Below are 57671 nucleotides of genomic sequence, written 5' to 3' on the forward strand. Positions count from 1 at the left end.
AAATTTAAAAGTCTGGTGGCGATAGCGAAAAGGTCACACCCGTTCCCATACCGAACACGGAAGTTAAGCTTTTCAGCGCCAATGGTAGTTGAGGGTTTCCCTCTGTGAGAGTAGGACGTCGCCAGGCTTGTCCCTATTGGGACTATTATTTTTGTCCAAGATATATAGTAAGGCCCCTTGGTCAAGCGGTTAAGACACCGCCCTTTCACGGCGGTAACACGGGTTCGAATCCCGTAGGGGTCACCAAAGTTTTTTCATGAAAAGAAAATAACTTTCCATTTCGGAGGATTAGCTCAGCTGGGAGAGCACCTGCCTTACAAGCAGGGGGTCGGCGGTTCGATCCCGTCATCCTCCATCAAGACTATTTTTCACGAAACTGAAAAATAGTCTTCCTAATAAGCCGGCGTAGCTCAATTGGTAGAGCAACTGACTTGTAATCAGTAGGTTGGGGGTTCAAGTCCTCTCACCGGCACCACTTATACCGAGCCATTAGCTCAGTCGGTAGAGCATCTGACTTTTAATCAGAGGGTCGAAGGTTCGAGTCCTTCATGGCTCACCAAAGTTTTTTGCTTCAGCAAAATAACTTTCTATAAATTATCATTATGCGGGTGTGGCGGAATTGGCAGACGCACTAGACTTAGGATCTAGCGCCGCAAGGCGTGGGGGTTCGACTCCCTTCACCCGCACCAATGTTTTATACACTAGTAAAACAATTTTTCCAATTGCGGAAGTAGTTCAGTGGTAGAATACAACCTTGCCAAGGTTGGGGTCGCGGGTTCGAATCCCGTCTTCCGCTCCAAGAACTTCTTTTGCCGGGGTGGCGGAACTGGCAGACGCACAGGACTTAAAATCCTGCGGTAGGTGACTACCGTACCGGTTCGATTCCGGTCCTCGGCACCAAGGATTTTTACAAAGTAAAATATCCGCAAGCAAAATAGCTGTCTTTAACACTCTAATATAAGTAACATTAAAAAAATATGCGCCCGTAGCTCAATTGGATAGAGCGTCTGACTACGGATCAGAAGGTTATGGGTTCGACTCCTTTCGGGCGCGCCATATTAGATTTAATCGGGGAGTAGCTCAGCTTGGTAGAGCACTTGGTTTGGGACCAAGGGGTCGCAGGTTCGAATCCTGTCTTCCCGACCATGATACTACTATTCATTTAATGGGGCCTTAGCTCAGCTGGGAGAGCGCCTGCCTTGCACGCAGGAGGTCAGCGGTTCGATCCCGCTAGGCTCCACCAAAGTTTTTTACTAAATGTAGTGTAGTCAAAAAAATCTTCATTAAATTATTTTTGGCGGTGTAGCTCAGCTGGCTAGAGCGTACGGTTCATACCCGTGAGGTCGGGGGTTCGATCCCCTCCGCCGCTACCAAAGATACGGAGGTATACCCAAGTCCGGCTGAAGGGATCGGTCTTGAAAACCGACAGGCGGGTCAAACCGCGCGGGGGTTCGAATCCCTCTACCTCCTCCATTTTTTTAAATTAATATTGTCGCGGGGTGGAGCAGTCTGGTAGCTCGTCGGGCTCATAACCCGAAGGTCGCAGGTTCAAATCCTGTCCCCGCAATTTATGAAAGTTTTTTTTCAAGTTAACACTTGAAAAAAACTCTGGTCCCGTGGTGTAGCGGTTAACATGCCTGCCTGTCACGCAGGAGATCGCCGGTTCGATCCCGGTCGGGACCGCCATATTGTGGCTCAGTAGCTCAGTCGGTAGAGCAAAGGACTGAAAATCCTTGTGTCGGCGGTTCGATTCCGTCCTGAGCCACCATTAATTTTATTGCTCATTAATTTCAATACGGAGGGGTAGCGAAGTGGCTAAACGCGGCGGACTGTAAATCCGCTCCCTTGGGTTCGGCGGTTCGAATCCGTCCCCCTCCACCATATCGTAATGGCGGTTGTGGCGAAGTGGTTAACGCATCGGATTGTGGTTCCGACATTCGTGGGTTCGATTCCCATCAGTCGCCCCATTAAAATCATTTCTTCATTGGGCTATAGCCAAGCGGTAAGGCAACGGACTTTGACTCCGTCATGCGTTGGTTCGAATCCAGCTAGCCCAGTCATGGCAGCATAGCCAAGTGGTAAGGCAGAGGTCTGCAAAACCTTTATCCCCGGTTCAAATCCGGGTGCTGCCTCCAATTTTATATTCGCGGGTGTAGTTTAATGGTAAAACCTCAGCCTTCCAAGCTGATGTCGTGAGTTCGATTCTCATCACCCGCTCCAAATGGGGGCCTATAGCTCAGCTGGTTAGAGCGCACGCCTGATAAGCGTGAGGTCGATGGTTCGAGTCCATTTAGGCCCACCATATTTTTTTGAGATAACACAAATAATTTTTCAATGTTCCGCAGTAGCTCAGTGGTAGAGCAATCGGCTGTTAACCGATCGGTCGTAGGTTCGAGTCCTACCTGCGGAGCCATTTTTATGTCTTTGGGGAAGTACTCAAGAGGCTGAAGAGGCGCCCCTGCTAAGGGTGTAGGTCGGGTAACCGGCGCGAGGGTTCAAATCCCTCCTTCTCCGCCACTCTATATATGCGCCTTTAGCTCAGCTGGATAGAGCATACGCCTTCTAAGCGTACGGTCAGAGGTTCGAATCCTCTAAGGCGCGTAAAATAAACAAGAGAAAAAACGCTATTAAGCGTTTTTTTTTTGCTTTTTTATCCAGTCAACCTAGAAGAGTAGCAGGTGAGTGGATGGTTTGAACTCACTTCCATAAAGGAGATTTTTTGAGTAAGATTTAAATAAAACATTAGAATAGAAAGAAGTGAACATTTTGATTAAATATAAAAGTCTTCATCATGTAAGTCTTACTGTTACAAATTTGGAAAGAGCAAAAGATTTCTATGGGAAAGTTTTATGTTTAAATGAAATACCACGTCCAGATTTCGATTTTTCCGGTGCCTGGTATGAAATAGAGGGACAGCAACTCCACATAATCGTTGATCCCTTTTCACAGACCATTCGTCAGGATAAAAGCTTATCCAGTAGAGAAGGTCACTTTGCCCTTAGAGTCGAGAACTACTATGACACTCTTACATGGCTAAAACAGAATAACGTTGAACTGCTTGAAAAACCATACGGAAAAAGTGGATTTGCGCAAATTTTCTGCGCTGATCCGGATGGTAATTTAGTTGAACTAAATGTAAATCAAAAAGAATTATAAAAGTATCTCTCCATAGGAATAAGGCCTGAGGAATAATCAGTATAAACATAATAAATAATATGGTTATGAAAACACTAATTCTGATGATTTCCACAGTTTTTTTACTAATCTTCGCTGATGAAGTGCAAGCGGAAGAGATGATCTCTGTGAGATTAAGAAATTATATTGGAGACACCTCTAAATTACCTTTCCACATAAAAGGTGCTTATTCAACGTTAGATCCAGCATTGATGTTAAAAGAAGGGGCTGAATATACACTTTCGATTAAAAGCGGAAAAATGTATCTTACTTATGATGGGTCAACAACGGAAATAGATCATCCGTTTATTTTATATCCATATGCTAATGATGAAAAGCATCTAATTTACATTGATGGAAGGCCTTATATGGGTGCGGTAGAGTTCAAAATAGAAGAAAAAAACATTAGACCTGTTAATCAAATTCTATTAGAGGATTACTTAAAGGGTGTTGTCCCATATGAAGTGTTTCCCGAATGGAATATAGAGGCTTTAAAAGCACAAACATTGGCTGCTCGTACGTATACAATCACCCATAAGACTCCCGAACTTGACGACACCATCCAATATCAAGTTTACGGAGGATACAATGAATATAGTAATACAAAGAGGGCTGTAACTGATACTAAAGGAGAAATCATTACGTTTCAAAATAAGCCCATAAGTGCTTTTTATTCTGCAAGTAATGGTGGGTTAACAGAAAGTAATAAAAATGTATGGGGTGGCAAACCAAGCCCATATTTTCCAATCAAACAAGATCCTTATGATCCCATTCAACCCTGGGATTTTACATTACATAAAACACAAATAGATTTGGATGACATCAGCACGAAGGGTTGGAACGAGTTAAAGGAGAAAGATAGTAAAATCACCGTTGCAATAAAAAAATGGCTTAATCGAAATGGGTATGAAGGTGCTATAAAAGTTTTAAGTATTCCTTATTTTGAAGTCGATAATATTAAAAATGAATCACAAAGATCAATGAAAGGCTCAATCCAAATCGAATTCATGAGAAGGTTGATTGATGGCACCATTTTATTCGAGGAAATTTCAATGGATCATGTTGAATTAAAAAAAATACGACCTATGATAGGTGGAAACGATTTTAGAAGTTATCTAATAAGTTCGTTTGAAATGACGCCAACTTCTTATAAAGTAAGTGGCAAAGGCCACGGTCATGGCGTTGGTATGAGTCAATGGGGAGCAAATGAAATGGCAGAGAAGGGGAAAACCTACAAAGAAATTTTAGGGCACTATTATCCTGGAACTGAAGTTAAAGTCACCAAAACCTTTTCAGATAATTAAAATGATGATATCTTTCAGGTATCATCATTTTTTGCGACTACAATAATAAAAAATTAAACTAGACTGAAGATAAAAAATTACCCTACTATCTCAAGGAGTTGAATTTAATGGGAAAAGTTACACCATTCTTAATGTTTCAAGATGGCAAAGCGGAAGAAGCGATGAATTATTACATATCAATCATTGAGGATTCAGCAATTACAAATATTGTCCGCTATGGAGCAAATGAAGCTGGAGATGAAGGAACGGTAATGCAGGCAACTTTTTCTTTAAAAGGGCAGGAATTTATGTGTATAGATAGTAATTTAAAGCATCAGTTTACATTTACTCCATCCTTTTCAATTTTTGTTACATGTGAGACTGAAGAAGAAATTAACAACGTTTATCAGAAACTGATCGAGGGCGGACAAGCACTTATGCCAATTGGTGACTATGGTTTTAGTCAAAGGTTTGGTTGGCTAAATGATCGATTTGGTGTGTCATGGCAACTAAATCTTCCTTCGTGAAGAATCTTTAATAATGGGGAGGGAACAACATGGCAGTTGGTGGTCTGAATCCAAAGGTTGATGATTATTTAAGTAAAGCTAAAAAATGGAGGGAAGAATCTGAGAGGTTGAGACATATTATTCTTGACTGTGATCTGACCGAAGAATATAAATGGATGCATCCTTGTTATACGTTTGAGAAGAAAAATGTCGTATTAATACATGGATTTAAAGAATATTGTGCACTTCTGTTTCATAAAGGTGCCTTATTAAAGGATCCCCATGGAATTCTTGTTCAACAAACCGAGAATGTACAAGCGGCACGCCAGATTCGGTTCACTCATCTTCAGGAAATAATTGAACTAGAACCTATTTTAAAAGAATATATTCTTGAAGCCATTGAAGTTGAAAAAGCCGGTTTAGAAGTAACTTATAAAAAGGATACAGAATTCATTATTCCAGAAGAGCTTCAAGATAAATTCGATGAATCACCAGATTTAAAAACTGCTTTTGAGGCATTGACACCGGGACGGCAAAGGGCATATATTCTTTATTTTTCTCAACCAAAGCAATCCAAAACTCGAGTGTCAAGGGTTGAAAATAGTATGGAGAGAATTCTCAGTGGAAAGGGATTAAAGGATTGTACCTGTGGACTATCTCAAAAAATGCCCACCTGTGACGGCTCGCATAAGAACATACGATAAGAAAAATAAAAATAAGGAAGGTTGTACAAAGCTATGGATTTCGAAACAGTGATGCAAGAGCTTGAAGCCCTCGGTAAAGAACGGACGAAAAAAATGTACATAACCAATGGTGCACATGAGCCACTTTTTGGCGTGGCAACAGGTGCTATGAAACCAATCGCAAAGAAAATAAAAATAAATCAAGATCTAGCTGAGGAGCTTTATGCCACAGGTAATTACGATGCAATGTACTTTGCAGGCATTATTGCAGACCCAAAAGCTATGACTGAATCAGATTATGAACGTTGGATAGATGGAGCGTATTTTTATATGCTATCTGATTATGTGGTGGCAGTTACTTTATCTGAGTCGAATATTGCACAAGAAGTTGCTGATAAATGGATTGCGAGCGGTGACGAGTTGAAAATGTCAGCTGGGTGGAGTTGCTACTGCTGGCTTTTAGGGAATCGCAAAGACAAAGAATTTTCCGAAAGTAAAATTTCCAATATGCTTGATATGGTGAAAAATTCGATTCATGATTCGCCTGAACGAACCAAATCTGCTATGAATAATTTTGTATACACCGTGGCGATTTCCTATTTGCCGCAACATGAAAAGGCAGTTGAGGTCTCAAAAGAAATAGGAATCGTAGAAGTCAAACGAGATAGTAAAAAAAGTAGTTTACTAAACGCTTATGAAAGTATTCAAAAAGAAATGGTTAGAGGGAAGCTTGGTTTTAAACGCAAATATGTAAGATGTTAAAAAATAGCTTCGTATCGGGCTGTTGACCGAAGAATGATATACACTCAAATAAAGAAAATAATACATATATATTATTTCTGGAATAATACCCCTATTAAAAATATTTAGAAAATACTATTGACAATTTGTTAATAGAATATTAAATTAAGTTTTATACTTTATTAAAGTAAATGAATAAAATACGTTCTCTTATCAAGAGTGGCAGAGGGACTGGCCCGATGACGCCCAGCAACCGTTCCGAATGGAATTGGTGCTAAATCCTGCAAAACAAGAAATTGTTTTGAGAGATAAGAGAGGAGTAGTCCTTATTTTGTGATGAAACCTCTCTTTTCTGGAGAGGTTTTTTATTTTTTATAAAAACTCTCCTAAGAGCAACGTTGGTAAGAACACATAGAAAACAAAAAGGGGAGAAAAAACATGAAGAAGAACTTTTTTAGAAGTACATTTGTATCAGCAATCGCTGCAACACTGTTGCTTACAGGTTGTGCATCAGGAGGAGAAACGAAGGAAGCAACAGGATCGAACACACCGATTGAAGGTGTACCTGAACGTTTTGCAAATGGGGACCAGCCGAAAATTAAAGTAATTCGTAAAATTGGTGGCGACGATCACACCGCTCAATTCTTAGCAGGTGCAAAGCAAGAAGGGGAAGCATTAGGATTTCAAGTGGATATATTTACTGCAAATGGAGATACAGCGAAATTTCATGATGCGATTAACCAAGCATTAAATCAAGATTATGATGGATTTGTTATTTCTCACGGTGATGATGATGCTACTGTGAATGACATACAGAAAATTGTTGACGCAGGAAAGAGCGTAGTCGCATTTGACTCGAATGCAAATTTAACTAGTGTTGACGGTGTTACTCTTGTATCACAAGATGATGAAGCGTTAGCTACTCTATCATTGGAACAATTAGTAAAGGAAACGAAAGGGGAAGCCAATATTGCATACCTATGGGTGGACGGATTCCCGCCAATGGTTAGACGAAATAAAGTTTATGAAGAGGTTTTAGCAAATAATCCTGGAATTAAAGAAGTGGAGCGCTTTGGGGTAGCTGCAGCTGATACGAGTGTGCAAACCCAAAATGCCGTTGCTGCAATGTTAAATAAATACCCTAAGGGTGAACTCGATGCAATTTTTGCAACATGGGATGCTTTTGCCATCGGTGCAGCTCGCGCGTTAAAGGAAGCTGGCAGAGAAGAAGTTAAAATCTATGGAATCGATGTTTCAAATGCTGATTTGCAGGAAATCCAAAGAGAAGGTAGCGCTTGGAGATATACAGCAGCTGTTGATCCTAAGTTGATAGGTTCAGTAAATATGAGAATACTCGCAAAGAAATTAGCAGGTGAGGAAACTCCACAAACGTATGATTTGGAAGCTTCACTTATCTCTCAAGAAGACCTTCAAAAATCAAAAGATCCTGTTAATATGGTCAATCTAACTGAAATCATTGAAGGATGGGGCCAATCAACGGAATTTGAAGAAGACTGGATGAAGAAGCTGAAGGAACACTATAAGAAGTAAGGGACTTATTATAGACACTCTCTTTTCAAAAGACAAAGAGAGTGTTTCTTTGAAAGGAAGGTGACATCATGACCACTTTAAAGATGAAGAATGTTTCAATTGAATTTCCAGGTGTAAAAGCATTAAATATGGTTGATTTTTCAGTTGAAAGTGGAAAAACACACGCCTTGATTGGAGCCAATGGTGCTGGTAAATCAACGCTTATGAAGGTTCTTTCAGGGGCATATGACCACTATACTGGTGAAATCTCAATGGATGGACAACCTATGACCATTCGTTCCCCAAAAAGTGCTATGGATTCAGGAATTCAAATTGTATATCAGGAAGTGGATACAGCTCTGATTCCATACTTAACGGTTGGTGAAAATATCATGTTAATGGACACAGTACATAACATGGGAAAGAAGCAATGGGTCAATTGGAAAAACCTCCATTCGAAGGCGGCCGCCATCTTATCGGAAATGAATGTGACTCTTCCTACTAAAAAGCTAGTAAGTGAATTAACATTAGCAGAAAAACAAATGGTCTTAATCGCCAGAGCAGTGTCGAAGGATTGTAGGTTCCTCATCTTGGATGAGCCGACAGCCCCTCTTAGCCATACAGAAACAAGTGAATTATTTCGTATAGTACAAGAATTAAAGAGACGTGATGTTGGAATTATTTTCATATCGCACCGACTTCCAGAGATTTTTGACATTTGTGATGATATTACGATTATGAGAAATGGGGAAGTAGTCGAGACACAGAGCATTTCGGATACCGACCAAAACAAAGTAGTGGAGTATATGCTTGGGCAAAAACTCGGTGAACAGTTTCCTCAAAAGTCAATGACCATGGGAAATACAGTTCTAGAGGTAAAAGGACTTACAGATAAAGAGAAGATTAAAGATTTAAGCATATACGTCAGAGCAGGAGAAATTGTGGGAATCGCCGGGCTTGTAGGTGCCGGTAAGACTGAGTTCTGTAAAGCCTTGTTCGGGGCTGGAGGAAAACTATTGGCAGGAGAAGTCAAGATTAACGGAAAAAGGGTTAGCGTTAAAAATCCGTTTGAAGCGGTTAAGAATGGACTTGCCTTGGTTCCTGAAGAGCGCCGAAAAGAAGGTATACTTGTATATGAATCAGTTGAATCAAATTTAACTGTAGCAAATTTAGGTCTTTTTTCAAAAGAATTAAGTTTCCTAGATCGAAAAAAAGAAAAGTTAGTAGCAAAAGCAGTAATCAATCGTCTTGGAATAAAGACACCTTCTGAAGAAACAAAGGTTCAGAATCTTTCTGGCGGTAATCAACAAAAGGTTGCAATTGGCAAGTGGTTGGTAGCCGAGGCTGATGTCTATATTTTTGATGAACCGACCAAAGGTGTAGACGTTGGTGCAAAAAAGGATATTTTTAATCTTATTGCCGAGTTGGCTAGCCGTGGAAAGGCTATTATTTATGCATCATCTGAAGCTTCAGAGATCATAGGAATTACTAACCGAGTCTATTGTCTATATGACGGAAAATCAGTGAAGGAACTAGAAACAAACTCTACAAATGAAGAAGAACTATTATTCTATTCAACAGGGGGAAGGTAAGATGGAGGCAAACATAACAGCAAAGAAACAGACCCCGGCAAAAACGTCATTTGATCTTTTCCAATTTTTTTATAAATATGGAACGATAATTACGATCATTGCACTTATTATCATATTTTCATTGGCCAATCCAGCTTTTATCCAGGGAAATAATATTGTAAATATCCTGCGTTCCATTTCAATTGTAACCATCATAGCAATCGGAATTACCATCAGTTTAACCGTTGATGGCTTCGACCTCTCGGTTGGATCGGTGGCATCTTTATCGAACGCAATCGTTATTTCCATGTTCGTCTGGTTTTCACAAAACACCTTTGTGGCTATTATCTCAGCGATTGCAGCAGCGTTAATTGTAGGAATATTGAACTCCATTATGATTGTGAAAATGCGGATACCTGATATGTTAATGACGCTTGCAACCATGTTCATTATTCAAGGGACGGCATTGACCTATACAAAGGGAGCGACTGTTTCACAAAACATGGTGTTGCCTGATGGAACGATGGCAGAAGGTCTAATAAGTCCGTTTTTTTCGAAAATCGGTCAGGTGCCATGGATTATTCTCATCATGGTCGTTGTTGTTTTGGTCGTTCATATCTTTTTAACGTATACGAAACATGGAAGATACATGTATGTGATCGGGGGAAATAAGGAAGCAGCAAGACTATCAGGTATTCCGGTTAATAAATACAAAGTGGCCGCCTACCTACTTTCGGCGCTTTTTGCAGCGATTGGCGGGATTGTCTTAGCTTCACGGGTTATGACATCTGAAATCAACTCAGGTGCACCTTACTTAATGGATTCTGTAGCAGCTGCCTTTATCGGATTTTCCGTTTTAGGTGCTGGTAAGCCAAATGCATTCGGAACCTTTGTAGGTGCGGTGTTGATCGGGATTTTAGCAAACGGCCTCGTGATGATGTCTGTACCTTATTACGCAATGGACATCGTAAAAGGAACGGTCTTAGCATTTGCACTAGCAATCACATATTATAAACAAAAATAGTTGAAGAGGGCCTATTCGATGTGATAGGTCTATTTTTTTTCGTAAATAAGGGGTAATATCCAAATACAGTCCGTTCCATCAAATAGTGAAACTGGAATGTTTTTTGCCATCATTAGTGATATTACGACTAGTATAGGTGTATGGGTTGTTTTAGCAACTCTCATTTCTGTATGGAGTAAAAATCCCGAATATGCAGCTCTAAAAGTACTCGCATTTTTTGTAGGAATGTTGTTAGCTTACTATATTTATTCACATGTGTTGTTTGGATTTTTCCCAATCTATTATTTTATACGTTGGGGTGTTATTGCGCTTGTTTCTCCTTTTTGCGCTTACATATTTAAGTACAAAAACAAAACAAGGAAATAAGTTTCAGTTTTTCATAAGTTATACTGCAGCACTACTTCTTATGGGGATTCTTGGATATAGCTATCTTAATGATTTAACTGGTGATTCTCAAGATATAAATAATCAGCAAAGTACAGTAAATGCAACTTTAGAAACCGAAGCAAGTGTAAGTGAAACTGTATTTGATACAAAACCTTCAAATGAAGATGTAACAGTAACATTTTCGGTAACTGAACAAGATCTTATAGAAAATATGGATGGTATTAAAGCACTTATTATATCGAGCAATGCCTTTATACCACTAGAAACTATTAACAATCTAGCAGTCGTAAAGAGTGAACCTAAAGTAGAAGCCACTAAAACATCTGATAGCGTTATATTGGGGAAAGCAACTTTTCCTATTGATGAGGGAGAACCTATTATTCTAATGACAAAAGAGAATAAGTATGGCTCTATACAAGACGCTATTGAGTCTATAAGTTCGGTATTCCCTAATTCAAAAAAACTATCTATTTCGGGTAGAGATGCAATTTTATATGAAACCAATGGTAACTCGGAAGTTCTTATAATTGAAGAGAAATTCGTATATTCCATTAGTGGAGGGAATGATAGTTCAGTTTTAACTAGCATTGCTGAACAAATAGTATTTTCTGGAATAAATAATTAGATGATCTTCTATAAAACAGATTTAAATAACTATTTGAAAGAATTGGACGAAGTCAATTTTTCTCATCCTTTAATAAAGGAAATTGTTAGTGAATTGTTTAATGAGGAACAAACAGAGCTCGAAAAGGTTAAGACAGCTTTCGAATTTGTTAGAGACAATATATCTCATTCTTGGGACATTCAAAGTACAAAAGTTACCTGTAAAGCTTCTGAGGTACTTCAGTACAAAGAAGGTATTTGCTACGCAAAATCAAATTTATTGGCTGCTTTACTAAGGTCACAAGGTATCCCAACGGGCTTTTGCTAAGCGACTAATGATATTCGATTCACCTGATAAAGGGTATTGCCTACATACACTGAATGGTGTATACCTTAGCTCTTTAAATAAATGGATTCGATTAGATGCCCGTGGAAACAAACCAGGTGTTCAAGCCGAATTTTCAACCAACGAAGAAATCTTAGCGTTTTCAATTCAGGAAAAATTCGATGAGAAGGATTATCCAATTATATATCTTGAACCTAATCCAAAAACTATTGCTGCTTTAAAAAAGAATACAGATGCGTTAGAAATGTATAGATACCATCTGCCTGATCGTTTATAAATCCTTTATAGTAATGATTGGCCAGTTCAATTAACGGAAGCTGGTCCTAACGTATTATAAGAGATCCATTAATAATGAAATTATAGATGTGGGAGTTGATCCAAAAAGGATTAACTCCTTTTTTTATAGAATACTGCCCAGTTCCATATTTTTATCATTGTAAAAAGAGTTAATTTTAAAATAAAATTTTTCCCTCTAATTAGTAAAAAAATTTACTTGTTAGGGTGGTGGTTGGATCGTATAATATTGGTATGGATAATTGGAGGTAATTGACAATGGCGACAATTAAAGATATTGCAGAACAGGCGGGTTTTTCGATTTCTACGGTTTCCCGTGTGTTGAATAATGATGAGAGCCTTTCTGTACCAGATGAAACCCGTGAGAAAATATATGAGGTAGCTGAGAAGCTTAACTATAGAAGAAAAACAGTTCGACAGTTAGTGAATAATATAGCCTTCTTGTATTGGCTGACAGACCAGGAGGAACTCGAAGACGTTTACTTTAAAACAATGAGGATCGAATTAGAAAAGTGGGCGAAGAAGTTTAATGTAGAGCTTACCACGTACAAAATTGCAGATGGAATAGCGAAAATCCCTGATACGATCAAGGGTTTTATAGCGGTGGGTTCTTTTACAGAGAAAGAATTAACTCGTCTTAGAAGCATTACCCCAAATGGAGTTTTTATTGATACGACACCAGACTCTGTTCACTATGATTCCGTTCGGCCGGACCTTTCTGAAATGACGAAAAGAGCAGTGGATTTCTTTATTGAAAAGGGGCATAGTAGAATCGGCTTTATTGGGGGGACGTATCATAATCCTAATACAGGGCTTGAAGAAATGGATATTCGAGAGAGAACATTTCGTAGCTATATGGCTGAGAAGGGTCATTTGAATGATCGTTATGTATTCTGCCGGAGAGGCTTTTCCGTGGATAACGGGTATAATCTTATGAGAAATGCCATTGATACTTTAGGAGATGAATTGCCTACTGCTTTTTATATAGCGGCTGATCCGATCGCTGTTGGATGTTTACAGGCTTTAAATGAAAATGGAATTGCGATACCAGGGCGAGTCAACCTCATTAGCATAAACAATATTAGTATCGCAAAGTATGTTTCTCCACCTCTTACGACTTTTCATATAGATTTAATGGAGTTATGTAAAAATGCAGTACAGTTATTGCTTGAAAGAGTGGTAGAAAAACGTAAAATTGTTAAAACACTATACCTTGGTTCGGAACTAGTGGTTAGAAAAAGCACGGAATAATAATTGATTATTAGTAAAATATTATTTTTTTTCTAGTAAAAACGTTTCTGTTTATATAAAGAAGCGTTTTTTGAGATTTCCTTTTATACAATTATATGGATTTAAACAAAGATATGGCATTTTGTAGTCTGAATGCAGAGGTTATTCAGACAGGACAAAAAAGAAATGGCCTTTGGGAGTCCGAATCTGATACCTGAGCCTTTTGATGATCTTATCATTGATGTAAAGAAAGAAGGATTGTGTGTCCATTGGCACACAATCCTTTTTATTGAGACTTTTCTCTCGTTTTATCCAAATAGTAAGCAGTGATCCAGGAGGTAATCGGAATAATTAGGGCAACGCCTATTCCGGCGCAAAGGATGGTGATCATTTCGGAACTGAATATTTTTGAATTGACAATGTCTCCTAGTGAGTAAGATAGGTCTTTAAACCATATAAGCATAGCTAAGTATCCGCCAAAAAAGGCGAAAAATAAGGTGTTTGTATTGGTTCCAAGTATATCTCTGCCAATACTGATTCCAAATGAAAATAAATCCTTCCTACTCACCTGCAGATTATGATTGTAGAGCTCACGCATAGGAGAAGCGATGGAAATGGCCACATCGATAATGGCTCCTATCGTACTCATAATGATCATAGCAGCACCTATTTTTACAAAGTCGACTCCTAAATAAAGAGAAAACATGCTGAGTTCTTCGGTTTCCTCTTCTCCAAATCCTTGAATCATTGATATTTCAGTGACAATCACTATGAAAAATAGCAAAATAGCCAGGGTGATGATAGTAGAAACAAAGGCAGTGATCGTTTTATTGTTTACTTCATTGATAAAAAAGAGATTAATACAACTAATGATCGTACAGGCAATTAAGGTTAGAATAATTGGGTTTGCGGTTGGGTCTGTCATGATAAGGACGGTCAACAGTAGGACAGCAAAGTTTAAAAATAAGGCAATAAAAGACTTTGCTCCCTTTTTTCCTCCAATCCATATCATTAAGAGAAATAAAATTGCTGCTAGGCAGAATAGTGCATTCATGATTTTGCCCTCTTTCGATTTACAAAAAAGATCGATATATATAGCCCAATCGGAATCGTTAACACAATGCCGATTCCACCAGCTAGGGCCCGAGCTAATTCCAATGAAAGATTCATGGAAAGGGTGTATCCTAGTGGAGAACCGTTTTTCATATATAAAATAAGCATCGGAATAGAACCACTGATATACGCAAAGAACAAGATATTAGTCATCGTTCCCATCACATCTTTCCCAATTTCCATGCCAGAAGTTGTAAGAGCTTTTATAGATATATGATTGTTTTTTTCGTACAACCCAAAGATAGAAGATGACATCGTAATGGCTACATCCATCACAGCACCTAGAGAACCTACTAATACGCCCGCCATAAATACCGTTTGTGGAGGACGAGTTAGAAACTGCATTTCTTCGTAACGAAGGCCTTCTTCAGAAGTTATCCACAGAACGAGATATGCAATGAATAGAGAAACAAAGGTAGCTAAAAGGGTTGCTATAATGGCTGCATAGGTTTTCTCATTAAAACCGTTTACGAGTAACAGGGAGATGGCAGTAAATAATATCGCACTGATACTGCAAGCGACTATCAAGCTGATGGCAGATGTTTTTAAATACATATCTAAGGCATACGAAAGGAGAACGGCATTGACTCCTAAACTGACAATCGAAAACAACCCCTGTTTTTTTCCAACGATAAGCAAAGTAAAGATAAACATCCATGCTACGATTAGCAAGTATTTATCGCGTTTTACGTTTTTGATGCTTCCCGTTAATACTCCTTCTTCATTGGTATTGGCATCTATCCAAACAAACAGTTCGTTTCCAACATGATATTCTTGGTCATACGCCCCTGAAGCGGAATATTGGTTCGTTAAATGAATTTGCTCTCCCTTTTTATCTCCATTTTTTATTTCTGCAACCATTTGTTGTGTGTATAGTTGATCTTTATTATTATGCATGTCAGTTACTTTGTTGGTCTCTACTAGCGTGGTCTTCAGGACCTTCGCTATAGGGCGTTCATAGAATGAATAATTGTTATTTACAAAAATAATAGAAGCTACGAAACAAAAAGCTAGTAGTACGTATAACAATATTTGTTTTTTAGTCAATTTTTTAAAAGGGTTAAGTATAAAATTCAAGTTAAACCTCCAACTATCGGAATGGACTCAGTGTAAAACAATGGCCTAAAAATAACAAGAAAATAAGAGAACCGTCAAGTCATCTCTCTATAGGCTTTGGTTGTAAAAACATGACAAACTGATAAAATAGAACAATAATCTACATGGAAAGTTGGAGAGTGAATGACAAATCGAAGTGTGATTTTTTTTGATATCGACGGAACCTTACTGACCCATAATAAAGAGTTACCTGCCTCAACAAAAGATGCAATTTTCACATTGAAAGAACTAGGTCATGAGGTAGCGATTGCTACAGGAAGAGCTCCTTTTATGTTTGAAGATTTGAGAAAAGAGTTGGATATCCATACATATGTAAGCTATAACGGTCAGTATGTTGTGTTAAATGGAAACGTCCTATATACGAATCCATTACATATTGAGTCACTCGAAAAACTAACCGCGGCTGCTCTTGAGAATGATCATCCCGTTGTGTTTATGGATCATGAAGATATGAGAGCCAATGTACCAGAGCATGACTATATTAAGCAAAGCATCGATACGTTAAAAATTGATCGTTTCCCAACACATGATCCACATTATTACAAAGGTCGTGAATTGTATCAAACGCTACTTTTCTGTACAGAAGGGGAGGAAAAGCAATACGCGGAGCAATATGATGCGTTTGATTTTGTCCGATGGCATCCAGTTTCCCTAGACATCGTGCCAAAGGGTGGCTCCAAAGCAAAGGGAATAGAAAAAATTGTAGATGCGCTCGGGTTTCCAGCTGAAAGCCAATATGCTTTTGGAGATGGACTCAATGATTTGGAGATGCTCTCTACAGTGAAAAACAGCGTGGCCATGGGAAATGCAGAGGAACAAGTGAAAGAGGTAGCTCAATTCGTTACCAAGTCAGTTGAAGAAGATGGTATTCTCCACGGACTAAAAATGGTGGGGCTTCTATAGGAGTAAAAGGGATGGAATCTATGTAGATTCTATCTCTTTTTTTTATTAATTTCATACTTATATCACAATTGAACGGTACACTTGGTGACGGTAATAAATATGACATTGTTCAAAAAGGAGATATGTAAGTGGAAACGGTTCTAAACACTACAACTAAATCAGATGCACAACAAAAATCATCTCTTTATCGAGCTGTGTGGAGATGGCATTTCTACGCCGGGATTATTGTTGCGCCTTTCTTAATTATCCTTGCCGTTACGGGTTCTATCTATTTATTTAAGCCACAGATAGAACAAGTGTTATATCAAGATTTATTCGAGGTTACGCCACAAGGTGAAAAAATCCCGGCATCACAACAGATAGAAGAAGTAAAAATGCTATACCATGACGCAGTGATTACTAAATATCGCCCAGGAGAAAATGCTACACGTTCGAGTGAAGTAAGTCTAACGGTAAACGATCAATCATTAACCGTCTTTATCGATCCGTATACGGGAAAGTCTATAGGAGAATTAAATAGTGATGATCGAGTCATGGATAAAATAGAAGAATTTCACGGTGAACTAATGATGGGAACACTTGGAGATAGAATAGTAGAATTAGCTGCATGCTGGACCATTGTATTGATGGTTACGGGTCTGTATTTATGGCTTCCAAGGAAGAAACCGAATATGTCAGGTGTCCTTTATATGAGATGGAATAAAGGGAGAAGTATTTTAGCAAGGGACCTGCATGCTGTTCCTGCCTTTTGGATAACGGCAGGAATGCTATTTTTGGTGATGACGGGGCTCCCTTGGTCTGGTTTTTGGGGAACTCAATTTCAAATGATCGCTACCAACTCTGGGGCAGGATATCCCCCTTCTGTTTGGGTAGGGAATTCACCTGTCTCAACCGTTACAAAAGATATTGCGGAGGTTCCTTGGGCAGCTGAAACACTAGATGTTCCGGTTTCTAAAGTACAAGGTTTCATCCCCTTATCAATCGATGATGTGGTTCAGATTGCAAACCGTGAAGGAGTACACCCGAGTTATACAGTATTTCTTCCAAAAGAACCAACAGGAGTGTACACCCTTTCCGCTTTTCCACCAAAAGCTGAAGATGAGATCACGATGCATATTGATCAATATTCGGGTGCTGTGTTAACAGACTATCGATTTGATCATTATGGTTTTATCGGACAAGTTGTTGCGTTAGGGATTACCTTGCATAAAGGAACACAATTTGGGTTTATCAATCAGTTGGCTAGTCTTCTTATTTGCCTAGGTATTATTCTTGTTGCCGTTAGTGGATTTTATTTATGGTTAAAGCGGAAACCGAAAAAAAGTATGGGTGCACCGAAATCGACGAGCATCAAAAACATGAAGCTATTTCTAGTGGTGTTAGCAGGTTTGGGCATTCTGTTTCCTTTGGTTGGTTTGTCCCTGATTGTCATTTTCCTGATGGATGTGTTATTGATTAAAAGAATCCCATTCTTGAAGAGGTTTTTATATGCATAATATGAAAAATGTATTTTTAATCGCAATCATCGGTTTGTTACTTGGAGGTTGTTCCCTGAAAGAAGATGCGGTTGAGTTATATTTGCAAGAACAACCAATTCATGCAGAAGTTGTTCTACCTGAAACCATAATGAGTGAGGAACAAGTGCCAATAAAGGTCATTCTTACTCAAGATGGAAAAAAAGTCGAAGAGGTAGATACGGTGGAATTTGAAATGTGGAAACATGATGACGACATCCATGCTACGGTTGAACAACCGGATAAACTAGAAGAAGGAATTTATGGATTAAACAAAACGTTTGAAAGTGACGGACTTTATTATATTAAAATTCATGCAAGTAAGGGAAGGGCAATCATCATGCCACAGTTCCAGGTCGTTGTTGGCGAGCTTTCTAAGAGTGAGTTGGAATTCTTGCAAAAAGACGTTCGTGAAAAAGAAGAAGGCCACGATCACCATCATTGAGATATGGTAAAACCATGTTGAATAATTTGATTCATGCATCTAGGATCAAAAGGGTCCTCACTTATCTGTTGGGGGATCAGGTTATGTACCCGAGCTGATAAATATACGGAAAAATTCCGCTTAATTAATAAATACGATAATAAATAGCTCAAATAGACGGAGAAATTCCGACTATTGACTCGAAAAACGTGAAAATGGGGAGATTTTGCTATCCATAAACGGAAAATCTCCCCTTATTTACCCCGAAACAAGCTCCATTCTGCATATAACCGGAAAAACTCCGCTTATTTTGCATGAAATGTTGGTATTTCCCAAAATAAACGGAATTTTTCTGTTTATATTTCGTACTTAGTGAAATCAATGTTCTATTATCAACTATAGAGTGCAAAATAATGTAAAAAATGCTTGGAGACACAATGTTCCAAGCATTTTTGCTTATCAAATTGCCTGTTAATTTAAGTGTGAATGACTGATTGAATAGCAAGGTTAGTTCTAATTTTGTACTTCAAAACCGAACTACTTATTATGGTACGGAGGTCCTTTTTCTTTTTAAGTTCCTATGTTCCAAAATACGACGATATGCTAAATTGGGTATAAGAAGTATCTGTAAGGGTTTACTTGCATGAGGAGGTGAGAAATGTTTTTTTCATTACGAAATCGTCTATTTTTGGTTTTCACCTGTTTGTTAACTATTCCGTTTGTTGTCTTCTCCTTCTTGGTTCCAAGTTGGTTTTCTTCTGTGATTGAAGAACAGACGCAGGATTTAACTGTGGAGATGATGGATCAATATTCGTTGTACATCCAATCGATTACCACTCAGGCTGAGGATTTAGGAAAACAAATTCTCGTCAATCCAACGACTTTGCAGTGGATGAAGACAGATAAGGTTTCATCGGATGTGACGAAAAATCAAAGATTATTAATCAGGAATCAAATGAAAAGTCTTCTTGCTTCGATGACGGTTAATAACTCAAATGGAATGTCCGTCGGGGTCATGCTCAATGATGGCACAGGTGCATGGGGAAACAACCCCCTTTTAAAGCAGGAAAGCTGGTATAAAGAGTATATGAGGGATGGAAATTCGTTTGTCTCTTCCCATAATGACCCTTATCAACCTACTCCAGGGAATATTAATAGTTATATATCCCCGTTAATAGATATGAATACACTTGCGTCCTATGGCATCATCAAGGTGAATTTTCCAACTGAATTGCTTGAGACGGCTTTAAATAAAAATAAGATCGGACAAAAGGGACATGCCTATTTGTTAAACAAACGAGGAGAGAATGTTTTAACAGGAGAAATTCATACCCCGAAACCGGTGCTATCGACTAGCTTAACAAAAATCAACAAAAGTAAAGAGAATAATGGATTAATAGAAGTAAAGTTGAACAGTGAAACTTACTTCGTGTTTTATCAGAAATTATCTGTTGGTGGCTGGATTTTACTAAGCGAAGTAACGGAGTCAGACTTATTTTCAAAGGCGAATGACCTGCGTCATCGCATGCTTACAATCTCAGGATTCGTTTTCTTACTTACCATCTTGGCATCTTATATGCTTTCATCCAATATTGTCAGTCCATTAGGGAAGCTGGCAAAAGCAATGGGATTTATCGAAAGAGGAGATTTTGCCGGTGCTAAGCGGTTTATGCCCACGATTAAATCGCAAAACAATGAAGTTGGTTATCTAGTAAATGTATTTGGACATACAGTCGATCAGCTGAAAAATAGAATTGAGACTGAATATGAGGCTAATATTCGGAGGAAAGACGCAGAATACAAAGCCTTGTTGCTACAGATCAACCCTCATTTTATGAATAATACACTTGAAATCATTGGTGGCTTGGCTGCTCAAGGGAAAAATAGAGAAGTAATGAATGTTAGCGTTTATTTAGGACGAATGATGAGGTACTCCTTGAATACTCAAAATGATGTGGTCACTTTAGGAGAAGAAATGAGCTATATTCGTAGTTATACCAATATTTTGAAAATGAGATATATGGATACCATTTCTATTACGATAGAGGAAGATAGCTTGGCTAAACATCTTCCAATCATTAAATTTATCCTCCAACCACTAGTGGAAAATGCTGTGAAATATAGTTTTAGCGAGAAAAGTTATGCTGATATTTTCATCCAAACAAAATGGATTGATGACCAATTACTATTAGTGGTTGAAGATAAAGGTGTAGGAATGTCAGATGATGTATTAATGGATCTTCTTCATCAGGAAGATGCACAAGAATCAACAGGTGTTTTACAAAGTAAGGGAACGAGTATTGGTCTTAGAAATGTACTTGGTCGTTTAAAGCTTTATTACGGTGAGGACTTTTCTTACCAAATGGACTCTACCAAAGGGATAGGGACAAAAATCCAGCTGCACATTAAGTATAGTGGAGGTGACCCGAGATGTTGAAGGTACTTATCACAGATGATGAAAAACAAGTACGTATGGGACTTCGAATGAAGATTGATTGGGAAGAAGAGGGATTTGAAATCATTGGAGAAGCATCTAATGGAAAAGAAGCCTTGGAATGGTTACGAACGATGAAAATTGACCTTGTCATCACAGATATGAGAATGCCTATTATGGATGGTCTTGAATTTGCTCAACGCTGTTTTGAAGAATTTCCACAGGTGAAAGTGGTCGTACTATCCGGGTACTCTGATTTTGAATACGTCAGAGGTTCCATGCAGAAGGGAGTAAAGGATTATTTATTAAAACCTGTTGCACCAGACGAACTAGAAGAAACCTTACGAAAAATTCGTAAAGAAACGGAAGAAGAGAAGAAAAAGCAGGCAGAAGCAGCCCAAATGAAACATCTCGCCATGACACGCCTCCAAGAAGTACAAGAACAATATCTGCTTTATTTAGTAAAGGAAGAGTGGACGGAGTCATCCATGGTAAAAGAAAGACTTCGACAACTTCATTTAGAGGATATGGCAAGTGAAAGCAGAGAATTCCGTTTTATAACAATCGAAATCAGGAATAAAAACGAGCAAGCCAATCGTTTAAAAGAACTATGGCTTCCGTTTCAAATGATGTGTAAAGAAATCGCATATGATGAAAAGGGATTGTATCCGTTTTATGATCCTAGTTATGCAAATATGATTCATTTCTTACAGGTTGTAGACAAAGAACAGAATACGCATTCTGATTTAGTCAAAAATATTCAGCAGAATGTACAAAATCTACTTCATCTAGAGACAGTGATAGGCTTGGGCGTTGTGGTAAGAGGAGTTGCTAATCTGAAAAATGGCTATATTTCTAGTTTGCTAGCTTGGAGCAAAAGTCAATTAGGTTCTCGATCTCAAATTTGTGATGCGTCCCATTTGCAGGAAGACGATTTTGAATTTTCTTCAGATAAGGAAAGAAAATTGATCAATGCGGTTGAAACGGCCAATTTTGGGTTGTTTAAGGAGAATTTAGATACTCTTTTAGGAAGAAACGAAGCTCAGTCCATTATGGCCTTCTCCTTTCTCTCGAACCGGGTATTATTTTTATTAGGGTCAGCTGCCCGTAAATATGATTTGGAAACAAGAGATGTACAAAGCATGATGTGGAGTTGCCAGCAAAGTATTTGGGAATTGAATTCCTTTCCTAAAGTGATTGAACAGCTTACGGAGTTAGGGCAATTAATTATTGAAAAAGTTAGAACGGCCCGATTTTCTAATGGAAAATTGATCATTGAGGGTGTTCGTCAGTACTTAGATCAGCATTATGCCAATGAAATCTCTCTAACCTTTCTATCAGAAATGTTTCATATTAATAGCGCCCATTTGTCAGAAACCTTTAAACATCAAGTGGGACAAAATTTCAGCGATTATCTCCTGAATGTAAGAATGGAAAAAGCAAAGGAATTCTTGAAGGACAAGCAGCTTAAGATTATTGATGTGGCTAATTTGGTTGGTTATTCGAACTCTGGATATTTTAGTACGGTTTTTAAAAAGCATTATCAGCAAACACCAGTTGATTTTCGTCAGTCATACGAAGAAAAATTAGGAAGGATATGAACAGATGAAAAAACGGATGTTTTTCATTCTATCTTTCATTCTTTTTCTCTGCCTGTTGATAGTTGGTCTTACCCTTTTTCAACCATCTAGGAAAGAAGAGGCAGAGACAAAACCAAAAGCTGAGCAAAAAACGGTGCTTACGTTTTGGAGAAACAGAGGAAATGATGCAGAAAATAAAGCTTATGAAGAATTAGTTTCATCATTTGAAAAGGCGAATCCGGATATCAACATTAAGATGAAAACCATTCCTTACAGCGACTATGAAGTGAGACTCCGGACAGAAATCGCAACGGGCACACCTCCTGATATTATGGCGATAGATAGTCCGACACTTGCTCTTTATGCTAATGCGGGATCACTTTTATCAATAGATCATTTTATGAAAAGTGAGGGAAGTATTGAGGACTTCCCAACGTCCACTTTAAGAGGACTAAGTTATAATGATCAAATCTATCTTGCTCCCATTGCAGAATCGAGCATTGCTCTATTTTATAATAAGCATGTTCTTAAAGAGGCTGGGGTACCCTTCCCATCATCCAATCCAAATGAACCATTAACTTGGGACGAAGTGATCGAGATTGCCAAAAAAGTAACCAATACGGAAAAAGGAATATTCGGCATTGATCCTGGCCAAGGATTTGGAGAAGGAGAAGCACCTGCCTACTTTAAAATGCCTTTCTTGTGGCAGTTTGGAGCCGATGTGTTGAGTCCTGATGCATCAACAGCGAGTGGATATTTGGATTCAGAGAAGTCAATTGAGGCTCTGCAATTATTCCAGGATTTCTACCACAAGCAAGGGGTGGCTTCAGTAGAAATGGGAACAGATGACTTTATAAAAGGAAAGCTTGCGATGACCGTATTAGGATCGTGGACTATTAAGGACTTTGAAAGAAATGCAGATTTTACTATTGGCGAGGATTTTGGAGTAGCTCCATTACCGAAGGGGGCATACCAGGTGGCTCCCAATGGAGGGTGGGCGCTAGGTATTTCATCGCAATCCAAATATCCGAACGAAGCGTGGAAGTTTATTAAGTACGTGACTGGATATGAGGGAATGAAGAAATACGTCACGATTACAAGTGATCTGCCAGCAAGATACTCCGTAGTCAAAGATATTCCGGAACTTAATCAATATCCGTTAAATATTTTTATCGAGCAAACGCTAAGGCATTCGCACAACCGTCCAGTTACTCCAGCATACCCTGTCGTAAGCAATGCGATTCGAGTTTTATTTGAAGACATCGGTCTCGGAGGGAAGGATGTTCATACCTCTGCCAAAGAGGCTGTTGAAAAGATTAATGCAGGGATACAGGAATTTCAGAAACCTTAAAGGATAGATCCTCTAGCTATATATGCTAGGGGTTTTTTTATTTTTGAAAACGATTCCATATGCCGAAAATTTTAAACATGGAATTCCGAAGAACTCAAAATATCGACTTTCCTCGTCCTGTTATAGTTAAAACAAGAAAGAAAGCTAGTAGAAAACTAGATTGGAGGTTACAAAAATGCAGGAATTAATAAAGGCTGAAGCAGGCAAAGATGCTGCTATTTCGAATCAGGCGGAGATAAGAGTGACGAAATTAAGCAAGAAATTACGTTATATCCGTGAAAACTATTTTCTCTATTTGTTAATTGCACCGGCTATTATTCTCACGATCGTTTTTAAATATATTCCTATGTACGGTGCAATCATTGCCTTTAAGGATTTTAGTACGATCAAAGGAATTCTTGGGAGCGAATGGGTCGGCTTGGAAAACTTCACAAAGTTTTTGTCTTCACCAAATTTTGGAACGATTTTTATGAGCACACTGAAACTCAGCTTTTACGGGTTACTCCTTGGGTTTCCAATACCCATCATCCTTGCACTGATGTTGAATCAAGTACGACGGGCAGCTATTAAAAAGAATGTTCAGCTTGTCCTGTACGCGCCTAATTTTATTTCAGTCGTTGTTATTGTGGGAATGCTGTTTATTTTCCTATCACCAACAGGTCCCATCAATCAGATCGTCACGATGCTGACAGGGGAACCAATTGGGTTTCTATCCGATCCAGATTACTTTAGAAGTATCTATATCCTATCTGGAATCTGGCAAGCGGCTGGTTGGTCATCGATTATATATGTAGCCGCGCTAGCGAATGTAGATCCTGAATTGCATAATGCCGCTACCCTTGATGGAGCTAATATTATACAAAGAATGATTCATATTGATCTGCCAACCTTAAAGCCATTGATGGCCGTGACGTTTATCTTAGGTGCTGGTGGGATCATGGCGATCGGGTTCGAAAAAGCGTATCTGATGCAAACGACAATGAATTTGCCAACGTCTGAAATTCTTCCAACCTATGTTTACAAAGTGGGTTTACAAGCAGGCGATTATGCTTACTCAGCAGCAGTTGGGCTATTTAACTCAGTCATTAACGTTATTCTGCTAGTGGTCGTGAACTATATCGTGAAGAAGCTGAACGAAGGCGAAGGATTATATTGATCAGAAAGGAGTTAGACCAATGAATATCAAGTATACGCGGATGGACCGAATGATATTAACCTTAAACAATATCTTTCTTTTTCTAGCAGTGTTAGTCGTATTGGTTCCTTTGGTGTATGTGGTATTAGCCTCATTTATGGATCCAACCGTTCTATTAAATAAAGGAATTTCTTTTAATCTCTCAGATTGGAGTTTGAAAGGCTATAAGCTCATCCTAGGAAATGATGCGATGCTAAAAGGCTTCATCAATTCGGTTCTATATTCGGTGGGCTTTGCGGTTGTTACTGTCGTGGTGTCACTGTTTGCAGCCTATCCACTTTCAGTTAACGGATTTGTCGGAAAAAACTTCTTTATGACAATGTTTATCATCACTATGTTTTTTAGCGGTGGTTTGATTCCAACCTACCTGCTTGTAAAAGACCTAGGGATGTTAAATACGATTTGGGCGATCATCCTGCCAGGTGCGATCAATGTATGGAATATCATCCTTGCAAGAACGTATTTCAAGGGTATTCCATACGAGTTGCATGAAGCAGCAAAGGTAGATGGGGCCTCGGACTTACTTATCTTCTTTAAAATTGTACTGCCACTTTCCAAACCGATCATTTTCGTTTTAGCCATGTATGCATTTGTAGGACAGTGGAATTCGTACTTTGATGCGATGATTTACTTGGATGATCCTAATCTTCATCCATTGCAGCTTGTGTTACGTTCGATCCTAATTCAGAACTCAACAGATCCTGGAATGATTAGCGATCAGTTGGCGATGGCTGAGCTGAAAAAGCTGTCAGAAATGATTAAATACTCATCGATTGTCATTTCGAGTCTACCGCTAATTGTGATGTATCCATTCTTCCAAAAGTACTTTGAAAAAGGTGTTATGGTCGGTTCATTAAAATAATGAGCCACTAACTATAAAAAATAATGAAAATGCTTACAAATTATTAATTTGGAGGGTCAATACGATGAAAAAAGGAAAAAAGATCGCTGCTGTTACCTTAGCTACCCTATTACTCGCATCTGGTTGCAGCAATAAAGGCAGTGAAACCGCATCAAAAGAGTATAACTTAAAGGATGTAAGCTTCCCACTTGAAGAAAAGGTCACACTCAACTTTATGACACAAAGCTCACCGCTTGCACCAAAGGATCCGAACGAAAAAATAATTTACCAACGTCTGGAAGAAGAGACTGGTGTCAATATCAAGTGGAAAAACTACACGTCTGATGTGTTTGTGGAAAAAAGAAACCTTGCGATGGCGAGTGGAGATTTACCGGATGCCATCATTGACGCAGGGTATGGAGACTATGATCTTTTAAAACTAGCAAAGGACGGTGCGATTGTACCGGTTGAAGAATTAATTGAGAAGTATATGCCGAATTTACAGAAGGTTCTTGAGGCAGCACCTGAGTATAAAGCGATGATGACGGCTCCAGATGGCCATATTTATTCTTTCCCATGGATTGAAGAACTTGGTTCTGGGAAAGAAAGCATACATTCTGTAGATGACCTCCCGTGGATCAATGTTGAATGGCTAAACAAATTAGGTCTAGAAATGCCAACTACAACAGAAGAGTTAAAAGAAGTATTAATTGCTTTTAAAACAAAGGACCCGAATGGTAATGGAAAAGCGGATGAAATTCCGATGTCATTTATTAGTAAACCAGGTGGGGAAGACTTAGCTTTCTTGTTTGGATCTTTCGGCCTTGGTGAGAACTGGGATCATACAGTCGTGACGAATGATGGAGAGGTTACCTTCACTGCTTCCGATGAAGGATATAAGGAAGGAATCAAATTTCTAAATGAATTATATGCAGAAGGATTAATTGATATCGAGGCATTTGAACAAGATTGGAATACGTATATCGCCAAAGGAAAAGACAATCGCTATGGTCTTTACTTCACATGGGATAAGGCAAATATCACGGGTATGAACGATAAATACGATGTGATGAAACCACTTGCAGGACCAGATGGACAGGTGAACGTGACAAGAACAAATGGTATGGGCTTTGACCGTGGAAGAATGGTTATTACAAGTGCCAATAAAAATCTTGAATTAACAGCGAAGTGGATTGATGAGCTATACGATCCGATTCAATCTGTACAAAATAACTGGGGAACGTATGGAGATGATAAGCAACAGAACATCTTTGAGTACGATGAAGCAGCGAATATGCTGAAGCATTTACCTTTAGAAGGTACGGCACCAGTTGAGTTAAGACAAAAGACAAATATCGGCGGACCGTTAGCAATCCTTGATGAGTACTACGGTACGGTCACAACAAAGCCAGATGATGCTGCATGGAGATTAGGTTTGTTGAAGGACGTTATGGTTCCTCATATGCAAGCAGAAAATATTTATCCTAGAGTGTTCTTCTCGATTGAAGACCTTGATCGATTAACTGCCATTGAAACGGATATGTTTGCTTTCGTCATGAGAAAACGGGCAGAGTGGATTCAAAATGGAAAAGTGGAAAAAGAATGGGATAGCTATTTAAAAGAGCTAGACCGACTAGGTTTACAAGATTGGCTAGACATTAAGCAAGCAGGTTATGACAGAAATCGTTAATGTGCTGAATAAGAGTGAGGCTGTAACCTTTTACAGCCTTCTTCTACTTATAGTTATAAAAAAGGAGCGGAAAAAGCATGATTAAAACACGATATAAAGAAAAACATCGACCTCAATTTCATTATTCCCCAGAAGAAAAGTGGATGAATGACCCAAATGGAATGGTGTTCTTTGAAGGAGAATACCATTTGTTCTATCAATATCATCCTTTTGGTACTACTTGGGGACCAATGCACTGGGGGCATGCAGTGAGTAAAGATTTGGTGTATTGGGAGCAGCTTCCCATTGCCTTACATCCCGATGAGCATGGCACGATTTTTTCTGGAAGTGCAGTGGTCGATTGGAAGGACACGACGGGCTTTTTTGGTGGAAAAGCAGGATTAGTAGCTATCTATACGAGCCATGATACGTATCCGGATTCCGAGAGACCAAGACAACGGCAAAGCCTGGCATACAGCAAAGATAACGGACGAACATGGATAAAATATGAAGGAAATCCGGTACTTTCAGACGAGGAGATTACAGATTACCGAGACCCAAAGGTGTTTTGGCATACGCAGTCCAACAAATGGGTGATGATTTTAGCAACTGGTCAAACGGTCACCCTTTATACGTCTTGTAATTTAATAGATTGGGAGTTTGCTAGTGAATTTGGCCATCAAGCAGGGTCACATGATGGAGTGTGGGAATGCCCAGACTTATTCGAACTGCCTGTAGATGGTGACGAAAGCAATAGGCGTTGGGTGATGCTTGTTAGCATTGGCGATAATCCAGCTTTTCCAGAAGGATCCCGAACACAATATTTCATTGGCCAATTTGATGGAAAGACATTTGTGAATGAACATAGTGATCGTACGACTCTTTGGCTTGATTTTGGCAGAGATAACTATGCAGGGGTGAGCTGGTCGGATGTACCTGAGGAAGATGGTAGAAGAATTTATATTGGCTGGATGAGCAATTGGAGGTATGCAAACTTACTCCCAACCGAGGGGTGGCGTAGTGCGATGACATTGCCAAGGGAACTTTCCCTCACCACTGCTGAAGAGGGAATTCGTGTTGTGCAGAAGGTGATATCAGAAATTCATAAACTACGAAATGAGAGTGAAGAAATTCAGGAAGTATCACTTGAACCGAACAATCCATTTTATTGTGATCTGCTTAGTAGCTTAATGGAAGTGAATATCTCCTTTGAAAAAAGAGATTCTACTTCCTTTGGAATCATGTTTGAAAATTCGATTCAGGAAAAAGTCATCGTTCAGTATGATACGGAAGTCGAAAAGCTGACGGTTGACAGGGAGAATGCAGGAATGAACCATTTTTCTGACTCATTTCCTGCGATACAGGAGGCTAGTGTAAAGACAGAGAACAACCAAATACACTTACAAATTTGGCTAGACACATCTTCCGTCGAGGTATTTGCCAATGATGGAAAGGCTGTTTGCACAAGCCTGGTTTATCCGAATCAACCATATAACAAGATGGTTATCTATTCAAAAAATGGAATCACAAATGTCTCTTCATTAAAACTTACTGAGCTCTCGTCTATTTGGGAGAAATAATTAAAATTAGAGAATGTTGAAAAGGTAGGTTGATGATAAATGGCAACCAGTTCATCGGTGTTTTGTATAGGAGAATTAATGATTGATTTTTTCTGTACAGATGTGAATGTGAATTTAATAGATGGAAAACATTTCGAAAAACAGGCAGGTGGTGCACCAGCCAATGTTTGTGCAGCAATCGTAAAGTTAGGGGGAAAAGCACAGTTTTCTGGCAAGGTTGGCAATGATCCGTTTGGATATTTTTTAAAGCAAACGTTAGAGAATTGCCATGTCGATACGTCCTTACTATTATTTGATCAAGCTCATCCAACAACACAAGCATTTGTTTCCTTAAAGGCAGATGGAGAAAGAGATTTTATTTTCAACCGAGGAGCAGATGCGTTTGTAACAGAGGAAGAATTGGATAAAGAGAGCATCATGACGAATCAAATACTTCACTTCGGTTCCGCAACTGCCCTATTAAATGAACCCTTTCGATCTACGTATATCAATCTGATGAGGGACGCAAAGGAAAGAGGAAAGTTGCTCTCGTTCGATCCAAACTATAGGTCATCTCTATGGAGAGGAAGAGTAGAGCATTTTAAGGAGTGGTCAAGGCAAGGAATGTCAATCGCTGACTTTGTAAAAGTGAGCGAGGAAGAGTTAAGAATTCTCTCAGGAATGGATGATGTAAGGAAAGGAATTGCGGCTTTGCATCAAATGGGAGCAAAAGTTTTAGCGGTCACCTTAGGGGCAGAAGGAACCTTGATCTCTAATGGACAAAAGTGTGAGATGGTTCCTAGCATAAAAGTCACTTCCATTGATTCAACAGGAGCGGGAGATGCTTTTGTAGGAGCAACTCTCTATCAGTTATCTACCTTTGAGAATCCTAAACTAGTTATAGAAGACTTTGAACAATTAAAAGAAGTGATTTCTTACAGCAACTTCGTGGGTGCATTGGTTTGTACGAAAGTGGGAGCTATTTCTGCTTTGCCAACCGAGGACGAAGTGAAAGGTTTAATCCATGAGAACCGCAAAAAATTCATTTATTTGTAAGAGAGGGGAAAGGATGAAACCAACTTTCATAAAAAAGGCTTCAGTATTTTTTGTTGCTGTACTACTTGCTTCCTCAGTAGGAACTTTTGTTAGTCACCCTACGGAAGGACTGGCAACCGAACCGAAGGAGGGTGCAACAATTTTAGAAAATGGATTACAAGCAAATACAAATCTATCAGGCTGGCAAGTGAAAGGAAAAGGTTCATTAGAAGACACGCAACAGGGATTATTGCTGACCTCAGAACCAAATGAGAATGTCATGGCTATCTCAAGTGTTACTTCTCAAGATTTTATTTATGAAGCAGATATAAAAGTCATTGATAAGAATGCAGACGCGACGTTAGTCTTTCGTTCGAATGAAGACGGTTGGGCCTCTTATATGCTCCAAATTGTTCCGAATGCGGGAATGATACGACTCCGCGATGCACGTGACGAAACAAGGTTAAAAGAAGAGTATCCAGTCACACTTCAAGAGGGAGGAATCTATCATCTGAAGGTGAAGGTGGTAGAAGACAATATCAAAGTCTATTGGGGTAATAAATATGATCCCATTATTGATGTAAACAATGCCACTTATGAGAAGGGATTTCTTGGACTGAACGTATGGGATGGTTCTGCATTGTTTCAAAATGTAAAGATTAGTGAGCTGTCTACTAATCTAGGTTCTTCCCTTGTTAAGGAAGGAACATGGGAACCATCTCTTCTTGGCTTAAAAGGAAGTGCTGTTGATGGTATAAAAGCGAAAAATGTTTTTCATACGAGTGAAAGTGACTTTGTTCTTGAAGGAAATATTTCCTTTGCTGAACAACAATCAGAAGCAGCACTTGTCTTTCGAACAAATGAACAAGGAACAGAGGGATATGAAGCAGCACTAGTTAAAGAAGGAAACATGGTTAAAGCGCAATTGAAGAAGATGGATGGAACGATTCTAAAAACCTCTGAAATAGCGTTTCCTTCCCAAGAAGATAGCAAACATCATTTAGAGGTTATTGCAAACGGTGATCAAATCGAGCTGTATGTGGATGGATATTCAGAAGCAGCTGTAACGATTTCGGATAAAACCTATTCAACTGGATTGCTAGGATTCACGGTAACCTCTGGGGCTGCTGCCTTCCAAGCTGTGTATGTGGTTCCAACCACAAGCTATTATAAAGAAAAATATCGTCCAGATTATCATTATACTCCAGCTCGTGGTTCGGTTAGTGACCCGAATGGGCTTGTCTATTACGAAGGCGAATATCATTTATTTCACCAAGATGGCGGGACTTGGGCTCATGCCGTAAGTACAGACTTGGTGAATTGGAAACGACTACCTATTGCGTTGCCATGGAATGATCATGGTCATGTTTGGTCAGGTTCAGCCATTGCGGATGTGAATAATGCTTCCGGTCTCTTTACTCATACGGGAGGTAAAGGGCTAATTGCTTACTACACTTCGTTTAATCCGGATGAATGGAATGGAAACCAACGAATTGGTCTCGCGTATAGCACAGATCAGGGGCGAACATGGAAGTATTCAGCGGAACACCCTATTGTAATTGAAAATCCAGGGCAGAATGGGGATGATCCAGGTGGCTGGGACTTCCGTGATCCGAAGGTGGTACGTGATGAGGCCAATAATCGTTGGGTGATGGTTGTTTCAGGAGGAGATCATATTCGCTTCTTTACGTCCACCAATTTAATCGATTGGACACTTACGGATAATTTCGGATATGGAGAGTATGTTCGTGGGGGTGTGTGGGAATGCCCGGATCTATTTGAACTTCAGGTAGACGGAACAGGTGAGAAAAAGTGGGTTCTCATGATCAGCACTGGAGCAAATCCAAAAACACAAGGCTCTGATGCAGAGTATTTTATCGGGCATTTAACGGCGGATGGAAAATTCGTCAATGACAATGCGGCAGGAAAAGTACTCAAAACAGATTACGGGAAAGAGTTTTACGCATCGATGTCCTTTGCTAATATGCCAGATAACCGTCGTGTGATGATGGCATGGATGACAAACTGGGATTATCCATTTGCCTTCCCAACTACCGGTTGGAAGGGTGAACTGTCGATTCCGAGAGAAGTCAGACTGGTGAATACGGAGGAAGGAATAAGACTTGCACAAGCTCCGATTAAGGAACTGCAGTCCCTTCGAAACACTATTTTTGAAACGCATAACAAAATTTTACATCCTACCAATGCTTCGAACCTGCTAAAAGGACTTTCTTCAGGAGCATTTGAAATTGAAGCGGAAATAGAAGTCCCATCTGACAGCCATACAACCGAATTTGGTTTTCAAGTTCGCGAAGGTGAGAATGAAAAAACGGTTGTAGGATACAAACCAGCCGAAAATCAACTGTTTGTTAATCGTGCAGATTCAGGAGAAACGGATTTTTCTAGCTCATTTTCTACTTTACACGAAGCATCTTTAAAGCCCGAAAATAAGAGGATCAAACTGAATATTTTTGTAGATGATGGGTCCATTGAAGTATTTGCCAATGATGGGAAAGTTGTTTTTTCTGATGTTATTTTCCCTGATCCCTCTAGTCGTAGCATGAGCTTCTACACGAAGGGGGGAGAAGTGAACGTACTTTCCTTAAAAGTCCATTCTCTTGCTAACACTTGGACGAAAGACCATGCGGAGACTACAAAAATTGCCATGGATACGAAACAAAGAGAGATGAATAAGGGGGATGAAATTATCTTATTTGCATCCTTGGAGACTGAAAAAGGAAAGAGTACACAACCAATTATGTGGAAAACTAGCAATCCGAATGTTGTAAAAATAGCCTCCTCTACTAACTCCAAAGCAGTGCTTAAAGCCAGAAGTAAAGGAGAAGCAGTTATTACCGCATTTACTCCAAATGGGAAAACTTCTGAAAGAGTAGTTGTGAAAGTATTTGATGGGGAGTTTTATACGAATCTTTCTGGATGGAAATCAGATATCTCTGCGTCCAAATGGACCGTCACAGAAAACGGAATTCGTGGAACGTATACAAGTGATGCCAATTATGTCGCAAGTGAATCGGCTGGGGACTTTACGTATGAAGCTGATATGATGCTAGGGGAATCTGGAGGAGCGGGCTCCATTTTGTTCCGAGCTAGTGAAGACGGAAGAAACGGATATTACTTCAATCTTGATCCGAATATGAAAGCTTTTCGTCTTTTTTACAAAATAGATGGACGCTTTGAAGATCGAATGGTCATTGGGAAAGTTCCTGCTTTTATTCAACCTGGAAAAACGTATAAGGTTAAAATTGAAGCAAAAGGTCCGCACATGGTGATTACAGTAGATGGACTAAAAATCATGGATATAAAGGATGGTACCTTTGCAAAAGGACATTTTGGCGTCAATGTATTTGGAGGTCAAGCATCTTATCAAAATGTGAAAGTTAGCAGTATGACAGAGGCAAACTTAACGGTAACAAGCTTTACAAATAAAGCAACAGGTCAAGCCATTTATACGGCAACGTCTCAAAATGGAGAGCCAGTGACCGTATCCGACACAGATCATACAATCAAATGGACGTTGGTTCCGACTGGGGATGAGTATGGTTCGTATTCGATCCGAACCGAGGGTGGCAAAGCACTTGATTATGATACTGGCAAAAATAAAATCCAGCTATATGATTATCTCGGCTATAATAATCAGCGCTGGATCCTTTCAAAAAATGATAATGGAACAATAAAAATTATTTCTGTTCATAATGGAAAGGCAATTGAAATATCAAAAGATGGACGTTTGATCCTCAATGAGTGGAACCCTGATGAAGAGGGGCAGCAGTGGATCAGTTCTTCTGAGATAAAGTAATATTTCGTTTGAAGAAACCGACCTTCTTATCGTAATGAAGGTCGGTTTTTGTAGGTGTTTCTTTTTTTAGTTTTGATGTCTAAAAGAATTTATAAAAAAACATTGAAAACGATTGCGTAATTTAGTATTCTACATGTACAGATATTTCCGAAACGTTTTGGAGGATTGTATGACTACAACAATTAAAGATATAGCAAAAGCAGCTGGAGTATCTGTCACTACAGTTTCCAGAGCATTAAATGGTTATTCAGATGTTAGTGAGAAGACAAGGAAAAAAATTATGACTCTAGCAAAGGAGCTAAATTACAGTCCTAATACTCTCGCAAGGGGACTTGTCATGAATGTCTCCAAAACAATTGGTTTATTAGTATCCGGTTTGAATCGAGAAAGTGAGAAGGACCAGATTATTTTTTCTATCCTATCAGGAATCAACTCGTCTGCGTCAGAGAGTGACTATGATTTAGTGGTCTTTAACACGAATTCTTCCAAGCAACGTGAAAAGACATATACTCAACTTTGCAGAGAACGAAGGGTAGATGGTGTCATCATTCAAGGAATTAAGACAGATGATCCGTATCTGTTGGAAGTTGTTGAAAGTGATATTCCCTGTGTGTTGATTGATATTCCTGTTCACTCCGATAATGTTGGTTATGTTACAACTGATAATGTGGCAGGAGCCAAAAAAGCTGTTGAGCATCTGATCGAGCTTGGACATCGAAATATTGCTATGGTTAATGGGCACAGTAAAGCTTTTGTAAGTAAAAAACGCTTAGAAGGCTATAAAATGGCATTAGAGGAATCTAACATTCCAGTGAAGCAAGAATGGATTTATGATGGGAAGTTTGAAGAACATTCGGCGTCAGTCGTAGCGAAGGAACTTCTAATGAAACACCCAGAAATTAGTGCTATTTTTTGTGCGAGTGATTTAATGGCATTAGGTGTCATTACAACTGCAAAAGAATTGGGATTGCGAGTACCAGAAGATGTTTCAATTGTAGGATACGATGATATCTTACTTGCTTCTTATGCGACACCACCTTTAACTACGATTTCTCAAAATTTTTATCAGTTAGGCTTTCAAGCAGGGCAGCTATTAATTAGTATGCTTGATGGAAAAACAGACCCACAGGTCATAACGCTAGGAACGAAACTAATTGTTAGAGGGTCAACCACGTCAAAAAGCTTCTAGGGGATGGAGTTTTTTGTTCTTATTTTCCGAAACGTTTAAGTAATCTTTTTAATCTATATCCGAAACGTTTCGGAAAAATATTTATATGTAAAATCCGAAACGTTTTGGAAAATATGATGAACATCATAAGGAGGTCACCATGGATTACCGAGTGATTAAAGAGGACGATTTATTCTTACTAACAGATGAAAAAGGTGATATTCCAGTCGATCACATGTATGGATTAGGCCTGTATACGAAGGACACTCGTTTTCTTAGTAAGCTAAAGCTATTTATTAATGGAGAAGAGCCCATCCTTCTAGCATCAGAGGCTGCAGAAAATTATTTGGCCAAAATCATGTTAACGAACCCACATATAGAAAAAGACGGGGAACTCATACTGTGGAGAGAATCTGTAGAAATTGAAAGAACTCGCTTCATTTCTAAAGGTATCCTTTATGAAACACTTCGTCTGAAAAATTATTTCCCTAAATCCATTGAATTCGATTTATCAGTCGAACTTGATGTCGATTTCAAAGATATGTTTATTGTGAGAGGCTTTCAATCAGGTAAGGTGGGAAAGCGGATTGGTCAGAAAGTGGAAGATCATTCAATGACTTTTTCTTATATAGGAGCAGATGAAATTGAACGCCACACAAAGGTTACCTGGGACAAAACCGCAAAGGAAATTGATCAAGCTGGGCGTGTAACCTTCCAATTTAATTTAGAGCATGAACAAGAGGAAACGATACAGTTAATTATCCGTCCAGAAGTGGGGTCAGTGTCTAATGTACAACTTCTTACAAAGGAAGAGGCATTGCTGCAGTTAAAAGATTCCTATAGTCAGTGGGAAGAGGCTACGACAAAAGTAGAAACAGATTATGTTCCTCTTCAAAAGTTAATTGATCGTGGTATAGGAGATCTTCGGGTTTTGCTTACTGATTTAGGGTACGGTTTATTTCCGGTTGCAGGTCTTCCTTGGTTTGGTGTTCCGTTTGGACGTGATAGTTTAATTGCTGCCCTACAAATGCTTTCTTTTAACCCAGAGATCGCGAAAGGAACACTTCGGACTTTGGCACAATATCAAGGTACAAAATTAGACCCTTGGAGAGATGAGCAGCCAGGAAAAATCATGCATGAAATCCGATTTGGGGAATTAGCCAACACCAACCAAATTCCTTTTACTCCATATTACGGGACCATTGATGCCACACCATTATTCCTTATTCTATTAACGGAATATGTGAACTGGACAGGTGATTTTAAATTTGTAGAGGAAATGCGGGAAGTAATTGAAAACGCTTTAATGTGGATTGATGAGTATGGTGACCGAGATGGTGATTTATTCGTTGAATATCATCAAGAATCTAGTAAGGGAATTGCGAATCAAGGTTGGAAAGATTCTGGCGACTCCATCGTCCACCGGGACGGAGAGTATGCCAAAACACCAATTGCTCTTGCAGAAGTACAGGGCTATGTATACCAAGCAAAGATGGGAATTGCTAATCTTTATGAATCTACCGGTAAAGTGGATGTTGCTGCCACTCTTCGAGAACAGGCACACCAGCTAAAAGTAAAGTTTGATCAAGAGTTTTGGATGGAAGATGTAGGTTTCTATGCTATTGCTCTAGATGAGAATAAAAAGCAGGTTGGTACGATTACTTCCAACCCCGGACATGTGTTACAAGCGGGAATGATGGATGAGGATAGAACAAAGGCAGTTGTAGAAACACTCGTTTCCGCAAAAATGTTTTCAGGATATGGTATCCGGACAATGGGTGAGGGAGAAGCAGGGTATAACCCAATTAGTTATCATGATGGAAGTGTGTGGCCACATGATAACAGCATGATTCTCCTTGGTATGAGTAAAGCAGGGTATCAAGAAAACGCCAATAAGGTTATTGATGGGTTAATCTCGGCATCCAACTACTTTGAATATGAGCGCTTGCCAGAGCTCTTCTGTGGATACTCTAATTCAATAGGGAAACCAGTTAAATATCCAGTGGCTTGCTCACCACAAGCATGGGCAGCAGGGACACCACTTGTATTTGTACAAACGCTATTAGGTTTGTTTCCAGATGGTATTAAGAAGGAGATTACTATATCTCCTAAACTATTAAGCGGGATGAATACTTTAACGGCGAAAAACATTCGTGTAGGTGGAGGAATTCTATCTCTACAGGTTACAAGAAAGCAGGATGAAGAATACGAGATTACTATTTTAGAAAATACATCAGAGTATCTAGCTATCTGTAAATAGACATTGATTTATATTTATTTGCCCCTATAAGGGATCCCTTTTTAATAATATAACCTAGATTGAAAGGAGATTTTAAAATGAAATCAAAAAAATGGCTTTCAGCACTTGGTGTTACTTCTTTATTAATGGCAGGAGTTTTATCTGGATGTAGTAGTGATGATGCTTCTAGTAACAAAGGGAATGGATCTACAGAGGATGGAGAAAAAATAGAGGTTAGCCTTGCTGGTTGGGGTGGAAATCCAACAGAGGAAAAATTATTAAAGCAAACTCTTGATGATTTTGAAAAGAAACATCCAGATATCGATGTGAAGTACGAAGTGATTTCAGAGCAGTACATGGATGTGATGAAAACACGTTTGGTGGGTGGAGAGGCAGCGGATGTGTTTTATTTAGATGCCTTTGAAGCGCCGGCCCTTATTGAAACAGGTGTCATTCAACCGCTTGATGAGTTTATTACAGATGATTTTGATGTAGAAGATTTTGAGAAGCCATTAGCAGAAGCATTCGTGGTTGACGGAAAAACGTATGGTTTCCCAAAAGATTACTCTACTCTGGCCTTATTTTATAACAAAAAGATGTTAGCAGAAGCAGGTGTGGAAGTTCCTAAAACGATGGAAGAATTTCGAGAAGCTGCTAAGAAGTTAACTAAAGACGGTGTCTATGGGTTCGGTGTTGCACCTGAATTAGCTCGTATGTATTGGTTAGCAGAGTCCCAAGGGGGAGAAGTGGTAAAGGATAACAAAGCGAACTTCGCTTCCTCTGAGGTTGTTGATGCCCTTCAGCCAATTATTGAAATGCATAACTTGGATAAAACAGCTGTGGAGCCAAAAGAAGTGGGAGTAAACTGGGGGGGAGAAATCTTTGGACAGGAAAAAGCAGCTATGGTTATTGAAGGCAACTGGGCCATTCCATTTCTTGCAGATACATTCCCTGATGTAGAGTATGGAACAGCTGAACTTCCAGCGGTAGATGGTAAGAAATCGACGATGGCGTACTCTGTTGCTTACGTTATGAATGCTCAATCTGAGAAAAAAGAGGCTGCTTGGAAGCTTATTTCTTACCTCACTGGTAAGGAAGGAATGAAGACTTGGACGAGTAAAGGATATGCGCTTCCAACACGTAAGTCTGTGGCAGCTGAGTTAGGCTATGATCAGGATGAACTTCGTACGGCTCTAGTTGCGGGTGCTTCTTATGCTACTGTTTGGTCAAAAGGTACCAATTTGCCCATTATTATGAACAACTTCAATAATCAGTTTTTAAGTGCTTTCCTAGGTCAGGCGGATCTTGCTGATGCATTGAAGGAAGCAGAAAAACAAGCAAATAGTGAAATTGATGCTAAGTAAGTAAAACAAGTTTCATAGAGGGAGGAGAGTCTTCCTTCCTCTACATTTAAATGTCTGTAGAATTCGTTCTGTTTATGTGCTCAAACATAGGTGGAACGAGTTCTGACAGCCAGAACATTCATTTCAAGAAGAAGAAAAGGAGTGGAGTGGGAATGAACAAGAAGTTTTCCAGAAAAGCTCTCCGCGAAACAGGACAGGGTTATACCTTTATGTTTCCTGCTTTAATTGTGTTAGGACTTTTTATCATTGGACCAATCTTTTATACTATTTTTCTATCCTTTCATAAGGTTCAATTATTAGGTAATGCAACGTTTGATTTTGTGGCATTTGATAATTTTAAGAGAATTCTGGAGGATACTAGGGCAAAAATTGCACTCTGGAACACGTTTAAGTACGTAGTCATTGTTGTTCCATGCCAGACATTTTTAGCGCTAATATTAGCGGCAACATTGAATGCAGGATTAAAAGGTCAAACATTCTTTCGAATTGTATACTTTCTACCGACCCTAACATCTTCCGCTGTACTTACATTAATCTTCATGTGGATGTATAACAAAGATGGATTAATTAATAATATCTTAGATTTCATTGGTCTTCCAACCTATAATTTTTTGGGAGATCCAGCTATTGCCTTGAATGCAATCATGTTTATGAATATATGGTCTACTGCTCCATTTTTTATGGTGATCTACTTAGCAGCTCTTCAAGACATTCCCGAATCGTTATATGAAGCAGCCAAACTAGATGGAGCCAATGTGTTGCAAAGGTTTTGGAAAATTACTGTTCCTAACTTAAGACCTGTCACATCCTTTGTTGTCATTATGGGCATCATCGGAACGTTTCAATTATTTGATCAATCGTATATTTTCTCCGCAGGTTCTGGTGGGCCGGACAATTCAACTTTAACCGTGGTCCTTCTTGTATACCAATATGCTTTTAAGACGCTGGGAACGATGGGATATGCAGCAGCGCTAGCGTTTCTGTTGGCATTTGTTATTTTAGTAGCCACTTTGCTACAACGTAAATTTTCAAAAGAGGAATCACTATACTAAGAAAGGGAGGAAGGTTAATGGAGAAAAATAAGGTTGGAAAGACCATTTTATATATGATTTTAGGCCTTTATGCAGTAACAACTCTAGTCCCTTTTTTGTGGGCATTATCTTCATCCTTTAAAACGCTACAAGAGATTGTTTCTGGATCGATGTCTTTTATCCCGAAAAATTTTACTCTAGAAAACTATAAACAAATTTTTATTGAACAAGAACATTTTCCAAGATGGATGTTTAATAGCTTATTTATTGCTGGAGTTGGGACTTTCTTAAATTTAATTTTCAACTCAATGGCTGGATATGCACTTGCTCGACTAACATTTCCAGGTAAAAAAGCATTGTTCATTATTATTCTAGGAGTACTTATGATTCCTGCACAAGTAACGATGATTCCTAACTATTTAATACTAAAAGAATTAGGGTGGTTAAATTCTTACCAAGGAATGATTGTACCTGGCATGATCAATGCAACCTATATTTTCATGATGAGACAGTTCTTTATTAACTTTCCGAAAGAGTTAGAAGAAGCGGCTGAGATAGATGGCTTAAGTAAGTTCGGAACATTTTTTAGAGTGGTGTTGCCACTCGCAAAGCCAGCACTAGCTGCTCAATCCATCTTTATTTTTATGGGGTTTTGGAATGATTTTATGAGACCTCTTATCGTTATAACGGATATCGAAATGTTTACCCTACCACTAGGCTTGAACACCTTTAAAGGACAATTCGTTAGCTATTGGAACTATATCATGGCAGCTTCCATGGTATTTACCCTACCTGTATTATTGTTATATGCCTTCTTTAACCGTTACTTTATTAAAGGCATCTCATTTACAGGTGGAAAATAACAATGAGGGCGTTGACCCAGAGGGGTTGACGTCCGTTTTATTGAAAGAAAAAACCCAGTATAAACTTATAGGGTCTATGAACTGGGCTATTGTTCCTATGGTTTTAATATTACTTTTATACAATCTTCCGTTTTTGTATCAAAAACTTCATATCCATGCTTTGCTTGGTCGAGTGGAATGACATGTGTAACGATATCGCTAGGATCAATCGTTCCTTTTGAAAATAGGTCGTATAAGAATGGCATATATGGAATAACTGGAGCCTGGCCAGTTTTAATATCAATATTTCGGTTCATGATATCTCCAAGTGGGAATCCATTATAGCGTCCGCCATATACACCTGTTATTTGTATCGTTCCAGCTTTACGAACTGCTTGAGTGGCCATTACAAGTGCCCCCATGGCTCCACCTTGAAGCTTTAGTCCACTTGCAAGAAACTCCATTGGTGTCCACTTTCCATCCATCCCTACAGCATCGATGACCACATCGGCTCCACCTTTTGTAATTTCTTTTAAGTATTCACCCGTGTTTTCATGCTGCTCAAAATTGACGATTTCGACTTTGTTTGTACGTTTGGCATGTTGTAGACGGTAGTCAATATAATCAACAGCAATGACTCTTTTTGCCCCTTTATACCATGCGAATTTCTGAGCAAGTAAGCCAACAGGTCCACAGCCAAGGATAATGACGGTATCTCCTTCTTTTACACCCGCGTGATCAACAGACCAATAGGCAGTGGAAGCTGCATCAGCTAGGAGAACTAGTTTTTCATCTTCAACTTCACAATCCTCAGGGATTTTAAAAGGAGTGAAATTTCCATAAGGTACCCTCATATATTCGGCTTGTCCACCCGCATAGCCACCCGTGGTTTCGGAGTACCCAAAAAATCCACCCATGTCTCCATGAGGATTAGAATTATCACATTGGCTTGTGAGATCATGATTACAATACCAACAAGTACCACAGCTCACATTAAAGGGAATAATTACCCGATCGCCTTTCTTTAAGTTCCTTACACCGGGTCCAGTTTCTTCTACTATTCCCATCGGTTCATGCCCAATGACATAATCGGTAGGCATGTTAGGAATCATTCCGTGAATTAGATGCAGATCTGACCCGCAAATAGCTGAGGAAGTGATTTTTACAATGATATCATCAGAATTTTTAATGGTAGGATCTTTTACTTCTCTAACTTCCACATTCTTTATTCCTTGATATGTTACAGCCTTCATTTAAACAGTCCCTCTTTCTATTGATTAGGTGTGGCAAACATGCCGCCTCTGTCTGTATCTAATGGGAAAAGCTCCATTTGTCCAATTTGAACAGCTGTTTCTGCGCCTTTCATATCGATCTTGTATTGCTCTTTGAAGTCATGAGGATGGAGCCACTTATTTTTAATCATCAATTCAGAAATCTCTCCGTGCAAATCAATGGCTGCCTCAAGTTGTTTTGTTAATACTCTTCTTAGTTCAGGATTTGCGGTTTCTGTAATTGCAAATCCATAATTTCGAATACCATTTTTAACGGATAATAAAAAATCCATGGCGAAGGTTGAGTCGGCTAAATTCGGCATACCCTCAGCATTTCTTGGGTCTAAATAATCTTGCATCTTTTCACCTCCAGTTTAGTGAAGTATGTCACTTTGTTTATAGAAAGGGATTAATTCATTGATATCCTGAATGGACTGCTCCACATTCTTGGCCATTAATTGCTTTAGCTCATTATTAAAACAAATACCCATCATTAATTTTGATCTTAATAAGCTAACCGTTTTAAAGTTAATAATTTCGTGAGTTTCTAATGTTTCGTGTAGGGCTAAACTCTCGTTGTTCATACAAACACCTCCGTTTCCAATCCTTATTTTCTCCAAACTTTAATTTCTTTTATGCTAGTTCCGATAAAATTACGAATGAATATTAGGTATCTGTTTGAAAATATAAAAGTGTAAATATGAATGTAATGGAGTGAAAAGAATGGTTAAATACTTAGGGTTACATGAGACGGTGGATGTTCATGAGCTTCTGACTTTTAAAAGCATCAGTTTGACGAAGTCAACGACCATGAGTGCATTAGCACAAGACGTGGATTTAAAAGCAATTTTGACAAATGATATGATCGCAGGTCAGCAACAGGTTAAAGAGTTACAGCAATTTTTAAACAATAGGGAGGAACAGCAATGAACCAATTGATTCAAAATATGGTGGGTATGGGTGGATTATCGGATCAGGTGATAGCAACAGATTTCTTAATATCTGCCAAAGCGGGGGTAAGAAATTATACGGTGGCTATTACAGAAGCGGCTACGCCTGAATTACGGTCTGTTTTAAGAGAACACTTGCGGGCAGCCATCCAAACGCATGAAAATATTACAAACTATATGGTTTCAAGAGGGTTTTATCATCCTCATAACTTAAGCGAACAATTATCGGTTGATTTTACCGCCTCAGACACAGCCCTTCAATTAGCACAGCGAAAAAGTGAATAATAGAGAATAAAAGAAGCCTAACTATGCAGTCAGGCTTTTTTACATTCATTTTATCTCATTTTCTTCATAAGTAATCCAGTCGCTAAAGCTACCTAGATACAGTTTCACATGTTCAAAGCCTGCTTCTTTTAAAGCTAGGAAGTTCGGGACAGCAGTTACTCCCGACCCACAATAAACAATCAGTTCTTTATCAGGATCTATATCTGAAAATCTCTCTTTTTGATCTTCTACAGAATGGTAATACCCTTCATGAAGTCCTTCCATCCAAGGCTTATTAATCGCTCCTGGAATATGGCCTTTTTTCTTATCAATGGGTTCTGCTATTCCTAAGTATCTTTTATTCTCACGAGAGTCAATTAATACGACGTTTGGATGCTTTCCAGATACGACTTCTTGCACCTCTTTTACGTCAGCCAATATATGAGATTGTAGGTCGACATGGAAATTGGACTTTTCAAAAACAGGTACATCAGCTGTAGTAGGGTAGTTAGCTTTTGTCCAATTTTTATATCCTCCATCAAGTACATAGACTTTTTTATGTCCTAGATAAGAGAGCATCCACCAAAACCTAGATGCATAGGCTCCTTCACCGTTATCATAAGCGACAAGAGTCGTATCTTGATCAATGCCTGCGATTTCAAGTTTCTCTTTTAGTTCGTGTATGTCAGGCAAAGGGTGTCTTCCACCATGAATACTCACTTGTCCTGAAAGATCTTTTTCTAAATCAAAATAAATCGCGCCTGGAATATGATTGTGATCGTATTCTAGCTTTCCTAATTTAGGGTTAGCAAGTGCAAAGCGGCAATCAATGACTCTTACATCTTCATGATTCAGATTTTTAAGAAGCCACTCTTTATGTACGATAAATTTCATATTACAATCCTCCTCAATGTACATTCTCTCTAAAAAAAACTATATCTTGAATATAACATAAAATGTTTTGGTTCAATGTTCTAGTGAATGTGTCAACTATATTAATTATGTAAATCAAAGTACTTTTTTTACCCTGAGGCATATGATGGTCTATAAAAAATTTGGAGGTAATGACCAACATGTATTATGTTTCAAATCCGTATTCATATCCTTATTGGGTAAATCCTTCGACTTATTCTCCCAATTATATGAATAGGAATCATGAGGACAATGTTCAACCAGTATTTGATGTCTTACTTAGTGGAATAAAAAGGGAAGCAGAAGCCATTGAGCTATATAGACAGTTAGTTCATGTAGCTCCAAATGAGATGCATCAGAATGATATCTTGTATGCATTAGAAAGAAAAAAAGCCCAACTAACACAGTTTAATAATCTTTATTTTCAACTTACTGGTACTGTGCCAGTATATCAACTCGATCAAATCCATTTTGATGACTACAGAGATGGGTTGCAAAAGGCGTATGAAGCCGAAGTTGAGGGATACGAAGAATATCAAAAAGGTTTTTCGACCATTCAGCATCCCATGATACAGAATGTATTTTTGTGGGCATTAACGGGAGAACAAGAGAATGCTGCGAGTCTTAGATTTTTAAGTGAAGAACTCGCCCCACGAGTAACCGATTTTGGAGGAAAACCTTTTGTTGTGGATATTAATAAGGCCACCAAGCAAAATGAAAACTTTCGAACCGCCTTATGGACAGGAACTCATTTACAGGTAACGTTAATGAGCATTAATGTGGGAGAGGACATTGGGTTAGAAATACATCCTCATCTTGATCAGTTTCTAAGGGTTGAAGAAGGTGAAGGGATTGTTAGAATGGGGGCTAAGAAAGATCAGTTAGACTTTGAGGAAAAGGTAGCTGATGATTTTGCTATTATGATCCCAGCAGCTACATGGCATAATGTTATCAATACAGGGAATACCCCACTTAAACTCTACTCGATCTATGCTCCTCCACAGCATCCTTTTGGAACCATTCATAAAACGAAGGCTGATGCAATGGCTGCTGAAGGAGATCAATAGACATACAGCAAAAAAGGCATGACAGCTCTGTCATGTCTTTTTTTGTGGTTTTTAAAGAAAATATTCAACCAATGCCCAACTCATAATAAATAGGAAGCCAATGGAAGCAGAAGAGTAAGTAATTTGATTCCTAATATCCTTCTTTCCTCGCCTTAAATACTCCTGATAGGTGATCTCTCCCTTGGAAAACCTTACCCCATTTTCGCTCGGTTCCACCTCATATACATGTCCTTCGTTGTCCTGCAAAATAACTTTTGTAATTAGCTCTATCGCACTAATTTGATTTACATCTACCTCTTTCTCCCCAAAATAAACAACTTTCAAAGGATGATAGATGGTATGCTCAATTATTTGTTCACTCAGTTTATATGCCTGTAATTCAAATGCATGATTAGAAACACACATAGTTAGCACCTCATTATTATTATATGCTCATTCTCTATTAAGGTGAAGAGTCCAAAACTGAAATTAATCCAATTTAAATTAAAGGATTCTTCAAAATCTCCATACTTTCTCCATGCTTTTTTTTTATAGTAAGGGTGTAGTGATAGTAAATACATGAGGAATTTACGATTAAAAAATAAAGGAGAGGGTGCATGATGAAAAAAACTCTAATTGTCATTACATTAGGAGCTGGATTACTTATTGGAGGAGGGACAGGGTTTTATTACGTTTCAGCCCAAGATAGTGAAGGGATTACACACGATAAAATGATGATGGATAAGATGGTAAACTCTGATTTCGAAATGGTAGAAATGATGCATAAAGACATGGAATCAATGATGAACGTTAAAACCATGAATTTTGGTCAGATGAAAGAACATATGATGAACATGCATCCAGGTTTATCTGTTCAGCAATTAGAGAAACACTATAAGGATATGCACGGAACTGGGGGATCAGAAAATAGCAAGAACTTTCAATAAGAAAGAAAGGTTGTCGGATAAATTTCCCGACAACCTTTTTTTTCTTTTAATCTCCTCTGCGTTCTTCAGAAGGTTCCTCATCTGGATCGGGTTCTTCTTCATCCATGTTAAATGGAGTGTCCATTTCTCCAGGCTGTTTAACATCTCTTACATCTCTTGGGTTGGTGTCAAGGTCTACATCATCATTGTTTTGATTGTAGCGTACTGGTCTGTAATTCACATCATCATCTGGTTCAAGATTATTATCATTATTTGCGGTACAGGCGGTTATATTGACAAGTAACAACAAAGCAGTAATGAAAGTGTACAACAACTTTCTGTTCATTTTCATCATCCTCCTATATCTTATTTAAAATTATTTAGTACCTATAATTTTCCTTAAATTAAAATCATTATTCACCAGATTGTGTGGTATATAATGGATCTTTTATTGTATAGAAGTTTTACAAGCTAGAAATTCTAAACCAAATTTTTATCAGAATTTTTATGTTTATAAGGAGAATTCTAGTAATGAGTAGTAAGCTTATATATCAAAAAAAGGTGGGGGTAAAATGAATAAGTGGATTTCGTCATTTTTTCAACTAAGAAGAAACCCTTTAATGGCATTATTCGGGAAGAAAAGGAATGGTAAAGGTTGGATATGGGGCTCATTAATAAGTTTAGGACTTAGTGCAGCTGCCATTCGGTTGAGAAGAAATAGAATGACACAATCTCCTGTTAATAACATAATGAATAATATTGATATAGCAAAAATGAGTAAAATGGGGAATTTGGCTGGGTTAGCCGAAATTGCAGAAGAGTTAGTCCCTAATAAAGGCCCCGAAAAAGCCAATTAATAAAGTATTAATTAAAGAATACCCATCTTTGTGTTGGGTATTCTTTAAGGTTTTTTCAGAGCGTCTATTTCACATCCCAAATTTCTCCTTGTGGTCTTATCTAAAATCATACTAGTTATGGTAGCGATAACGGCGCTTCCTATAATATCAAACGGATAATGGTGTCCTACCCAAATACGAGAGAACCCTGTTAATAAAGCTAAAACCCACAACACAGAACCTATTACACGGTCATAAAGATAAATAGAAGTTGAAATAGCAAAAACAAGTAAAGTATGTTTACTTGGAAAAGTCGAATCTCTTTTTGAAGGAATAAGAATTCCCACTCGTCTTTTCACAAATGGTCTTGGCTTGAAATAAAACAGCTTAATCAAGGTATGGATAAATAGTGTAATTCCAGCAGAAACCCCCGCGTTATAAACTGCTTTTTTGTGAGGACCTTTTTTAAACCACATAAAAATTAATACAAGGATAAAGACATATCGAGTTTTATTTGAGACAAATATCATTAAAAAATCCAATAGAGAAAAACGACCTGAGTATTGATTAATTGACTTGAATAATTTTTCGTTCACGGTTGATTTCTCCTTACACATTAATAGGTAATAAAATGCCCCTAGTATGTAAGAAATATGTGGTAACTACTTTTCCTATTTAAAAAAATACAAGGACTTATCCAGCCCTTGTAACAAAATACTATAGCAATCCTCTATGATAATGATTCATTTCCGCAAGTTCTGAAATATACTGGTAGTTGTCAATCATATTCTGAATCATTTCCGATTCGGAGGGGGTTAAATCTGGGTCTTCTAATCGTTTTTGTAGACCCTCAATTTTTAAATTGATGTCTTGTTTGATTTCATCATAGTTCATTTACAATCACCCTTTCTTTGTATTCCAAGATGATCCTCTCTCTTTTATCTTACAAAAGAAAGATGAAGGATCGGTGCAGATTTCTTTTCAAATAAGTGAACATTTAGGGACTTTGATAAGGCATGGTTTAGCGTTACTATATTTCCATTTCTCCAATAGATTCAGCCACCTTAACCATCATTGAACATTCGACTCTTTTGCGAAAAATATCGCAGCTAAATTCAAACGTTCCGTTAATGGAGCCCGTTGCATGTAGTGAGTTAGCCGGGCAACCACCGCTACAATAAAGTTTAGCCCAGCAGTTCTGGCATTCTGGCTTTGAGTAGCAGTTGCTAGCTTTAAATTGAGCTTGTATTTCTGGCTTTGTTATTCCATCCCAGATATTTCCCATGCTAAATTCTTCATCGCCAACAAATTGGTGACAAGGGAAGAGTTCACCCCATGGTGTAACGGCAAGGTATTCCGTTCCAGAGCCGCAACCTGAGATTCTTTTTTGAATACAAGGACCTTCGGATAAATCCAGCATGTAATGGTAGAAGGTGAATTTTTTTCCGTTTTCGTTTCTAGCGATCATTTCCTTCGCAAGAATTTCGTATTGGTTATAGATCTCGGGAAGATCTTCTTCGGTTAGGGCATAAGGTTCCTTTGGGTTACAAATAACTGGTTCCATGGACAGCTTATCGAAGCCAAGGTCTGCGATATGAAAAATGTCATTGGTAAAGTCTACATTGTCATGTGTGTAAGTTCCGCGAACATAATATTCTTTTTCTCCACGATTCTTAATGAACTCCTGAAATTTAGGAACGATATGGTCATAGCTGCCTTTTCCATTAACGGTTCTACGAAGTCGATCATGTACCTCTTTTCTACCATCTAGGCTTAGAACGACATTATCCATCTCTTCGTTTAAAAATTCGGTTACTTTCTTGTTTAAGAGCATTCCGTTGGTTGTAAAAGTAAAACGAAATTTCTTATGGTATTCCTTCTCTTTGCTGCGTGCATATGAAACGATCTGTTTGACCACGTTCCATGCCATAAGTGGTTCTCCACCAAAAAAGTCAATGTCGAGGTTTCGATGGTGCCCAGAGTTTTCTATTAAGAAGTCAATGGCTCTTTTTCCGACATCAAAGCTCATTATAGCTCGGTCACCGTTATATTTCCCTTGGCTAGCAAAGCAGTAATCGCAGGAAAGATTACAAGTATGTGCAACATTGAAACAAAGCGCCTTAACATAGGTTTTGCGATTTCTCAAGTCAATGGAAAGATCACTAAATTCATCCTCTGTAAAAAGCTGTCCATGATTGATTAGTTCCTGAATATCTGTGAGAGTTTCTTGTATTTCTACCTCCGTAATCTCAGGATTGGTTTGGTATTTTTCCAGCATCAATGTGGTGATTTTATCTGAAGAAGCATGTTCATATAGACCGATAATATCGTACGCAAGTTCATCGACTACATGGACAGAGCCGCTGTACGTATCAAGGACAATATTGTACCCGTTTAATTTATATTGATGGATCATATGTATGATTAATCTCCTTAAAAAAATAGCCGCCCATTTGGATGAAGTGGGCGGTATATGTATTTTATCTATTCAGGGTGTTCTCACATTTTTGGTTAGCCACTCCACAAGAAGTTTTACAGGCTGACTGACAAGATGTTTGACAAGCACCACAACCACCGTGCTTTACAGTATCTACAAGTTTGCGAGAGCTGAGTGTAATAATTCGCTTCATATGAAATCCCTCCTTTTGTGCACCGCTAGCATATCATTTTCATAGCTGGTGACCATATGCTTTATGTCACAGCAAACACAAAAAAGTACCGCATCATGAGCGCGGTACTTTTTTAGGAAGATTATAAAGAAGGAGTAACTCCATCGCATTTTGAATGGAACTGCTTTATCCAAGAAATCAGTTCTTCTTGTTTCATTGGTTTTGCAAAATAGAAGCCCTGAATGGTTGGACTTTTGGGCATGGAGGTTAAATAGTTGAATTGTTCCACATTTTCTACCCCTTCAACTACGGTTTCAATGTCCAACGAATGACAGAGTGAAACAATGGCTGTAATAATCGCAGATTCTTTCTTAGACTCTGGTACACCGTCTACAAACGATTTATCAATTTTTAATGTTGAAATGGGTAATCTTTTTAAATACGACAATGAGGAAACACCTGTACCAAAGTCATCTAGTGCTACAGAAAATCCTTGTTTTCGTATGTCTCCTACTGCCCGTATCGCATTTTCAATATCACTTACAACACTCGTTTCTGTGATTTCTAGTTCGATATTTTTGGCCAAAATATCATACTTTTCCACACAATGATTGAGAGTTTTTAGCAATCGTGCGGATGTAATATAGGTTCCAGGAATATTAACAGCTACGTGTAACACAGGATGACCTTCTTTATTCCACTGATCGAGCTGCTGACAGACTTTATCAATGACCCAATCAGTCACATCAAACATTTTTCCGCTTTTTTCTAACGCTGGTATGAACAGACCTGGTGAGAGAAAGCCATGAACAGGGTGATTCCACCGGATAAGTGCTTCGACACCTGAGATTTCCTGTGAATAAGAATTAATTTTTGGTTGATAAACTATATACAAATGATCTTTCTCCATGGCCATATCAATATCGGACAAGAGGCGCTGTTCAAAATTATACGTATGGATTTTTGGATCATACTCCACAACTTGATTAGTATACTCGATTGACGGGTGGTGCAGGACTGCAACAGCATTAGCATAAAGCTGTTTCGCAGTTTCATTGTTTTCTTTAACAGCTATGGCACTGACGGTTTTAACAAGAACAGCATGGTCATCGAACTGTAAGGGAACTTTTAGTATAGAGGAAATTCTCTCTAATGTTATTTTTAGTTTTTCATTAGATTCTTCCTTACAAATGAAAGCAAAGCGGTTGCCTTCTACTCGATAGACGTCTAATGAAGATGAATTTAATTGCAATAGTAACTGACTTACTTCAGTAAGAATTCTATCTCCAAACTTGTATCCATATCCCATATTCCATTTTTCTAAATCATGAATATGAAGAACTGCTACTGTATTTGCGTGTAATACCTGATGAATGGTTCGTTCAAACTGACGTCGGTTAGGAAGTTTCGTCAATGAATCAAAAAAGTTCATTCGGTAATCAACGTATCGATCCAATGCTCCCGATAAACTAGAAAGAATGAGTAAAACGGAAGTTCCAATGGCAACTGCAAGGACTAAAATCCATGTATGACTTTCATGAGAGTGGTTCGTAGGAATCACGGTGTCAGCATCTACATAAAAGACCACAGAAGCCATCCCAGTATAGTGCATACTAGAAACCGCTAAGCCCATGATCAAACTTGTCACGATTTTAATCACTCTAAGGTCCATCAAACGTTGCAATGAAGAGAAAATGTAAAGTGCAACGAAGGAAACAGTCATCGCTATCACAATGGATGCAGTAAAAGTTCCAGGCTTATAGGCATGATGAACCTCCATTTTCATTGCAGCCATACCCATATAATGCATTGTTGATATGCCCAGTCCCATAATGACTCCAGAAATAATAAATGCAAAGATGGTTTTTTTCTGGCGATTAGCTATATAAAAGGCTAAAAGCGATGCAATTAAGGCAGGGCAGATCGAAAGGGTTGTTAAAAAAGGGTCGTACTGCATTTCAAATGGAAGACTGAATGCACCCATCCCAATAAAATGCATGGACCAAATGCCAAAGCCCATCGCTACGGAAGCTAATCCAATCCAAATAAAACGATGAAAGAAGCTATTTTGTTGGATTCTCTCATTCAAAGAGAGTGCGGTATAAGAGGCACTACAGGCGATCAATATAGATAAAATGACAAGTGAAAGCTTATACTCACTATCAAGAATGAAGACGGAGTCTGGTACGGTAAACATGGGGTTCTCCTTTGTTGTGAAGTTCTATCTCTGTTACAAAGAGATGTGGTGTATCATTTATATCGGTTATTTATAATAATTATAAAGTGGTGGGAAAAATTTCATTTTTATGCAAATATGCATATATCATTGTATTTTGGTAAAAGATAAACAAAACTTTCTTAGGAGGATTAACTTGGGGTTCGTCTTCTTTTTCTTTGTATCGTGGCTTGTAACAGTATTGTTTTCGGTAATGAAAAAATCACTTTCTTTTGTTGAGAATATATTTGTATATTTAATCATTTTAATCGTAAGCGTGAACTGGTCTTGGATCATATTTGAAGAGTTTAAGTTTCTTGAATTATCAAGACAACCATTGGATTATACAGCCTTTTTAATTAATCGGAGTATTAGTATCCCTTTGATCATTGTTATTACGTTAAATGCCGTTAGATCAGCCAATGTGAATGGAAAGGCTTATTTATACGTAGGTCTATCTACGGTTATTCTTCTTGTATTAGTGAAGATAGGGAACTTTCTTAATATTACAAAGCTAAATAATTGGAATACGATGTATGACGTTCTATATTTTCTTTCTCTTCATTTGATAGCTTACTTCTCCTTACAAATGTTTAGGAAACTTAAAAAAGAGGAGGTAACGATGTCATGAGAATGTGGAAGCAATTTGATAGCAATGAGATTTACCTTACGATTTTAATTGCTTTTTTCTTTGTTGTTTTCTTTCTTTTGTTAAGGAAAAAAATATTTAAACCACATATCACACTTTTGAGTTTGGTTTGGGGTTTTTCAGTAGGGATATTAATCGAGTTTACGATAGGTGGGGGACTTCTCGATTTTTATAGAGTTAACGATTCGAATTCTTATGAAATAATGGATTTGGTATATTTCCTTTTATTTAGTCCTTTTGGGTATTTCTTTTTCTATTTTTATCATAGGTTTAAAATTAATAAGAAGAAGGTTATTTTTTATGTGTTTGCGTGGGCGATTGTCGGAGTGAGTGCTCATTGGCTGTTTACCCAGTTAGGGATCATCACTCTACAAAAAGGGTATCATATAGCCTTATCATTTCCTATATTTTTAGTCATACAAACATTGTCAGTTATCTTCTATGAACAAATTAAGTATAGAGAAAACATTTTCCAATCCCCTATAGGTGACTAGGTAAACGGTCATGTTAAGGGGATTTTTTGTTGTGGTTTTAATTATGCAGAATTGAATAGTCTATGCGGAAGTGATCGGTAATGGTAACGGGATAAAGCCATTTCATGCACTTGCTGAGTTGGCACGGCTCTTGCATCTCTTAAAAGTAAATTCTGAAAATGAGGTGTTATTATGGCTGACTCAATGATCGAGTCGAAAAATCAAATGATCGAAAGAAAGGAAGGAATTCAAGACAATCCCTTACTAGAATTTCATTCGATCTTAAAAGAGGCGATGGATATTCTAAGATATCCTGACGAAGTGTTTGAACTTTTGAAGGAGCCATTGCGTTTTCTCGAGGTGAAAATCCCTGTTCGTATGGATGATCACACGACCAAGATTTTTCGAGGATTTCGTGCTCAGCATAATGATGCGACAGGTCCAACAAAAGGGGGAATTCGATTTCATACAGATGTTACACCAGAAGAGGTGAAAGCCTTAGCCGGTTGGATGAGTATGAAATGTGGGATTACAGGTCTTCCATATGGAGGTGCAAAAGGGGGAATTGTATGTGATCCTCGAACAATGAGCTTACAAGAGCTGGAGCGGTTAAGCAGAGGCTATGTGAGAGCGATTAGCCAAATCGTTGGACCAACGAAGGATATTCCAGCGCCCGACGTATATACGAATTCACAGATTATGGCTTGGATGCTTGATGAGTACAACTTCATTCGTGAGTTTGATAATCCGGGATTTATTACCGGAAAGCCTGTTGCTTTAGGAGGCTCAAAAGGACGAGAAACGGCAACCTCAAAAGGATTACTATATACGCTCCAAAAGGTGTTAGAAGTTAAGAATCTTCCTATAAAAGATTTAAAGATTATCATACAGGGCTTTGGAAATGTAGGAAGTCATTTGGCATTGTACTTGTATGAGTTAGGAGCGAAGATCGTCGGGATCTCCGATGTGCTTGGGGGCATCTATGATGAAAAGGGCTTAGACATCCCGTATTTAATGGATAGTCGAGATTCCTTTGGTGTAGTAACGAATCTATTTAAGAACACGATCTCGAATCAAGAATTACTAGAAAAAGAGTGTGACGTCCTTGTTCCGGCGGCACTTGGTGGTCAGATTACGATACGTAATGCTGAAAAGGTAAAATGTCAAATTGTCCTTGAAGCAGCGAATGGTCCGACCACCAAGGAGGCGATAAACATACTTGAGGAAAAGGATATCCTCGTTGTGCCGGACATATTAGCAAATTCAGGTGGAGTCATAGTCTCTTATTTTGAATGGTGCCAAAACAATCAAGGATATTATTGGTCAGAGCGGGAGGTCGATGAAAAATTAAAAGAAAAAATGGAAACCAGCTTTGATCAAATCCTCCAAGTGAGTAAAAAGTATCGCGCAAACTTAAAGGTAGCTGCTTATATCGTGGGGATCCAGGCTTTAGCAGAAACATCACAGCTTCGTGGCTGGATCAAAATATGAGAGGAGTTGATTGAAATGGTTGAGGTGTTATTAGAAGAAAGAGAAACGCAACCCATCCATTATTATTGCTTATCGATTGGATCGCATCGTTATGATTTTACGATTGTTTATTCAGATCAGTTTTTTGATAAAGCAATGGTCGTTTCTATGCAAGCGGGGAAGTGGGCGTTAATGTGCCAAGAGGATATTGAGAATGAAGAGTTTTGGGCTGAACGATTAGGAATTTTTGATGTGGATATCGAGGATTGTAAGGTGTTTTTTCAGATGGTACTTTGCCACAAAAGAGTGTCTGATCAATATTAATCTAGGAGTGAGAGGCATGAATCACGATTTTGTTGTAAGTGCTGTTAGTGGGAAGGTAGAGGAAGTAGCGATTGAGGTTCATTCAAGAATTTATGAATGGGAAAAATTATTTACTATTCGAATGGAAAATGGACATCTGGAAACAGTGAGCGTAGGCCTTAGTGGAGAAGTTGTTTCAATAGAAGTAAAAACAGGTGACTGCATTATTCCTGGCATGGTCCTTGCTTTTATAAAAGATGATTTGATTCCAACAGGTAGTGATTGAGGTGTGCGGAGATGGTTAATCCATCTCCCTTTTCGTACTTATTTGAAAATTTGAAAATTAATATTTTTGCAGTATATAATTGAAAGAAAAGGACAGAAGGAGGGGGACGTTTGTTTACTTTAGAAAAAGATAAAATAAGACCCATCATCTCCATTGATTTGAATGATCATGAAGAACATTGGGTTGCATGTCTTAAACAGCACAATGAGCCCATTCTTTTTCTTAGAAAAGATGAGGAGATACTCTCCTATATTCAAATGAAAGATGTGCCTCTTAGCGAAACGATCAATCTAGCAAACATTTTTCAAGCAAAAGCAGTTCCCATGGCCAATGTGTCGAAGTTAAATAATACAATTTCTGTTCCTGCTCTTTTTCAAATTATCGGCGAACCATTTGCCCTTGTAATCGATGATCAAGGGGAGCCATCGGGTTATATCAAACGCGAGGATGTCCTTGCGCTATTATTCAAGCAAGAATCGCATGGAAGTGTCGATTTGCTAAAGGTCATTTTAACCTCTATTCCAATGGGAATTTTCGTTGTTGATCGTGAAAAGAAGATTATTAATTTTAATGAGTCAGGCCTACGAATGACGAAGCTAACTTCAGAGGAGGTTTCCGGAAAGCCAGCTGACTCCATTTTTCATGGGGAACATATTCACCAAGTGTTTGCATCTGGTCAAACCATATTAAATCAAATTCAGATCACTGATACCATGGGTGTTCTAGTGGATTATAGTCCGATTTTCGACTTTCATAATGAAGTAGAAGGAATTATTATTATCGTTCAAGATTTGCCAATGGTTGAGGATATGGCCATGGAGATTGAACATATCAAGAATCTAAATAAAGATTTAAATGCCATTTTATCAACGATTTATGACGAAATTTTAGTAGTGAATCATAAAGGAGAGCTGCTTCGATATAGTGAAACGTTTCTTTCTGATTTTTGGGGAGTGGAGTTAAAGGAACTAACTGGGAAGAACCTTTTGGAGCTTGAAGGTGAAGGTCTATTCACACCGTCTGTTACTCGGTTAGTATTGGAACAGAAGAAAAAGGTTTCGATTGTTCAGGAAACAAAGAGAAATAAGCGGATTCTAGCGGTAGGTAACCCGATTTTTGATGAAAAAGGAAATATTGACCGAATCATTATTGCTTCAAGGGATATTACAGAAACAACCAAGTTAAAATCTGAATTACGTGAAGTGAAGAAGCAATCGGACCAATATAAGCAGGAGCTTGAGAGGATTAAAAGTAAGGATCGCTTCTTTAACCGACTCATTTATTGTAGTCCAAAAATGGAACAAATTATGGAGCATGTGACGAAGATTTCTCATTTTTCCTCCACGGTTTTAATTACGGGGGAATCAGGTGTAGGGAAGGAGTTAATTGCACAGGCCATTCATCAGAGTGGAAGCCGTGCAAACCAACCATTTCTAAAGCTTAATTGTGGGGCGATACCTGAAAATCTCTTAGAAAGCGAATTGTTTGGGTACAGCAAAGGGTCGTTTACAGGCGCTGATAAAAATGGAAAAGAAGGTTACTTTCAAAAAGCTGACAAAGGAATTTTGTTTTTAGATGAAATTGGAGAAATGCCTGTTAGTCTCCAAGTGAAATTGTTACGTGTTCTGCAGGAACAAGAAGTTGTTCCAATTGGAAGTACGACTCCGATACCGATCAATATACAAATTGTCGCAGCGACAAACAAAAAGCTAGAAAAAATGGTTCAAGAAGGAACCTTTCGTGAGGACTTATATTATCGTTTGAATGTTATTCCTATTCATGTTCCACCTTTACGAGAACGCCCAAAAGATATACCACTGTTAGCTTATCATTTTCTTCAAAGACTGAATGAAAAATACAATAAAAACTACCATTTTACTCCGGATGCATTGAATTTACTTGAGGTGTACTCATGGCCAGGAAATATTCGTGAGCTTCAAAATATGATTGAACGATTAGCGGTGTCGGCTGATCACCCAGCTCTGGATGCTGATTTTGTGAATCAATTTTTATCCTTTACTAGTAATTTTAATAAAGAGAAACCAGTATTCACGAATGTCATGCCGCTTCAGGAAGCACAAGACTATATTGAGGAGCAATTAATCCTGCTGGCGATGAAGCAATATAAAACCACAACAAAAGCAGCAAAAGCACTCGGCATCAGCCAGTCCTCCGTTAGTAGAAAGTATCAAAAAATCATGAATGATAGACAAGCCAAATATGGAGAAGTCTCCTTTTAAATAGGATGGTGCAGACAAATGTCTGTGCCATTTTTGATGTAGAAAAGGAAGTTATGCAAAATTAACTAGGGTTATGCAAAACTGCATAACTTTTTTTATGGGGTCCTTGCAAATAAAGAAATAAGGGTTGGCACGATTCTTGCATTACTTATAAAAAAGGAGGATTGATTAACATGCATGCATTAAGGATGTATATCAATGGTGAATGGAGAGAATCACAAAATAAAGAAACACGTGACATTTTTAATCCAGCAACTGGTGAAGTAATTGCACAAGCAGCGGAAGGAACAATCGAGGATGTAAAAGAAGCCATTCAGATTGCAAAGTCCACCTTTGAAAGCGGGATTTGGTCACAGACTCCTCCAGCTGAACGAGCGTCTTACTTATATAAAATTGCAGAAAAAATAGAGGAGCGAGCAGAGGAGTTAGCCGAACTAGAAACATTAGACAATGGAAAACCATTAAGAGAAGCTAGCTTTGATGTGGCGGATGCCGCTGCATGCTTTCGTTATTACGCAGGTTTAATTACAAAGCCTAATGGTGAGACGTACCCGGTCTCTGATCCTGTGCAAGGGATCGTCGTCCGTGAACCCGTTGGAGTTTGTGGGTTAATCGTTCCGTGGAATTATCCTTTATTATTAAGTGTTTGGAAAC

At 38.5% G+C, this 57671-nt stretch carries 53 protein-coding genes, 24 tRNA genes, 1 rRNA gene, 1 pseudogene and 1 riboswitch (1 of these 80 running past the window's edge); of the genes and pseudogenes, 66 read left to right on the plus strand and 13 right to left on the minus strand.

Going from position 1 to position 57671, the window contains the following annotated elements:
- Window positions 1-11: 11 nt before the first annotated feature.
- The 37 genes and pseudogenes from rrf to ganR all read left to right on the plus strand — a co-directional run bounded on the left by rrf (window position 12) and on the right by ganR (window position 13393).
- Window positions 12-127, plus strand: a 5S ribosomal RNA gene (gene rrf / locus M3175_RS22275).
- Window positions 128-171: 44 nt separating this feature from the next.
- Window positions 172-246: transfer RNA gene (locus M3175_RS22280), tRNA-Glu, on the plus strand.
- Between the two features lie 36 nt (window positions 247-282).
- Window positions 283-355, plus strand: a tRNA-Val gene (locus M3175_RS22285).
- Between the two features lie 44 nt (window positions 356-399).
- A tRNA-Thr gene (locus M3175_RS22290) sits at window positions 400-475 on the plus strand.
- A gap of 8 nt (window positions 476-483) precedes the next feature.
- A tRNA-Lys gene (locus M3175_RS22295) sits at window positions 484-559 on the plus strand.
- Window positions 560-604: 45 nt separating this feature from the next.
- Window positions 605-689 (plus strand) — tRNA-Leu (locus M3175_RS22300).
- A gap of 35 nt (window positions 690-724) precedes the next feature.
- Window positions 725-799, plus strand: a tRNA-Gly gene (locus tag M3175_RS22305).
- Window positions 800-811: 12 nt separating this feature from the next.
- Window positions 812-900 (plus strand) — tRNA-Leu (locus M3175_RS22310).
- Window positions 901-979: 79 nt separating this feature from the next.
- Window positions 980-1056 (plus strand) — tRNA-Arg (locus M3175_RS22315).
- Between the two features lie 13 nt (window positions 1057-1069).
- Window positions 1070-1146: transfer RNA gene (locus M3175_RS22320), tRNA-Pro, on the plus strand.
- Between the two features lie 21 nt (window positions 1147-1167).
- Window positions 1168-1243, plus strand: a tRNA-Ala gene (locus M3175_RS22325).
- A gap of 53 nt (window positions 1244-1296) precedes the next feature.
- Window positions 1297-1373: transfer RNA gene (locus M3175_RS22330), tRNA-Met, on the plus strand.
- Between the two features lie 7 nt (window positions 1374-1380).
- Window positions 1381-1473 (plus strand) — tRNA-Ser (locus M3175_RS22335).
- A 20-nt stretch (window positions 1474-1493) separates the two neighbouring features.
- Window positions 1494-1567 (plus strand) — tRNA-Met (locus M3175_RS22340).
- Window positions 1568-1610: 43 nt separating this feature from the next.
- A tRNA-Asp gene (locus M3175_RS22345) sits at window positions 1611-1686 on the plus strand.
- 6 nt (window positions 1687-1692) lie between these two features.
- Window positions 1693-1768 (plus strand) — tRNA-Phe (locus tag M3175_RS22350).
- A gap of 29 nt (window positions 1769-1797) precedes the next feature.
- A tRNA-Tyr gene (locus M3175_RS22355) sits at window positions 1798-1881 on the plus strand.
- A 10-nt stretch (window positions 1882-1891) separates the two neighbouring features.
- Window positions 1892-1967, plus strand: a tRNA-His gene (locus tag M3175_RS22360).
- A gap of 18 nt (window positions 1968-1985) precedes the next feature.
- Window positions 1986-2057: transfer RNA gene (locus tag M3175_RS22365), tRNA-Gln, on the plus strand.
- 4 nt (window positions 2058-2061) lie between these two features.
- Window positions 2062-2135 (plus strand) — tRNA-Cys (locus tag M3175_RS22370).
- An 11-nt stretch (window positions 2136-2146) separates the two neighbouring features.
- Window positions 2147-2220 (plus strand) — tRNA-Gly (locus M3175_RS22375).
- 5 nt (window positions 2221-2225) lie between these two features.
- Window positions 2226-2302: transfer RNA gene (locus M3175_RS22380), tRNA-Ile, on the plus strand.
- Between the two features lie 36 nt (window positions 2303-2338).
- A tRNA-Asn gene (locus tag M3175_RS22385) sits at window positions 2339-2413 on the plus strand.
- Between the two features lie 13 nt (window positions 2414-2426).
- Window positions 2427-2517: transfer RNA gene (locus M3175_RS22390), tRNA-Ser, on the plus strand.
- 10 nt (window positions 2518-2527) lie between these two features.
- Window positions 2528-2601, plus strand: a tRNA-Arg gene (locus tag M3175_RS22395).
- A 165-nt stretch (window positions 2602-2766) separates the two neighbouring features.
- Entirely contained in the window at window positions 2767-3156 is a 390-nt protein-coding gene (locus tag M3175_RS22400) for a VOC family protein (protein ID WP_251523821.1), read from the plus strand.
- 65 nt (window positions 3157-3221) lie between these two features.
- Window positions 3222-4478: a SpoIID/LytB domain-containing protein gene (locus tag M3175_RS22405; protein WP_251523710.1), complete on the plus strand. Its 1257-nt coding sequence runs from the start codon at window positions 3222-3224 to the stop codon at window positions 4476-4478.
- Window positions 4479-4585: 107 nt separating this feature from the next.
- Window positions 4586-4984: a VOC family protein gene (locus M3175_RS22410; RefSeq protein ID WP_251523712.1), complete on the plus strand. Its 399-nt coding sequence runs from the start codon at window positions 4586-4588 to the stop codon at window positions 4982-4984.
- Window positions 4985-5013: 29 nt separating this feature from the next.
- Window positions 5014-5667 (plus strand): DUF1801 domain-containing protein, encoded by a 654-nt coding sequence (locus M3175_RS22415; protein WP_251523713.1) that lies wholly within the window; start codon window positions 5014-5016, stop codon window positions 5665-5667.
- 33 nt (window positions 5668-5700) lie between these two features.
- Entirely contained in the window at window positions 5701-6408 is a 708-nt protein-coding gene (locus M3175_RS22420; RefSeq protein WP_251523716.1) for a DNA alkylation repair protein, read from the plus strand.
- Window positions 6409-6594: 186 nt separating this feature from the next.
- Window positions 6595-6702: riboswitch (SAM riboswitch) on the plus strand.
- Between the two features lie 123 nt (window positions 6703-6825).
- Window positions 6826-7938: a sugar ABC transporter substrate-binding protein gene (locus tag M3175_RS22425; RefSeq protein ID WP_251523718.1), complete on the plus strand. Its 1113-nt coding sequence runs from the start codon at window positions 6826-6828 to the stop codon at window positions 7936-7938.
- Between the two features lie 68 nt (window positions 7939-8006).
- Window positions 8007-9509, plus strand: coding sequence for a sugar ABC transporter ATP-binding protein (locus M3175_RS22430; RefSeq protein ID WP_251523719.1), 1503 nt, complete (start codon window positions 8007-8009; stop codon window positions 9507-9509).
- A gap of 1 nt (window position 9510) precedes the next feature.
- Window positions 9511-10512, plus strand: coding sequence for an ABC transporter permease (locus M3175_RS22435; RefSeq protein ID WP_251523721.1), 1002 nt, complete (start codon window positions 9511-9513; stop codon window positions 10510-10512).
- Between the two features lie 96 nt (window positions 10513-10608).
- On the plus strand, window positions 10609-10878 hold the full coding sequence (locus M3175_RS25210; RefSeq protein WP_371321718.1) for a DUF6518 family protein: 270 nt from the start codon (window positions 10609-10611) through the stop codon (window positions 10876-10878).
- The gene (locus M3175_RS22440) at window positions 10775-11524 is read left to right on the plus strand and encodes a hypothetical protein (protein WP_251523723.1); all 750 of its coding nucleotides are present in this window, start codon (window positions 10775-10777) and stop codon (window positions 11522-11524) included. The genes M3175_RS25210 and M3175_RS22440 overlap by 104 nt, the downstream gene beginning before the upstream one ends.
- Window positions 11525-12125 (plus strand): annotated as a pseudogene (locus M3175_RS22445) (transglutaminase-like domain-containing protein).
- A 275-nt stretch (window positions 12126-12400) separates the two neighbouring features.
- The gene (gene ganR, locus M3175_RS22450; protein ID WP_251523725.1) at window positions 12401-13393 is read left to right on the plus strand and encodes a galactan degradation operon transcriptional regulator GanR; all 993 of its coding nucleotides are present in this window, start codon (window positions 12401-12403) and stop codon (window positions 13391-13393) included.
- 265 nt (window positions 13394-13658) lie between these two features.
- Here ganR and M3175_RS22455 read toward each other — a convergent pair whose 3' ends face one another.
- Window positions 13659-14426, minus strand: a complete 768-nt coding sequence (locus M3175_RS22455; RefSeq protein WP_251523727.1) for a YibE/F family protein — start codon at window positions 14424-14426, stop codon at window positions 13659-13661.
- Complete coding sequence (locus M3175_RS22460) at window positions 14423-15562, minus strand: YibE/F family protein (RefSeq protein WP_371321719.1); 1140 nt, start codon at window positions 15560-15562, stop codon at window positions 14423-14425. The genes M3175_RS22455 and M3175_RS22460 overlap by 4 nt, the downstream gene beginning before the upstream one ends.
- A 162-nt stretch (window positions 15563-15724) precedes the next feature.
- Here M3175_RS22460 and M3175_RS22465 point away from each other — a divergent pair, with 162 nt between their 5' ends.
- The 17 genes from M3175_RS22465 to M3175_RS22545 all read left to right on the plus strand — a co-directional run bounded on the left by M3175_RS22465 (window position 15725) and on the right by M3175_RS22545 (window position 40588).
- Complete coding sequence (locus M3175_RS22465; protein ID WP_251523731.1) at window positions 15725-16504, plus strand: Cof-type HAD-IIB family hydrolase; 780 nt, start codon at window positions 15725-15727, stop codon at window positions 16502-16504.
- A 128-nt stretch (window positions 16505-16632) separates the two neighbouring features.
- Entirely contained in the window at window positions 16633-18000 is a 1368-nt protein-coding gene (locus M3175_RS22470) for a PepSY-associated TM helix domain-containing protein (protein WP_251523733.1), read from the plus strand.
- Window positions 17993-18463 (plus strand): FixH family protein, encoded by a 471-nt coding sequence (locus tag M3175_RS22475; protein ID WP_251523735.1) that lies wholly within the window; start codon window positions 17993-17995, stop codon window positions 18461-18463. Before M3175_RS22470 ends, M3175_RS22475 begins: the two co-directional genes overlap by 8 nt.
- A 637-nt stretch (window positions 18464-19100) precedes the next feature.
- Complete coding sequence (locus M3175_RS22480; protein WP_251523738.1) at window positions 19101-20879, plus strand: sensor histidine kinase; 1779 nt, start codon at window positions 19101-19103, stop codon at window positions 20877-20879.
- Window positions 20873-22477, plus strand: a complete 1605-nt coding sequence (locus M3175_RS22485; protein ID WP_251523740.1) for a response regulator transcription factor — start codon at window positions 20873-20875, stop codon at window positions 22475-22477. Before M3175_RS22480 ends, M3175_RS22485 begins: the two co-directional genes overlap by 7 nt.
- 4 nt (window positions 22478-22481) lie before the next feature.
- Window positions 22482-23807, plus strand: a complete 1326-nt coding sequence (locus tag M3175_RS22490; RefSeq protein ID WP_251523742.1) for an ABC transporter substrate-binding protein — start codon at window positions 22482-22484, stop codon at window positions 23805-23807.
- A gap of 175 nt (window positions 23808-23982) precedes the next feature.
- Window positions 23983-24963, plus strand: coding sequence for an ABC transporter permease (locus M3175_RS22495; protein ID WP_251523744.1), 981 nt, complete (start codon window positions 23983-23985; stop codon window positions 24961-24963).
- A 19-nt stretch (window positions 24964-24982) separates the two neighbouring features.
- A complete protein-coding gene (locus M3175_RS22500; RefSeq protein ID WP_119709934.1) occupies window positions 24983-25864 on the plus strand; it encodes a carbohydrate ABC transporter permease in 882 nt (293 codons plus the stop codon).
- 64 nt (window positions 25865-25928) lie between these two features.
- Window positions 25929-27533: an ABC transporter substrate-binding protein gene (locus tag M3175_RS22505; protein WP_251523746.1), complete on the plus strand. Its 1605-nt coding sequence runs from the start codon at window positions 25929-25931 to the stop codon at window positions 27531-27533.
- 77 nt (window positions 27534-27610) lie between these two features.
- Entirely contained in the window at window positions 27611-29092 is a 1482-nt protein-coding gene (locus M3175_RS22510; protein ID WP_251523748.1) for a glycoside hydrolase family 32 protein, read from the plus strand.
- Between the two features lie 39 nt (window positions 29093-29131).
- Complete coding sequence (locus tag M3175_RS22515; RefSeq protein WP_251523750.1) at window positions 29132-30127, plus strand: carbohydrate kinase family protein; 996 nt, start codon at window positions 29132-29134, stop codon at window positions 30125-30127.
- Between the two features lie 13 nt (window positions 30128-30140).
- Window positions 30141-33923 carry a GH32 C-terminal domain-containing protein gene (locus M3175_RS22520; protein WP_251523752.1) on the plus strand — a complete coding sequence of 1261 codons (3783 nt, stop codon included), beginning with the start codon at window positions 30141-30143 and terminating at the stop codon, window positions 33921-33923.
- A gap of 169 nt (window positions 33924-34092) precedes the next feature.
- A complete protein-coding gene (locus tag M3175_RS22525) occupies window positions 34093-35112 on the plus strand; it encodes a LacI family DNA-binding transcriptional regulator (protein WP_251523754.1) in 1020 nt (339 codons plus the stop codon).
- Window positions 35113-35251: 139 nt separating this feature from the next.
- Complete coding sequence (locus tag M3175_RS22530) at window positions 35252-37351, plus strand: amylo-alpha-1,6-glucosidase (protein ID WP_251523756.1); 2100 nt, start codon at window positions 35252-35254, stop codon at window positions 37349-37351.
- 77 nt (window positions 37352-37428) lie between these two features.
- A complete protein-coding gene (locus tag M3175_RS22535) occupies window positions 37429-38694 on the plus strand; it encodes an ABC transporter substrate-binding protein (protein ID WP_251523758.1) in 1266 nt (421 codons plus the stop codon).
- Between the two features lie 152 nt (window positions 38695-38846).
- A complete protein-coding gene (locus M3175_RS22540) occupies window positions 38847-39746 on the plus strand; it encodes a carbohydrate ABC transporter permease (protein WP_251523760.1) in 900 nt (299 codons plus the stop codon).
- A gap of 17 nt (window positions 39747-39763) precedes the next feature.
- Complete coding sequence (locus M3175_RS22545) at window positions 39764-40588, plus strand: carbohydrate ABC transporter permease (RefSeq protein WP_251523767.1); 825 nt, start codon at window positions 39764-39766, stop codon at window positions 40586-40588.
- 95 nt (window positions 40589-40683) lie between these two features.
- Here the strand turns inward: M3175_RS22545 and M3175_RS22550 are convergent, their stop codons facing one another.
- Genes M3175_RS22550 through M3175_RS22560 form a run of 3 tightly spaced genes read right to left on the minus strand, consistent with a single transcriptional unit; the run spans window position 40684 to window position 42422 of the window.
- The gene (locus tag M3175_RS22550) at window positions 40684-41820 is read right to left on the minus strand and encodes a zinc-dependent alcohol dehydrogenase (RefSeq protein WP_251523769.1); all 1137 of its coding nucleotides are present in this window, start codon (window positions 41818-41820) and stop codon (window positions 40684-40686) included.
- Between the two features lie 17 nt (window positions 41821-41837).
- Window positions 41838-42197, minus strand: a complete 360-nt coding sequence (locus M3175_RS22555; protein WP_251523771.1) for a spore coat protein — start codon at window positions 42195-42197, stop codon at window positions 41838-41840.
- Window positions 42198-42212: 15 nt separating this feature from the next.
- The gene (locus tag M3175_RS22560; protein WP_251523773.1) at window positions 42213-42422 is read right to left on the minus strand and encodes a spore coat protein; all 210 of its coding nucleotides are present in this window, start codon (window positions 42420-42422) and stop codon (window positions 42213-42215) included.
- A 139-nt stretch (window positions 42423-42561) separates the two neighbouring features.
- On the opposite strand from M3175_RS22560, the gene M3175_RS22565 reads away from it, so the two are divergent.
- Entirely contained in the window at window positions 42562-42768 is a 207-nt protein-coding gene (locus M3175_RS22565; protein WP_251523775.1) for a hypothetical protein, read from the plus strand.
- Entirely contained in the window at window positions 42765-43073 is a 309-nt protein-coding gene (locus tag M3175_RS22570) for a spore coat protein (RefSeq protein ID WP_251523777.1), read from the plus strand. The genes M3175_RS22565 and M3175_RS22570 overlap by 4 nt, the downstream gene beginning before the upstream one ends.
- A gap of 45 nt (window positions 43074-43118) precedes the next feature.
- On the opposite strand, the gene M3175_RS22575 is transcribed toward M3175_RS22570, so the two are convergent.
- Complete coding sequence (locus tag M3175_RS22575) at window positions 43119-43946, minus strand: sulfurtransferase (RefSeq protein ID WP_251523779.1); 828 nt, start codon at window positions 43944-43946, stop codon at window positions 43119-43121.
- Window positions 43947-44194: 248 nt separating this feature from the next.
- Between M3175_RS22575 and M3175_RS22580 the strand changes: the two genes are divergently transcribed.
- Entirely contained in the window at window positions 44195-45031 is an 837-nt protein-coding gene (locus M3175_RS22580; protein ID WP_306663973.1) for a cupin domain-containing protein, read from the plus strand.
- Between the two features lie 51 nt (window positions 45032-45082).
- On the opposite strand, the gene M3175_RS22585 is transcribed toward M3175_RS22580, so the two are convergent.
- A complete protein-coding gene (locus M3175_RS22585) occupies window positions 45083-45436 on the minus strand; it encodes a hypothetical protein (RefSeq protein WP_251523781.1) in 354 nt (117 codons plus the stop codon).
- 191 nt (window positions 45437-45627) lie between these two features.
- Here M3175_RS22585 and M3175_RS22590 point away from each other — a divergent pair, with 191 nt between their 5' ends.
- Window positions 45628-45957 carry a hypothetical protein gene (locus M3175_RS22590; RefSeq protein WP_251523783.1) on the plus strand — a complete coding sequence of 110 codons (330 nt, stop codon included), beginning with the start codon at window positions 45628-45630 and terminating at the stop codon, window positions 45955-45957.
- Between the two features lie 46 nt (window positions 45958-46003).
- Here M3175_RS22590 and M3175_RS22595 read toward each other — a convergent pair whose 3' ends face one another.
- The gene (locus M3175_RS22595) at window positions 46004-46282 is read right to left on the minus strand and encodes a hypothetical protein (protein WP_251523785.1); all 279 of its coding nucleotides are present in this window, start codon (window positions 46280-46282) and stop codon (window positions 46004-46006) included.
- Between the two features lie 226 nt (window positions 46283-46508).
- Between M3175_RS22595 and M3175_RS22600 the strand changes: the two genes are divergently transcribed.
- Window positions 46509-46793 carry a hypothetical protein gene (locus M3175_RS22600; RefSeq protein ID WP_251523787.1) on the plus strand — a complete coding sequence of 95 codons (285 nt, stop codon included), beginning with the start codon at window positions 46509-46511 and terminating at the stop codon, window positions 46791-46793.
- A 44-nt stretch (window positions 46794-46837) separates the two neighbouring features.
- On the opposite strand, the gene M3175_RS22605 is transcribed toward M3175_RS22600, so the two are convergent.
- From M3175_RS22605 to M3175_RS22625, 5 genes are all read right to left on the minus strand, one after another.
- A complete protein-coding gene (locus tag M3175_RS22605) occupies window positions 46838-47368 on the minus strand; it encodes an undecaprenyl-diphosphatase (protein WP_251523789.1) in 531 nt (176 codons plus the stop codon).
- Window positions 47369-47489: 121 nt separating this feature from the next.
- Window positions 47490-47666: a DUF3896 family protein gene (locus M3175_RS22610; protein ID WP_251523791.1), complete on the minus strand. Its 177-nt coding sequence runs from the start codon at window positions 47664-47666 to the stop codon at window positions 47490-47492.
- A 136-nt stretch (window positions 47667-47802) separates the two neighbouring features.
- Window positions 47803-49188 (minus strand): thioether cross-link-forming SCIFF peptide maturase, encoded by a 1386-nt coding sequence (gene scfB / locus M3175_RS22615; protein WP_251523793.1) that lies wholly within the window; start codon window positions 49186-49188, stop codon window positions 47803-47805.
- Window positions 49189-49252: 64 nt separating this feature from the next.
- The gene (scfA, locus tag M3175_RS22620) at window positions 49253-49402 is read right to left on the minus strand and encodes a six-cysteine ranthipeptide SCIFF (RefSeq protein ID WP_251523796.1); all 150 of its coding nucleotides are present in this window, start codon (window positions 49400-49402) and stop codon (window positions 49253-49255) included.
- Window positions 49403-49523: 121 nt separating this feature from the next.
- Complete coding sequence (locus M3175_RS22625) at window positions 49524-51578, minus strand: bifunctional diguanylate cyclase/phosphodiesterase (RefSeq protein ID WP_251523798.1); 2055 nt, start codon at window positions 51576-51578, stop codon at window positions 49524-49526.
- 175 nt (window positions 51579-51753) lie between these two features.
- On the opposite strand from M3175_RS22625, the gene M3175_RS22630 reads away from it, so the two are divergent.
- From M3175_RS22630 to M3175_RS22660, 7 genes are all read left to right on the plus strand, one after another.
- Entirely contained in the window at window positions 51754-52227 is a 474-nt protein-coding gene (locus M3175_RS22630) for a hypothetical protein (RefSeq protein ID WP_251523800.1), read from the plus strand.
- Window positions 52224-52739, plus strand: a complete 516-nt coding sequence (locus M3175_RS22635) for a hypothetical protein (protein WP_251523802.1) — start codon at window positions 52224-52226, stop codon at window positions 52737-52739. Before M3175_RS22630 ends, M3175_RS22635 begins: the two co-directional genes overlap by 4 nt.
- Window positions 52740-52910: 171 nt before the next feature.
- Window positions 52911-54209, plus strand: coding sequence for a Glu/Leu/Phe/Val family dehydrogenase (locus M3175_RS22640; protein ID WP_371321720.1), 1299 nt, complete (start codon window positions 52911-52913; stop codon window positions 54207-54209).
- Between the two features lie 15 nt (window positions 54210-54224).
- Window positions 54225-54512 (plus strand): SAV0927 family protein, encoded by a 288-nt coding sequence (locus tag M3175_RS22645; protein WP_251523804.1) that lies wholly within the window; start codon window positions 54225-54227, stop codon window positions 54510-54512.
- Window positions 54513-54528: 16 nt separating this feature from the next.
- Window positions 54529-54777: a biotin/lipoyl attachment domain-containing protein gene (locus M3175_RS22650; RefSeq protein ID WP_251523806.1), complete on the plus strand. Its 249-nt coding sequence runs from the start codon at window positions 54529-54531 to the stop codon at window positions 54775-54777.
- Window positions 54778-54887: 110 nt separating this feature from the next.
- A complete protein-coding gene (locus M3175_RS22655) occupies window positions 54888-57017 on the plus strand; it encodes a sigma 54-interacting transcriptional regulator (protein ID WP_251523808.1) in 2130 nt (709 codons plus the stop codon).
- Between the two features lie 173 nt (window positions 57018-57190).
- Window positions 57191-57671, plus strand: partial view of an aldehyde dehydrogenase family protein gene (locus tag M3175_RS22660; protein WP_251523809.1) — the start only. It continues 992 nt past the right edge of the window; the window shows 481 of its 1473 coding nt (coding positions 1-481); it begins with the start codon at window positions 57191-57193; the stop codon falls past the right edge of the window.

This window comes from Robertmurraya korlensis (assembly GCF_023715225.1).
In the GTDB taxonomy this organism is placed as follows: domain Bacteria; phylum Bacillota; class Bacilli; order Bacillales; family Cytobacillaceae; genus Robertmurraya_A.

What these genes read in the sequence shown, in the direction of transcription:
- M3175_RS22405 (WP_251523710.1), top strand. Translation starts at nt 3,222, where the DNA reads ATGAAAACACTAATTCTGATGATTTCCACAGTTTTTTTACTAATCTTC.
- M3175_RS22410 (WP_251523712.1), top strand. Translation starts at nt 4,586, where the DNA reads ATGGGAAAAGTTACACCATTCTTAATGTTTCAAGATGGCAAAGCGGAA.
- M3175_RS22415 (WP_251523713.1), top strand. Translation starts at nt 5,014, where the DNA reads ATGGCAGTTGGTGGTCTGAATCCAAAGGTTGATGATTATTTAAGTAAA.
- M3175_RS22420 (WP_251523716.1), top strand. Translation starts at nt 5,701, where the DNA reads ATGGATTTCGAAACAGTGATGCAAGAGCTTGAAGCCCTCGGTAAAGAA.
- M3175_RS22425 (WP_251523718.1), top strand. Translation starts at nt 6,826, where the DNA reads ATGAAGAAGAACTTTTTTAGAAGTACATTTGTATCAGCAATCGCTGCA.
- M3175_RS22430 (WP_251523719.1), top strand. Translation starts at nt 8,007, where the DNA reads ATGACCACTTTAAAGATGAAGAATGTTTCAATTGAATTTCCAGGTGTA.
- M3175_RS22435 (WP_251523721.1), top strand. Translation starts at nt 9,511, where the DNA reads ATGGAGGCAAACATAACAGCAAAGAAACAGACCCCGGCAAAAACGTCA.
- M3175_RS25210 (WP_371321718.1), top strand. Translation starts at nt 10,609, where the DNA reads ATGTTTTTTGCCATCATTAGTGATATTACGACTAGTATAGGTGTATGG.
- ganR (WP_251523725.1), top strand. Translation starts at nt 12,401, where the DNA reads ATGGCGACAATTAAAGATATTGCAGAACAGGCGGGTTTTTCGATTTCT.
- M3175_RS22455 (WP_251523727.1), bottom strand. Translation starts at nt 14,426, where the DNA reads ATGAATGCACTATTCTGCCTAGCAGCAATTTTATTTCTCTTAATGATA.
- M3175_RS22465 (WP_251523731.1), top strand. Translation starts at nt 15,725, where the DNA reads ATGACAAATCGAAGTGTGATTTTTTTTGATATCGACGGAACCTTACTG.
- M3175_RS22475 (WP_251523735.1), top strand. Translation starts at nt 17,993, where the DNA reads ATGCATAATATGAAAAATGTATTTTTAATCGCAATCATCGGTTTGTTA.
- M3175_RS22480 (WP_251523738.1), top strand. Translation starts at nt 19,101, where the DNA reads ATGTTTTTTTCATTACGAAATCGTCTATTTTTGGTTTTCACCTGTTTG.
- M3175_RS22485 (WP_251523740.1), top strand. Translation starts at nt 20,873, where the DNA reads ATGTTGAAGGTACTTATCACAGATGATGAAAAACAAGTACGTATGGGA.
- M3175_RS22490 (WP_251523742.1), top strand. Translation starts at nt 22,482, where the DNA reads ATGAAAAAACGGATGTTTTTCATTCTATCTTTCATTCTTTTTCTCTGC.
- M3175_RS22495 (WP_251523744.1), top strand. Translation starts at nt 23,983, where the DNA reads ATGCAGGAATTAATAAAGGCTGAAGCAGGCAAAGATGCTGCTATTTCG.
- M3175_RS22500 (WP_119709934.1), top strand. Translation starts at nt 24,983, where the DNA reads ATGAATATCAAGTATACGCGGATGGACCGAATGATATTAACCTTAAAC.
- M3175_RS22505 (WP_251523746.1), top strand. Translation starts at nt 25,929, where the DNA reads ATGAAAAAAGGAAAAAAGATCGCTGCTGTTACCTTAGCTACCCTATTA.
- M3175_RS22510 (WP_251523748.1), top strand. Translation starts at nt 27,611, where the DNA reads ATGATTAAAACACGATATAAAGAAAAACATCGACCTCAATTTCATTAT.
- M3175_RS22515 (WP_251523750.1), top strand. Translation starts at nt 29,132, where the DNA reads ATGGCAACCAGTTCATCGGTGTTTTGTATAGGAGAATTAATGATTGAT.
- M3175_RS22520 (WP_251523752.1), top strand. Translation starts at nt 30,141, where the DNA reads ATGAAACCAACTTTCATAAAAAAGGCTTCAGTATTTTTTGTTGCTGTA.
- M3175_RS22525 (WP_251523754.1), top strand. Translation starts at nt 34,093, where the DNA reads ATGACTACAACAATTAAAGATATAGCAAAAGCAGCTGGAGTATCTGTC.
- M3175_RS22530 (WP_251523756.1), top strand. Translation starts at nt 35,252, where the DNA reads ATGGATTACCGAGTGATTAAAGAGGACGATTTATTCTTACTAACAGAT.
- M3175_RS22535 (WP_251523758.1), top strand. Translation starts at nt 37,429, where the DNA reads ATGAAATCAAAAAAATGGCTTTCAGCACTTGGTGTTACTTCTTTATTA.
- M3175_RS22540 (WP_251523760.1), top strand. Translation starts at nt 38,847, where the DNA reads ATGAACAAGAAGTTTTCCAGAAAAGCTCTCCGCGAAACAGGACAGGGT.
- M3175_RS22545 (WP_251523767.1), top strand. Translation starts at nt 39,764, where the DNA reads ATGGAGAAAAATAAGGTTGGAAAGACCATTTTATATATGATTTTAGGC.
- M3175_RS22550 (WP_251523769.1), bottom strand. Translation starts at nt 41,820, where the DNA reads ATGAAGGCTGTAACATATCAAGGAATAAAGAATGTGGAAGTTAGAGAA.
- M3175_RS22555 (WP_251523771.1), bottom strand. Translation starts at nt 42,197, where the DNA reads ATGCAAGATTATTTAGACCCAAGAAATGCTGAGGGTATGCCGAATTTA.
- M3175_RS22560 (WP_251523773.1), bottom strand. Translation starts at nt 42,422, where the DNA reads ATGAACAACGAGAGTTTAGCCCTACACGAAACATTAGAAACTCACGAA.
- M3175_RS22565 (WP_251523775.1), top strand. Translation starts at nt 42,562, where the DNA reads ATGGTTAAATACTTAGGGTTACATGAGACGGTGGATGTTCATGAGCTT.
- M3175_RS22570 (WP_251523777.1), top strand. Translation starts at nt 42,765, where the DNA reads ATGAACCAATTGATTCAAAATATGGTGGGTATGGGTGGATTATCGGAT.
- M3175_RS22575 (WP_251523779.1), bottom strand. Translation starts at nt 43,946, where the DNA reads ATGAAATTTATCGTACATAAAGAGTGGCTTCTTAAAAATCTGAATCAT.
- M3175_RS22580 (WP_306663973.1), top strand. Translation starts at nt 44,195, where the DNA reads ATGAATAGGAATCATGAGGACAATGTTCAACCAGTATTTGATGTCTTA.
- M3175_RS22585 (WP_251523781.1), bottom strand. Translation starts at nt 45,436, where the DNA reads ATGTGTGTTTCTAATCATGCATTTGAATTACAGGCATATAAACTGAGT.
- M3175_RS22590 (WP_251523783.1), top strand. Translation starts at nt 45,628, where the DNA reads ATGATGAAAAAAACTCTAATTGTCATTACATTAGGAGCTGGATTACTT.
- M3175_RS22595 (WP_251523785.1), bottom strand. Translation starts at nt 46,282, where the DNA reads ATGAACAGAAAGTTGTTGTACACTTTCATTACTGCTTTGTTGTTACTT.
- M3175_RS22600 (WP_251523787.1), top strand. Translation starts at nt 46,509, where the DNA reads ATGAATAAGTGGATTTCGTCATTTTTTCAACTAAGAAGAAACCCTTTA.
- M3175_RS22610 (WP_251523791.1), bottom strand. Translation starts at nt 47,666, where the DNA reads ATGAACTATGATGAAATCAAACAAGACATCAATTTAAAAATTGAGGGT.
- scfB (WP_251523793.1), bottom strand. Translation starts at nt 49,188, where the DNA reads ATGATCCATCAATATAAATTAAACGGGTACAATATTGTCCTTGATACG.
- scfA (WP_251523796.1), bottom strand. Translation starts at nt 49,402, where the DNA reads ATGAAGCGAATTATTACACTCAGCTCTCGCAAACTTGTAGATACTGTA.
- M3175_RS22625 (WP_251523798.1), bottom strand. Translation starts at nt 51,578, where the DNA reads ATGTTTACCGTACCAGACTCCGTCTTCATTCTTGATAGTGAGTATAAG.
- M3175_RS22635 (WP_251523802.1), top strand. Translation starts at nt 52,224, where the DNA reads ATGAGAATGTGGAAGCAATTTGATAGCAATGAGATTTACCTTACGATT.
- M3175_RS22640 (WP_371321720.1), top strand. Translation starts at nt 52,911, where the DNA reads ATGGCTGACTCAATGATCGAGTCGAAAAATCAAATGATCGAAAGAAAG.
- M3175_RS22645 (WP_251523804.1), top strand. Translation starts at nt 54,225, where the DNA reads ATGGTTGAGGTGTTATTAGAAGAAAGAGAAACGCAACCCATCCATTAT.
- M3175_RS22650 (WP_251523806.1), top strand. Translation starts at nt 54,529, where the DNA reads ATGAATCACGATTTTGTTGTAAGTGCTGTTAGTGGGAAGGTAGAGGAA.